General features: G+C 39.4%; 63 protein-coding genes (1 of these 63 only partly in view). 4 read left to right on the top strand and 59 right to left on the bottom strand.

Annotation, left to right across the window (positions count from 1 at the left end; all coding sequences use genetic code 11):
* Positions 1–170 precede the first annotated feature (170 nt).
* The 5 genes from IGL31_RS00575 to IGL31_RS00555 all read right to left on the bottom strand — a co-directional run bounded on the left by IGL31_RS00575 (position 171) and on the right by IGL31_RS00555 (position 6,061).
* Positions 171–1,268, bottom strand: coding sequence for a DUF916 and DUF3324 domain-containing protein (locus tag IGL31_RS00575; protein WP_002311353.1), 1,098 nt, complete (start codon positions 1,266–1,268; stop codon positions 171–173).
* Positions 1,269–1,375: 107 nt separating this feature from the next.
* A complete protein-coding gene (locus IGL31_RS00570) occupies positions 1,376–3,403 on the bottom strand; it encodes a lectin-like domain-containing protein (RefSeq protein WP_002304041.1) in 2,028 nt (675 codons plus the stop codon).
* A gap of 144 nt (positions 3,404–3,547) precedes the next feature.
* Positions 3,548–4,276: a WxL domain-containing protein gene (locus IGL31_RS00565; protein WP_002347333.1), complete on the bottom strand. Its 729-nt coding sequence runs from the start codon at positions 4,274–4,276 to the stop codon at positions 3,548–3,550.
* A 519-nt stretch (positions 4,277–4,795) separates the two neighbouring features.
* The gene (locus IGL31_RS00560; RefSeq protein ID WP_002297454.1) at positions 4,796–5,695 is read right to left on the bottom strand and encodes a metallophosphoesterase; all 900 of its coding nucleotides are present in this window, start codon (positions 5,693–5,695) and stop codon (positions 4,796–4,798) included.
* A 9-nt stretch (positions 5,696–5,704) separates the two neighbouring features.
* Entirely contained in the window at positions 5,705–6,061 is a 357-nt protein-coding gene (locus tag IGL31_RS00555; RefSeq protein ID WP_002287910.1) for an iron-sulfur cluster biosynthesis family protein, read from the bottom strand.
* A gap of 354 nt (positions 6,062–6,415) precedes the next feature.
* Between IGL31_RS00555 and IGL31_RS00550 the strand changes: the two genes are divergently transcribed.
* Complete coding sequence (locus tag IGL31_RS00550) at positions 6,416–6,712, top strand: phenylalanyl-tRNA synthetase subunit alpha (RefSeq protein WP_002287909.1); 297 nt, start codon at positions 6,416–6,418, stop codon at positions 6,710–6,712.
* Positions 6,713–7,357: 645 nt separating this feature from the next.
* Here the strand turns inward: IGL31_RS00550 and IGL31_RS00545 are convergent.
* The 4 genes from IGL31_RS00545 to IGL31_RS00530 are packed head-to-tail and all read right to left on the bottom strand — an operon-like array spanning position 7,358 to position 10,988.
* Positions 7,358–8,311 carry a siderophore ABC transporter substrate-binding protein gene (locus IGL31_RS00545; protein WP_002301160.1) on the bottom strand — a complete coding sequence of 318 codons (954 nt, stop codon included), beginning with the start codon at positions 8,309–8,311 and terminating at the stop codon, positions 7,358–7,360.
* Positions 8,312–8,333: 22 nt separating this feature from the next.
* Entirely contained in the window at positions 8,334–9,089 is a 756-nt protein-coding gene (locus tag IGL31_RS00540) for an ABC transporter ATP-binding protein (RefSeq protein ID WP_002301162.1), read from the bottom strand.
* Positions 9,086–10,045, bottom strand: a complete 960-nt coding sequence (locus tag IGL31_RS00535) for an iron chelate uptake ABC transporter family permease subunit (protein WP_086299940.1) — start codon at positions 10,043–10,045, stop codon at positions 9,086–9,088. Before IGL31_RS00535 ends, IGL31_RS00540 begins: the two co-directional genes overlap by 4 nt.
* Positions 10,038–10,988 carry an ABC transporter permease gene (locus IGL31_RS00530; protein WP_086299941.1) on the bottom strand — a complete coding sequence of 317 codons (951 nt, stop codon included), beginning with the start codon at positions 10,986–10,988 and terminating at the stop codon, positions 10,038–10,040. The genes IGL31_RS00535 and IGL31_RS00530 overlap by 8 nt, the downstream gene beginning before the upstream one ends.
* A gap of 149 nt (positions 10,989–11,137) precedes the next feature.
* On the opposite strand from IGL31_RS00530, the gene IGL31_RS00525 reads away from it, so the two are divergent.
* Complete coding sequence (locus IGL31_RS00525) at positions 11,138–11,590, top strand: YueI family protein (protein ID WP_002287902.1); 453 nt, start codon at positions 11,138–11,140, stop codon at positions 11,588–11,590.
* An 88-nt stretch (positions 11,591–11,678) separates the two neighbouring features.
* On the opposite strand, the gene gshAB is transcribed toward IGL31_RS00525, so the two are convergent.
* From gshAB to IGL31_RS00450, 15 genes are all read right to left on the bottom strand, one after another.
* On the bottom strand, positions 11,679–13,946 hold the full coding sequence (gene gshAB, locus IGL31_RS00520; RefSeq protein WP_002297785.1) for a bifunctional glutamate--cysteine ligase GshA/glutathione synthetase GshB: 2,268 nt from the start codon (positions 13,944–13,946) through the stop codon (positions 11,679–11,681).
* Between the two features lie 186 nt (positions 13,947–14,132).
* Positions 14,133–15,131, bottom strand: coding sequence for a signal recognition particle-docking protein FtsY (gene ftsY / locus IGL31_RS00515; RefSeq protein WP_002287900.1), 999 nt, complete (start codon positions 15,129–15,131; stop codon positions 14,133–14,135).
* A gap of 11 nt (positions 15,132–15,142) precedes the next feature.
* Entirely contained in the window at positions 15,143–15,952 is an 810-nt protein-coding gene (locus tag IGL31_RS00510; RefSeq protein ID WP_002287898.1) for a Cof-type HAD-IIB family hydrolase, read from the bottom strand.
* Positions 15,953–15,960: 8 nt separating this feature from the next.
* Positions 15,961–19,542, bottom strand: coding sequence for a chromosome segregation protein SMC (gene smc / locus IGL31_RS00505; RefSeq protein WP_086299942.1), 3,582 nt, complete (start codon positions 19,540–19,542; stop codon positions 15,961–15,963).
* Positions 19,543–19,561: 19 nt separating this feature from the next.
* Positions 19,562–20,248 carry a ribonuclease III gene (gene rnc, locus IGL31_RS00500; protein ID WP_002287896.1) on the bottom strand — a complete coding sequence of 229 codons (687 nt, stop codon included), beginning with the start codon at positions 20,246–20,248 and terminating at the stop codon, positions 19,562–19,564.
* A 347-nt stretch (positions 20,249–20,595) separates the two neighbouring features.
* Positions 20,596–22,377, bottom strand: a complete 1,782-nt coding sequence (locus tag IGL31_RS00495) for an oligopeptide ABC transporter substrate-binding protein (protein WP_002319437.1) — start codon at positions 22,375–22,377, stop codon at positions 20,596–20,598.
* Positions 22,378–22,402: 25 nt separating this feature from the next.
* A complete protein-coding gene (locus tag IGL31_RS00490; protein ID WP_002287893.1) occupies positions 22,403–23,317 on the bottom strand; it encodes an ABC transporter permease in 915 nt (304 codons plus the stop codon).
* A 26-nt stretch (positions 23,318–23,343) separates the two neighbouring features.
* Positions 23,344–24,306: an oligopeptide ABC transporter permease gene (opp4B, locus tag IGL31_RS00485; RefSeq protein WP_002287892.1), complete on the bottom strand. Its 963-nt coding sequence runs from the start codon at positions 24,304–24,306 to the stop codon at positions 23,344–23,346.
* Complete coding sequence (locus tag IGL31_RS00480; RefSeq protein WP_002287891.1) at positions 24,306–25,250, bottom strand: ABC transporter ATP-binding protein; 945 nt, start codon at positions 25,248–25,250, stop codon at positions 24,306–24,308. The genes opp4B and IGL31_RS00480 overlap by 1 nt, the downstream gene beginning before the upstream one ends.
* Entirely contained in the window at positions 25,251–26,255 is a 1,005-nt protein-coding gene (locus tag IGL31_RS00475; RefSeq protein WP_002287889.1) for an ABC transporter ATP-binding protein, read from the bottom strand.
* 267 nt (positions 26,256–26,522) lie between these two features.
* Positions 26,523–26,765, bottom strand: coding sequence for an acyl carrier protein (acpP, locus tag IGL31_RS00470; protein ID WP_002294295.1), 243 nt, complete (start codon positions 26,763–26,765; stop codon positions 26,523–26,525).
* Positions 26,766–26,886: 121 nt separating this feature from the next.
* Positions 26,887–27,888, bottom strand: coding sequence for a phosphate acyltransferase PlsX (gene plsX, locus IGL31_RS00465; RefSeq protein WP_002289721.1), 1,002 nt, complete (start codon positions 27,886–27,888; stop codon positions 26,887–26,889).
* 48 nt (positions 27,889–27,936) lie between these two features.
* The gene (gene recG, locus IGL31_RS00460; protein ID WP_002289722.1) at positions 27,937–29,973 is read right to left on the bottom strand and encodes an ATP-dependent DNA helicase RecG; all 2,037 of its coding nucleotides are present in this window, start codon (positions 29,971–29,973) and stop codon (positions 27,937–27,939) included.
* A gap of 116 nt (positions 29,974–30,089) precedes the next feature.
* Positions 30,090–31,772, bottom strand: coding sequence for a DAK2 domain-containing protein (locus IGL31_RS00455; protein WP_086299943.1), 1,683 nt, complete (start codon positions 31,770–31,772; stop codon positions 30,090–30,092).
* Positions 31,773–31,823: 51 nt separating this feature from the next.
* Positions 31,824–32,186 (bottom strand): Asp23/Gls24 family envelope stress response protein, encoded by a 363-nt coding sequence (locus IGL31_RS00450; RefSeq protein ID WP_002294298.1) that lies wholly within the window; start codon positions 32,184–32,186, stop codon positions 31,824–31,826.
* A gap of 269 nt (positions 32,187–32,455) precedes the next feature.
* On the opposite strand from IGL31_RS00450, the gene rpmB reads away from it, so the two are divergent.
* Together rpmB and IGL31_RS00440 are read left to right on the top strand one after the other, a co-directional pair.
* On the top strand, positions 32,456–32,644 hold the full coding sequence (gene rpmB, locus IGL31_RS00445; protein WP_002290463.1) for a 50S ribosomal protein L28: 189 nt from the start codon (positions 32,456–32,458) through the stop codon (positions 32,642–32,644).
* A gap of 237 nt (positions 32,645–32,881) precedes the next feature.
* Entirely contained in the window at positions 32,882–35,551 is a 2,670-nt protein-coding gene (locus tag IGL31_RS00440; protein ID WP_002304024.1) for a YfhO family protein, read from the top strand.
* A gap of 576 nt (positions 35,552–36,127) precedes the next feature.
* Here the strand turns inward: IGL31_RS00440 and truA are convergent.
* The 35 genes from truA to fusA all read right to left on the bottom strand — a co-directional run.
* The gene (gene truA, locus IGL31_RS00435; protein ID WP_002298563.1) at positions 36,128–36,874 is read right to left on the bottom strand and encodes a tRNA pseudouridine(38-40) synthase TruA; all 747 of its coding nucleotides are present in this window, start codon (positions 36,872–36,874) and stop codon (positions 36,128–36,130) included.
* Between the two features lie 202 nt (positions 36,875–37,076).
* Positions 37,077–37,874, bottom strand: a complete 798-nt coding sequence (locus IGL31_RS00430; protein WP_002288724.1) for an energy-coupling factor transporter transmembrane component T family protein — start codon at positions 37,872–37,874, stop codon at positions 37,077–37,079.
* Positions 37,864–38,733: an energy-coupling factor ABC transporter ATP-binding protein gene (locus tag IGL31_RS00425; protein WP_086299944.1), complete on the bottom strand. Its 870-nt coding sequence runs from the start codon at positions 38,731–38,733 to the stop codon at positions 37,864–37,866. Before IGL31_RS00425 ends, IGL31_RS00430 begins: the two co-directional genes overlap by 11 nt.
* Positions 38,709–39,548 carry an energy-coupling factor ABC transporter ATP-binding protein gene (locus IGL31_RS00420; protein ID WP_002288720.1) on the bottom strand — a complete coding sequence of 280 codons (840 nt, stop codon included), beginning with the start codon at positions 39,546–39,548 and terminating at the stop codon, positions 38,709–38,711. The genes IGL31_RS00425 and IGL31_RS00420 overlap by 25 nt, the downstream gene beginning before the upstream one ends.
* Before the next feature lie 271 nt (positions 39,549–39,819).
* On the bottom strand, positions 39,820–40,200 hold the full coding sequence (rplQ, locus tag IGL31_RS00415; RefSeq protein ID WP_002288716.1) for a 50S ribosomal protein L17: 381 nt from the start codon (positions 40,198–40,200) through the stop codon (positions 39,820–39,822).
* 27 nt (positions 40,201–40,227) lie between these two features.
* The gene (locus IGL31_RS00410; protein WP_002288715.1) at positions 40,228–41,166 is read right to left on the bottom strand and encodes a DNA-directed RNA polymerase subunit alpha; all 939 of its coding nucleotides are present in this window, start codon (positions 41,164–41,166) and stop codon (positions 40,228–40,230) included.
* A gap of 79 nt (positions 41,167–41,245) precedes the next feature.
* Positions 41,246–41,635, bottom strand: a complete 390-nt coding sequence (gene rpsK / locus IGL31_RS00405; RefSeq protein ID WP_002288714.1) for a 30S ribosomal protein S11 — start codon at positions 41,633–41,635, stop codon at positions 41,246–41,248.
* A gap of 27 nt (positions 41,636–41,662) precedes the next feature.
* Positions 41,663–42,028 carry a 30S ribosomal protein S13 gene (rpsM, locus tag IGL31_RS00400; RefSeq protein WP_002288713.1) on the bottom strand — a complete coding sequence of 122 codons (366 nt, stop codon included), beginning with the start codon at positions 42,026–42,028 and terminating at the stop codon, positions 41,663–41,665.
* Positions 42,029–42,045: 17 nt separating this feature from the next.
* Positions 42,046–42,162 (bottom strand): 50S ribosomal protein L36, encoded by a 117-nt coding sequence (gene rpmJ, locus IGL31_RS00395; RefSeq protein WP_002288710.1) that lies wholly within the window; start codon positions 42,160–42,162, stop codon positions 42,046–42,048.
* A gap of 32 nt (positions 42,163–42,194) precedes the next feature.
* The gene (gene infA, locus IGL31_RS00390) at positions 42,195–42,413 is read right to left on the bottom strand and encodes a translation initiation factor IF-1 (RefSeq protein ID WP_002288695.1); all 219 of its coding nucleotides are present in this window, start codon (positions 42,411–42,413) and stop codon (positions 42,195–42,197) included.
* 190 nt (positions 42,414–42,603) lie between these two features.
* The gene (locus IGL31_RS00385; protein WP_002288690.1) at positions 42,604–43,251 is read right to left on the bottom strand and encodes an adenylate kinase; all 648 of its coding nucleotides are present in this window, start codon (positions 43,249–43,251) and stop codon (positions 42,604–42,606) included.
* Positions 43,252–43,312: 61 nt separating this feature from the next.
* Positions 43,313–44,608 carry a preprotein translocase subunit SecY gene (secY, locus tag IGL31_RS00380; RefSeq protein ID WP_002288688.1) on the bottom strand — a complete coding sequence of 432 codons (1,296 nt, stop codon included), beginning with the start codon at positions 44,606–44,608 and terminating at the stop codon, positions 43,313–43,315.
* Positions 44,608–45,048 (bottom strand): 50S ribosomal protein L15, encoded by a 441-nt coding sequence (gene rplO, locus IGL31_RS00375; RefSeq protein WP_002288687.1) that lies wholly within the window; start codon positions 45,046–45,048, stop codon positions 44,608–44,610. The genes secY and rplO overlap by 1 nt, the downstream gene beginning before the upstream one ends.
* 43 nt (positions 45,049–45,091) lie before the next feature.
* A complete protein-coding gene (rpmD, locus tag IGL31_RS00370; protein WP_002288686.1) occupies positions 45,092–45,271 on the bottom strand; it encodes a 50S ribosomal protein L30 in 180 nt (59 codons plus the stop codon).
* 14 nt (positions 45,272–45,285) lie between these two features.
* A complete protein-coding gene (gene rpsE, locus IGL31_RS00365; RefSeq protein ID WP_002288681.1) occupies positions 45,286–45,786 on the bottom strand; it encodes a 30S ribosomal protein S5 in 501 nt (166 codons plus the stop codon).
* A gap of 20 nt (positions 45,787–45,806) precedes the next feature.
* Complete coding sequence (rplR, locus tag IGL31_RS00360; protein WP_002288679.1) at positions 45,807–46,163, bottom strand: 50S ribosomal protein L18; 357 nt, start codon at positions 46,161–46,163, stop codon at positions 45,807–45,809.
* 160 nt (positions 46,164–46,323) lie between these two features.
* Entirely contained in the window at positions 46,324–46,860 is a 537-nt protein-coding gene (rplF, locus tag IGL31_RS00355; protein WP_002288677.1) for a 50S ribosomal protein L6, read from the bottom strand.
* Between the two features lie 31 nt (positions 46,861–46,891).
* Complete coding sequence (gene rpsH / locus IGL31_RS00350) at positions 46,892–47,290, bottom strand: 30S ribosomal protein S8 (RefSeq protein WP_002288675.1); 399 nt, start codon at positions 47,288–47,290, stop codon at positions 46,892–46,894.
* 35 nt (positions 47,291–47,325) lie between these two features.
* Positions 47,326–47,511 carry a type Z 30S ribosomal protein S14 gene (locus tag IGL31_RS00345; RefSeq protein WP_086299945.1) on the bottom strand — a complete coding sequence of 62 codons (186 nt, stop codon included), beginning with the start codon at positions 47,509–47,511 and terminating at the stop codon, positions 47,326–47,328.
* Between the two features lie 18 nt (positions 47,512–47,529).
* The gene (rplE, locus tag IGL31_RS00340) at positions 47,530–48,069 is read right to left on the bottom strand and encodes a 50S ribosomal protein L5 (RefSeq protein WP_002288671.1); all 540 of its coding nucleotides are present in this window, start codon (positions 48,067–48,069) and stop codon (positions 47,530–47,532) included.
* Positions 48,070–48,096: 27 nt separating this feature from the next.
* On the bottom strand, positions 48,097–48,405 hold the full coding sequence (rplX, locus tag IGL31_RS00335; protein WP_002288670.1) for a 50S ribosomal protein L24: 309 nt from the start codon (positions 48,403–48,405) through the stop codon (positions 48,097–48,099).
* Between the two features lie 36 nt (positions 48,406–48,441).
* Positions 48,442–48,810: a 50S ribosomal protein L14 gene (gene rplN / locus IGL31_RS00330; protein WP_002288669.1), complete on the bottom strand. Its 369-nt coding sequence runs from the start codon at positions 48,808–48,810 to the stop codon at positions 48,442–48,444.
* Between the two features lie 57 nt (positions 48,811–48,867).
* Positions 48,868–49,134 carry a 30S ribosomal protein S17 gene (gene rpsQ / locus IGL31_RS00325; protein WP_002288668.1) on the bottom strand — a complete coding sequence of 89 codons (267 nt, stop codon included), beginning with the start codon at positions 49,132–49,134 and terminating at the stop codon, positions 48,868–48,870.
* Between the two features lie 24 nt (positions 49,135–49,158).
* The gene (gene rpmC, locus IGL31_RS00320; RefSeq protein ID WP_002288664.1) at positions 49,159–49,347 is read right to left on the bottom strand and encodes a 50S ribosomal protein L29; all 189 of its coding nucleotides are present in this window, start codon (positions 49,345–49,347) and stop codon (positions 49,159–49,161) included.
* Positions 49,337–49,771: a 50S ribosomal protein L16 gene (gene rplP / locus IGL31_RS00315; protein ID WP_002288661.1), complete on the bottom strand. Its 435-nt coding sequence runs from the start codon at positions 49,769–49,771 to the stop codon at positions 49,337–49,339. The genes rpmC and rplP overlap by 11 nt, the downstream gene beginning before the upstream one ends.
* 2 nt (positions 49,772–49,773) lie before the next feature.
* Positions 49,774–50,430 carry a 30S ribosomal protein S3 gene (gene rpsC / locus IGL31_RS00310; protein WP_002288659.1) on the bottom strand — a complete coding sequence of 219 codons (657 nt, stop codon included), beginning with the start codon at positions 50,428–50,430 and terminating at the stop codon, positions 49,774–49,776.
* 13 nt (positions 50,431–50,443) lie between these two features.
* Positions 50,444–50,791, bottom strand: a complete 348-nt coding sequence (gene rplV / locus IGL31_RS00305; protein WP_002288657.1) for a 50S ribosomal protein L22 — start codon at positions 50,789–50,791, stop codon at positions 50,444–50,446.
* Positions 50,792–50,813: 22 nt separating this feature from the next.
* Positions 50,814–51,092, bottom strand: coding sequence for a 30S ribosomal protein S19 (gene rpsS / locus IGL31_RS00300; protein WP_002288655.1), 279 nt, complete (start codon positions 51,090–51,092; stop codon positions 50,814–50,816).
* Between the two features lie 42 nt (positions 51,093–51,134).
* Positions 51,135–51,968 carry a 50S ribosomal protein L2 gene (gene rplB, locus IGL31_RS00295; RefSeq protein ID WP_002290451.1) on the bottom strand — a complete coding sequence of 278 codons (834 nt, stop codon included), beginning with the start codon at positions 51,966–51,968 and terminating at the stop codon, positions 51,135–51,137.
* A gap of 38 nt (positions 51,969–52,006) precedes the next feature.
* Positions 52,007–52,297, bottom strand: coding sequence for a 50S ribosomal protein L23 (rplW, locus tag IGL31_RS00290; RefSeq protein ID WP_002290449.1), 291 nt, complete (start codon positions 52,295–52,297; stop codon positions 52,007–52,009).
* A complete protein-coding gene (gene rplD, locus IGL31_RS00285; protein WP_002290446.1) occupies positions 52,297–52,920 on the bottom strand; it encodes a 50S ribosomal protein L4 in 624 nt (207 codons plus the stop codon). Before rplD ends, rplW begins: the two co-directional genes overlap by 1 nt.
* A gap of 27 nt (positions 52,921–52,947) precedes the next feature.
* Complete coding sequence (gene rplC, locus IGL31_RS00280) at positions 52,948–53,577, bottom strand: 50S ribosomal protein L3 (protein ID WP_002290445.1); 630 nt, start codon at positions 53,575–53,577, stop codon at positions 52,948–52,950.
* A gap of 30 nt (positions 53,578–53,607) precedes the next feature.
* Positions 53,608–53,916, bottom strand: coding sequence for a 30S ribosomal protein S10 (gene rpsJ / locus IGL31_RS00275; protein WP_002290443.1), 309 nt, complete (start codon positions 53,914–53,916; stop codon positions 53,608–53,610).
* A gap of 405 nt (positions 53,917–54,321) precedes the next feature.
* Positions 54,322–55,509: an elongation factor Tu gene (gene tuf / locus IGL31_RS00270; protein ID WP_002290442.1), complete on the bottom strand. Its 1,188-nt coding sequence runs from the start codon at positions 55,507–55,509 to the stop codon at positions 54,322–54,324.
* A gap of 171 nt (positions 55,510–55,680) precedes the next feature.
* Positions 55,681–57,671, bottom strand: the 3' portion of a protein-coding gene (fusA, locus tag IGL31_RS00265; RefSeq protein WP_002294317.1) for an elongation factor G. Its footprint extends 97 nt past the window's final position; the window shows 1,991 of its 2,088 coding nt (coding positions 98–2,088); its start codon lies beyond the right edge, outside the window; its stop codon occupies positions 55,681–55,683.

Below are 57,671 nucleotides of genomic sequence, written 5' to 3'. Positions count from 1 at the left end.
TAACATTTTGGAGAGCGTTTTATTTGGCCTTTCTCGCGATCAAACCTGTTATAAGAATTATATCATTTACTAGTATGCATTTTTATTAATAAAATGGTATATTTTATATTGTTATAAAAAGAGCCCAACCATCCTACAATAATAAAAATTTACTATTTGTTATCTTAACCTTACTTTTCTTTCTCTTCTTTTTTTCTCAAAACAAACAAAAGTATGCATAATAAAATAAACAATAAGAAAAGTGAAGCTACTAAGATATAAATCCAATTATTGTCTTTTTTAATCGTAACATCCGTCGTGTTCAATTCCTTGGCTACTTTTCCGTCTATTGTAAAATCTTTTTCAAATACCCATTGATTGGTATAGTTGATCGTAGTATTTCCTTTTTTTCTCGAAAATTTTCCATTTTCATTTTCATTTCCTAAAACAGTCATTGTAAGGTGATATTCACCTGGGGTTAGCGGTTGACCATTTAAAGCAGTTGGAAAAGAAAAATTTGTATTCGGCGCAATCTGCAATCCTTCTTTTTCCTCTTGATATAAAACTTCAGAATGTCCTTTTTTTGTAATTTTTGTTTCAATAACTACTTGATTGATATAGGTTTTTTGATCATTTTGAACGTTTGCTAAGATGACATTTCTTGCATTGATTTGATCTGGTTTAACTTCATGAAGAGTAAGGTTCGGAGCAACTTCGTTCAGTGTCTGTTGCATCAACAAAGCAATAATATAGGTGTATTCATTCTCAATCGATAAGCTTTGATCCTTAGTTTCTGTTTGGTCCTTTTCCGTCTGGATTTCTTGGAATGTGATCCCACCAGCCAATACACCATCAAATCGCTCATTCGGCATCCTGACATGAAAAGCAACGGTTTGGACACTTTTAGGTTTTAGCGTCACTATCTGTGGATAGCTCACATAATCTACCAGATCAAAGATCAGGCTCATGTCTTTTTCAATCTCGTTTTTTCCGTATTCAACCATCACATTTGAATTGGTGGTTGCGCTATTCACAGAAATATCGATTTTCACTTCTTTTTCTGTATCATTTCTCAATTCCGCTTTTACTTCTACTTCCTGATCCGGATCAAGTTGAAGATCGAAGTAAGTTTTTCTCTTGTCGATTTGATTCTCTGAAGTTATCGGCGTCACTGAAAAATTAAATGCACTAGCTGACACTGATATATTGTTAAAAAGTGCCCCTAAAATAACTAGGAGTGTTATAAATAATTGTTGTTTTGGTCTCAAGAAAATCGCTCCTTTAATCATATGTAAGAGAAGACTATAACAAAATCTTGTCTCTGTGGGACACAAGAGCCTATGGTACCTGTGCCCTTCTTGAAACTCAATAATTTTGTTATATTCTTCTCTTCCTGTTAATTTCCTGGGACATCTGCAAGTATCCAAGATAGTTTCCCCTCAAAGGTTCCGATTCTTTGGTTTTCTACAGGAATATCTATTCTGATTCCACGATGAGCTGTAGAATCTAAAAGAGAGGACAAATCGCTTTCACCCTTTTGATCACTTTCGAAAATCGTAACAGCGGATGTCCCTATAACCGTTGTATTTTCAGAGGTAACAAAGGAAAGAGCTTCTGGAAGCTCAAAATCTCCATTTGTAAGAACTTTCTCTTGTTTCAATTGTAATTTCCAACTTCCAAAAGCCCGTTCATCTATAATTTTCAACCCACCTGAAAACTGTCCGAATTCACTTAATGGTCTACTGGATATTTTATGTTTTCCAAAATTGACATATTGAGGAGCAGTTGAGAGATAAAGTTTGCCTTTTCTGTAATAAAAATAGATATCCTCTGTATTTTCGGAGAAGATGCCTTCTGTATTCGCTGAATCCGAGTCAAAAACATACCCTTCAATATCAATAGGAGTTTCTTTATACTTCTCTCCTATTTTCCCAGTGATTGTTTTCATTTCAGCAATATCAATCTGACTGTCTTTATCTTTATAATAAACATGGATATCTATCTCCTTCAGCTTTGCGATCTTTAGGTTTATTTCATTCGATTGCTCAATCAAATTCCCGTTTTCAAGGTATTCAAAATGCATAGTGAGTACTTTTTCAGGAATTACTTCCTGCAAAGTTGTCTCCAATTCGATTATTAACGTATCTCCAGCAATAAAATAATCTGTCAGATTTAGCGTGACTCGATTTCCGGTTATCAAGATATCTTTGGCATCAATTTGATTTCCATTGATCAAGATATGCTCGGGAATAGTTAATTCTTGTGGGAGGTCGATACTAGTCTGCATTTTCTTATATTCAAGAAAATCCCCCTCGACCTTCAATGTATTTCTGATAGTTATCTTATCGTTTCCTCCAGCTTCAGCGATGGCCCCATAATCACTATCGTTGACTTTTACATCAGCTGTTGATGTGACATTCGATGGAAGTCGCGTGACAGCGACAGCATTTTCTTGAAAAAAAGTACCTGTTGAAGAAGTAAACCCCCAATTTACTTCTGTAGAACCAAACTGCCTAATGAGATCAGGTATAATCCGAGAAGAGCGACCGACACCTTCCAAATCATAAGTAAGACTTCTTTGCTCCGCGTCCCATTTAATTATTAACAAGCGCCATGTGCCATTAGAAAGAAATGTAGGAGCTACCGTCACGCCAGTATGCTCTCCAGAATAATTATTATTATTTGGTTTAGGCGTGACAAAAGCGACATGTCCATGCCCTCTATTATCAGCAGTTATCTCTCGATCCATTCGATCAGAAGAACCACTATTTTTATACGTATCAAACTCAATCGAGAGCGCATTCGCAATGTAAGGTTGGCCAGAACGAGTAGAATATGAGCCAATTCCCATACCTGGCGATCCAATAACTTGACTGGGATTACTAGCCATTCTAGGATCGCCAGTCAATGTAAAGGTCATGCCATCTCCCGCTCTATCTCGTTGATTTCCTAAGTATAAATAAGATTTAAATGTAAAATCCGAGAGTAAACTAATCTTCTTATTTGACCAAATAGCTCCTCTTTGAGACCTTTCTGCTGGGTTCAACTGCAGTAACTTCCCATTTTCCAATATGGACGTGCTAGTACCGATAGGTGTTTGAAAAATTTTATCGATAGAAATAATATTGGGATCGTCAGGCAGCTCAACCGCAGAAATTGGTGCATCTTCCAGTCCTTGTTTGTCCGAACCCTCAGCTTCTACGTTGTCAGTGGTCTCTCCACTACTCGAAATACTTAAATCCTCACTGCTTTCTTGTGTCTGGTTGGATTCTATTAAACTGTCGAATGTCGAAGTGAGTTTGCTTTCTTCGTCTCTTCTATTTCCATGCTCCAACTGATTCAATTCCAAAGAGTACCCTATGATCGGAAAGATATTAGTCACTAAGAGACTGCTTAAAATGAGCACGATCCTCCTCTTTTTCAATATATCTTTTCCTCCTGATCGTTAAATTCCTAGATGAACTATTCGTATCCAAACAAATTTAGCCTAGCCTTTGACAATTTTTGCTCGATTACCTCGCAAGACAATATGACTACGTATTTATTTTTAACAGTTCTTTTCAGTAAACTAGTTGTTAGGTGTATCTTCTAATGTCCAAACTAATTTAGTGGAATATTGTTGCGCTAACTTGACAGATTTACCGGGTACCGAAAGCTGTACCGCATCTTGATTTTCATTTTCATTTGCACCAAATCGATAGACCCAAGTCCCCACACCTGTTCCTGATTTAGCATTAATTGCTAACGTATTGTTTCCTCCCGGTGTCAACGTTAATTCAGAATTCACCGTTTGCGGCGTATATGTTGGATCAACCAAAGAAACAGCCTGCCCTTTCGTAAATTTCAGCTGTGCTCCAACTAGTTCATCCCCACTGGCAGTTTTAAACTGTTCTGGTTGAGAGACACTTAATTTCCACCCAGATAAGGTACCTCTCCTATCTGTCACTTGGACATATGTCGGTTTTCTAGACCCATCGTTCATCACATCAGCAGCTGCATAATACGTTTTATCCGCAGTAGAAATTTTTTGAGTCCCAAATTTGAATTTTGATCCATAATCAATCGATAATGCCCCTCCTGTTCCAGGGCTTGGAGGATCTGATGGATCGACAGGTTTATTGGGATCAGGATTCTCTGGATCAACAGGAGGAGTTACACCCTCATCTCCTGCTTCAAATGTAATCGTTCCTTCTGTGTTATATTCCTTTGGGTATACTTCAGTTGCAGAAACAAAAGTCGTACTTGCTACCATGCTGAATAACATCATTGCTGCTGTTAATACGATTTCTTTTTTCATCATTGACATTCCTCTTTCTTTATTTACTAAACATATCAGTCGATTGGATTAATCCATAGCAAAATTCTGTTTTACGATACTTATGAAATAAAAGAACATAGACCTATATTTGGTCCTATGTATCGATTAGTTATAAATGATTATCAGCCCGATTTGATTTCTAGTTTTTATTGCAACTTGATGCAAACACAATCTAGAAATACAGCTGTCATAGCCTTTAAAATAATTCGTAAGTCCCCCTCCTATCTATCAAAATGTGACTTGACTGCCTAGACTTCAATCAATATTAATTATAATTAAATAAAAAATGTATATTATATTTTTTTTTGTGATTATCGTTCAAAAAAAGAATAAACGCTTGCATCTAGTACTCTGCGAGTTACAAATCATCCGATCAAATAAACATTCGCTGATTATTTTCCACAAAAAAAGCAGCATATCCACGATAAATGGATCTACTGCTCTTACTTATCCTTATGTTTTACAAGGTATTTTCTTTTACACATTACTAATGCTGTCTCAATACGGAACGATTGTCATCGCTTGTTCAAATTCCTCTTGCAAATGTTGTGTTTGATAGGCCTGAAAAGCTGGGTGATGGGCACGCAAGAGTACACGTAATTTCATAGGATCATAGCTGTCTAGCAACTGTTCTTTCAAGACAAAATCTCGGGTCAGCTGCCATTCATAATAATAACCAAAAGGTCTGCAGCTGTAAATCGTGTGACCGATGGATTTATCTTCAAAGCGACGATGCGTATGGCCAAAAACTACTTGTTTGATATTTGAATAACGGTCAAGTAATTCTCCGAATGATTCTGATCCTAAAAATGCATTTAATTTGTTCCAACGCTCATAAGGAGCAGATTGATACATGATAAATGCCCGTTTAGGAACGAAATGAGTGGATAAAATCACCTCAAGTTTTTTTGCTTCCAGCTGGTCTAGCAAATTTTTTGCAGCTGCAAGCATTTCTGCATTGACCTCGAGATCTGTTTTCCCACGCTGGATGAACCGATCATACCAATACAAACGCTTCATTCGTACGATTGCCTCGTAATCTTTCAATTCGGAAAACTGATAGTCGTACCAGCCATTCATCCCTAAAAGAACGGTCTGCTCATTTAAAGCAATATACCGTTCATTTAAAAAATGTGGGTCTGGAAAATGGTCCATCATCTGTTCATTGGGCACATCTGCCAACTCGTGATTGCCGAAATGAAATGTCGTAGATAATCCTTTATTGGCGAAAAATTCGACAACCGCTAGGCAGCGATCTACTTTATTAGCCGTATCTCCGGCTAGATGAAGCCGAGTGATTTTGTGCTTTTGCAAAACTTGCCAAAGCTGCATTAGCTCTGGTTCGCCGAATTTATTGATGTCCACATGTAGGTCGCTGATGATTGCCAAATTTCCCATTTTATCCCTCTAGTCTTTTCGAACAACTTGCAAGTTGCCTTTTCTCAAGCCGCTTGGTCCTTTTAATTGTAAACTATTATAAGTTGGTTCTAAAGCAAGTGTGGATGGATCATCCATGTAAAGTATTGCACTGTCTTTGATTTTGATTGGTCCAACTGGTGTATCAGCCACTACAGAATAAAGACTTAGATCTGTTTGTGTATCTTTTTTGACAATGATCAATCGAAATGCCGTGTCCAATTGGCAACTGACTTGGCTTTCTGCAAATGGACCGTCACCGTTTTCGATATCTAATAAAAGTTGATCGTCTGCTTCTAATTTATTCTTCAATACTTCTTGTGCTTCTTTTGTCACTTCTAATTTCATCTGTATCACCTCATGTCATAGAATAATCACTTTATTCATCAGATGCAACTAATTTGTCTGGTTCTGACTGTTCTCAATTTATTGGAAAGTAAGTCATTCGTTTATTATGATTTCTCTTATCACAAAAGAGACAACTTTCCCTTTTCTTCGTTCAGTTTCTTTAACGGAAAAAGACCCAAAAAGCAACCTGTTATTTGTTTAACCTTATTTCTTTCTTAAATAACAAAAAATACTATAAAAAATAAAAAACCTTTAACAACTATTGGAAAAAGAATTACTTTTTGTTCACGGATTATTAACAACTCTTCGGTAGAGTAAACTTATCAAATAAAAGACTTCTTTGGAGGAATCACTATGAAGGAATATATAAAAAACATCTATTTTATCGAAGAAACACAAAATATCGAGGGTTCTTATATTGAAGTAAAAACACTCTTTGTCAATGAAGATAAAACCAAAGCATTGGATATTTATAAAAAATTAGCTTCAAAAAAAACGAATAGTTTTGGATTGATATTAAGCGAGTATAAAATCAAAGCAGAAGAGAGTTATTTCTATCAATTATTAAAACGGTGGAGTAAGCTTCCCGCCGATTTTTATCGAAAAATGCAGATCATCAACTATCAACCGCTTGCTGAGACACATGCCTAAATAGAGGTTGTGAAATCAGTGCTTTGAGCTAATACCGAAGGTCAGCTGATTGAACATTGTTTAGAAGAGATTGTGACAACTGCGATTTGCTTTGAGTAATAAGAACGCTGGACAGTAAATAGCTTCTCATATTTTCTAGTCTAGTGGACTTATTGCCGAGAAGCAGCAGATGGAACATCGTTTAAAGAAGAGATTGTGACAACTACGATTTGCTTTAAGTAATAAGAACGCTGGACAGAAAATAGCTTCTCATATTTTCTAGTCTAGTGGACTTATTGCCGAGAAGCAGCAGATGGAACATCGTTTAAAGAAGAGATCGGTACAAAATAAAAATATCTAAATTTAAGTTTTATCTAAGTTTCGCTTTGTACCTTTGATTCAAATCAAAGGAGGCGATCTTGATGCTGAAAAAATGGATCACACTATTTTTTGCCACTCCCCATTCTAGAATCAACCCGTATGATGTAGAGAATGAATTCACGTTGAAAAAAGATTTCCCAAATAAATAAAAACCATCCGTAAAATCATCAATACGATTTTACGGATGGTTTTTGATAACTTCTTTGAGGATAGGCTCGTGCTATTTAAGAATGTAAGAAACATTATTGTTACATAGTATGAGAGTTTAATCCTCTGTTATTTATGCTATTTAAATGCTTGATTCACATCTTCGATCATCAGTTTCATTGATTCTAAACCGCCCCCGCTTAAATACCAGACATCTGGTTCAAGGGAGATGATCTGCTGATTTTTACCAGCATTCGTTTGTGCTACCAGTTCATTGGCAGAAATATCATCTTTGCTGTCGTCTCCACCAATAGCTTTTGTTCGGTCTACCACAAATAAGATATCCGGATTTTTTTCTAGCACATATTCATAAGAAACACTTTGACCGTGAGTGGATGCTTCGATTTGATCATCTGCTTGTTCAAAGCCAAATAAATCATGGATGAAACCGAATCTAGAACCAGATCCGTAGGCTGATAATTGCCCTTCATTCACAAGTGTGACTAGTGCTTTTTTGTCAGTAGCTTCTGCTTTCTTTTTCGTCTGATCGATTGCACTAGATAATTCCTCTAATTGAGTTTTAGCTTCTTCTTGCTTACCAAAGATCTCCCCTAAAGCAGTGACATTTTGCTGGAAAGATTCCCATGGATTTTTCGCATCTAAAGAAAGGAAAATGGTCGGAGCAATTTGACTTAGATCTTTTTGAAAATCTCTTTGCCGGCCAGAAATGATGATTAGATCTGGCTGAAGCTGATTAATTTTTTCTAAGTCTGGTTCTTTTATTCCACCTGCTGATTCTACTTTTTTATAGGATGAAAGATACTCAGGAAGGCTGCTTGTAGCTGCTCCAACTACCTTATCTCCAACACCAAGAGCATCCATCGTATCTAAAGAACCATTGTCGAATACGACGACTTTTTCAGGATTCTTTGGCACCTCGATTTGATCGCCATTACTGTCTTTTATCGTTAATGCCGTTTCAGCTTGCGTACTGCTTTTCTTTGTATCTGCCTGACTGGTGTTGTCACTATTTCCACATGCTGCTAAACCAAATGATGCTAGAATCAAGATACCTACTACTAATTTTTTCATCTCTTCTCTCCTAATGTTAGTTTTAGAAATAAAGACAGAATCTGCGACCTTCAATCTCACAAATTCGTATGTCCATTTCGTACAATTCGTCCAGTACATCTTTTTTTATCATTTCTTGGGTCGTTCCTTGCGTGAATAACTGCCCATCTTTCATTGCAATAATTTCGTCTGCATAACTTGCAGCAAAGTTGATATCATGAAGAACAATAACAATTGTTTTCCCGATTTCTTGTACTAATTTTTTTAAGATCTGCATGATTTGAACCGCAAAATTCATATCTAGATTGTTCAAAGGTTCATCCAGTAAAATATAATCCGTGTCTTGCGCTAGTACCATTGCAATATACGCACGTTGGAGTTGACCGCCTGAAAGAGTGTCAATCGATTGATCCGCTATTTCTTCTAACCCAAGGTGTTCCAGTGATTCCTGAACGATTTCCTCGTCTTTTGTCGTCAATTTTCCTTTCGTATAAGGAAATCGTCCAAATTCTACTAATTCTTTCACGGTGATTTGGACATTTATTTCATTCGATTGTCGTAGGATCGATAATTTTTTGGCTAATTCATTGGATTTCCAAGCCTTTACTTCGTTATGGTCTAAATAGATTTCACCTGTATCTTTTGGTATCAAACGACTGATCATCGACAACACCGTTGACTTTCCAGCACCATTTGGACCGATAAAAGCAGTCAACTTCTTTTCAGGAATCGTTAACTGTACATCTTTGACCACTGATTTTCCATGGTACAGTTTATTGACCTTTTGTAAATCAATCATAGGATCCTCTTCCTTTCGCGAATCAATTTTGTGACAAAATAAATTCCTCCGACAAATTCAACGACGACACTCACTGTTGTATTCCAGCCGAAAATCTGCTCTACTGCGAGCTGTCCTCCTGTCAGAAACAGCATAGCTACCAGAAAGCTTCCGATAAATAGCTGACCATGACGATAAGTAGAAAAGACACGATAACTGATATTTGCGACAATAAACCCTAAAAAAGTAACTGGACCCACAAGAGCCGTTGATGTCCCTGTCAAAAGACTGACACAACATAAAATCAAAAATTCAAAACGATCTGTGTCTATCCCGAGGTTTACTGCTTGTTCATTTCCGAGATGGAAAACGTCTAGCACATGTCGATATCGAAATAACAGGTACCAGCAGCCGATAATGATCAAAGAAGCAGGCAAAAGATACTGACTCTGGATATTGCCAAAGCTTGCAAATAATCTGCCTTGAAGCAAATCATATTCATTCGGATCCATGATGACTTGTAAAAAGGTACTGACACTACCAAAAAGCGTACCTAAAATCATCCCTGACATCAGTAATAAAAAAAGATTCGCTCTCATTTTTTTCAAAAGAAAGAAAAATAACAATAGACTCAGCCCGACCATCAGCCCAACGTTCAATAAGAAAAAAACTGTACCTGTCTGCTGAAGCATCGTCACTCCTCCGATAAAGAAGAAAAGGACCGTTTGGACAAGGACATATAACGACTCAAGTCCCAATACTGAAGGAGTCAAAAACTGGTTATGCGTAATTGTCTGAAAGCTGATTGTGGCACTGCTGACAGCTAGCGAGACGAGGATAAATGCAAAAATTTTCTTACTCCTCAATGCCCATGCAAAATGCCAGTTTCCATATGTATGGATCGTCAAGTACATTCCTGTAACAAATAAAACAAGAACAAGCATACCAATAAAAATAGATGGCTTTTTTTTAAGCATATCGTCGCCCCCTTATCAGAAGATAAAGGAAGATAGCCCCACCGATGATTCCAACGATCACACTGACTGGTATTTCATAAGGAAAAATCAACATGCGAGCGACAAGATCGCAAAATACTAAGAACAAACTACCTGCTAAAGCAGTTACGCCAATTGTTTTGTGCACTTGATCTCCATATATTCTAGAGACAAGATTCGGAATGATCACTCCGATAAAAGGAATGCTTCCTACCATGATCAACATGACTGCACTAGCCAATGATACTAAGCCAATGCCTAAAAACTGCATCTTCTGGTAATCTATTCCCAAATTTACTGCAAACGATTCGCCCAGACCAATGATCGTAAATCGGTAAGCAAATAGCCAAACCAAGAGCAACAATGGAACAACAGCATACAATAACTCATAATTTCCTCGTATCACAGTCGCAAAATTCCCTTGAAGCCATGAAGTCATATTTTGTACCAACTGGAATTGATAAGCAAAAAAAGTAGCAACTGAACCAATGATATTCCCTAACATGACTCCAATCAACGGAAGCATCAATTGATTTTTCTGGGGGAACAATCGCGTAAGGGATAAAAAAAGCAATGTTCCTGCAAAAGCAAAGCAAAATGCTGTCAAGGATCGGACAATCAAGGATGCACCAGGTAGGAAAATCATAGCCACTAAAATACCTAAACGCGCACTATCCATCGTGCCCGCAGTCGTTGGTGAAACAAATTTATTTTGGGTCAAATGTTGCATGATCAACCCACAAATACTACTGGTCGCTCCCACAAGGATCAAACAAATCGTTCGTGGCAAACGAGTCGCTAGCAAGATTTGTAAGCTTTGCCCATCTAACTGGAGCAGTTCTGACAATTGTACATTCGATACTCCGATGAACAATGAAATACTACTTAAAATAACTAATAATGCTACTAGTCGTCCGTAGCGCATCCAATCCACCTTTCTAATTGAGAATGATTTTCATTCTTATTTTAAGTGAATCGTTGAACAAAAGCAACCGCTTTTTCATATGTTTTAGGTATTATTGGGAATATGCTATAATCGTAAGAAAGACAAAGAGAAGAAGGAGGGTATTTTTTATGGCACAAGATGATGTAAAAAGCCATTTGGATAAGGGACTTTATGGTACACCTTTAGTGAATCCTGAAGAACAGCATAAATATTTAGGGACATTCAGGGAACGCTGCTATCTTAGTATGACTGTTGCTGAAATGATCCAACCAAAAAACAAAGAAAACTTTTTAAAAGAACTCAAAAAACATCCAGATGCTTCCATACTCTTGAATGGGGCTCTACCCCTTTCTGTCCAAAACCAATATATCCAGCTAGCAACGAAAAACAATAGCCGATTTACTGTAGTCAACGATTACGTCACTGCAAATCCTGAGGAATTCGGATTGCTCTTAACAGCAAAAGAAGCAGTAAATGAACCTGTGATTGATATCGAAAAAAAATACCCAGAAGAAAACTCTTCGCCAGCTGAAAAAGAAAAACCAAAAAAGAAAAAAAGCTTCTGGGATCGTTTATTTTAAAACGAAAAAACACATAAATTTTTACATGCAAAAAAAGCTTTTGATCAGATTGACATCAAATAGGACAATCTGTCAAAAGCTTTTTCTTTTAAAATACTTCAGGATATAACAATTTCAATACATTCATCGTCAATCTTCTGCCTTTTCCTGCAAAAGGATAAACATGCATATGCATCGCTGGATTGAAATTTGCTTCGATGATCCCATATGCTTTTTTATCAGTTGTAGGATCGATTTCTTTATCTGGTATAATCAAATCGATACCACTGATCTTAGCTCCTAGTGCTTCTACCGCAGAAACGGCGATTTTTTTGTAAGCTTCAGAAAATTCATCAGTCATATCGATCGAATCACCGCCCGTACTGATATTTGAGTTCTCCCTTAGATAAACAATTTGATTGGCTTGGGGAACTGATTCGATCGTTAACCCTTGTTCTTTCAACATCAATTGTTCTAATTCACCTAATTGGATCAATTCTAAAGGTGCACGATGATTCGTTCCACGCAAAGGGTCACTATTTTTTTCTTCAACAAGTTCTTTCACTGTTCGGATACCGTCACCAATAACATTAGCAGGGACTCGCAACATGATGGCTTGGACTTCTCCGTCGATCACAAAGAAACGATATTCCGTTCCCGGCATAAATTCTTCTACTAAAACCGAACTGTCTTCACGAAAAGCAATGGCTAAACCTGCTTGATAATCTTCTAGACTAGCTCCTTCTTTGAAAATGGTGATACCTAACCCGTAATTGGTTGATTTAGGTTTGATCACAAATGCCTGATCGGCAAATCTCGGATAAGCTTTTACCGCTTCTTCCATGGATGAAAATTCTGCGCCTCCTGGTACCCGGAACCCAGCTTCTTTTAAGACTTTTTTCGTTACTGTTTTGTTTTCCATGATAAGTGGGACGATATAGCTGTCCTTACTTGTCATGTTTGCATTTTTCACATATTCTACATGGTCTTGGAATTGCAGACGCAAAAATTGATCCGACTCATCTAATACTTTGACTTGGACACCTTTTTGGATGGCATCGAACATAAATATCTGAGTAGAAAGTTCCATTTCGCGAAAACCGGCCAACTGATAGGGACGTTCATGGCTTTCTTTATAATATTGATGTCCCAATGCCACAGCAACTTCTTGCTGACTCGATAGCTGTGCTTCTTGATAGAGTTTCGCTGCTAACGTTTGTTCAGGATGATCCATTTGAGTCAATGCTTCCTCTACTAAATAAAGAGAATCCAACCAATCCAATTCAACCAGCATTTGCTTCATCCCTTCAAGAATTTCTCTACCTTCTTGATGAAATTCTGTTTGATCTGATGGTTGTTCTAGTGCTACTTTGTTATTTCGAGTCGTACCTTCTGCTACCCATTGGTCACAGTCTTCTTTTTCTTCTGTCCATAACATGTACATCAGGAATAATTGTAAGAACCGAACTTGCTCTGGATTGATACCCAATCTTGCATAAGGATTCAAATCGATATTCCGCAATTCAATATAACGAACACCTGTTGTTGCTAAATCTGCGACTTTCTTTCCGCCTCGGAAACGAAGCGGTGTATAAAATTCTTTCTCCTCCGAAAGTTTCCCTTCTTCGATCATTCGCTCGATATCTGCTAAATACTGTTTCATAGAAGCATAGGAAACTTTCACATTTGGATGATTCGTATAGCCCAGCGCACTGTTGCGAATACTGCGAACAGGTTCTTGCGGATGTGATTCATCTAAAAAGTAGTTCTTCTCACTCATTGGTGAAGCACCGAATAAATAAGTGATCATCCAGCGATAGCGCATAAAGTTTCTCGCTGTTTTCAAATAAAGTTCTGTTTTGAATTCGGAAAAATCTTGAAATTCTTCCTGATGGCTGAACAATGTTCTTAGCAACTCATCGCCAAATTCAAAATTGAAATGAATACCGCTTACCATCTGTTTTCGCTTCCCGTATTCTTTTGCTAAATAACGTCGATACAAGACATCTTCGAAATTTTTTAATTTTGCAATAATGATCTCTTCGTCTTTTTCCGGTAAGGCAGGTGGCATACTTAATGGCCAGATCATCTCTTCTTTCGGTATAGAACGAGCAGTCACATCATAAACAGCAGCGAGATACTGAAATAATTCGGGAATAGAATCGGTAACAGGGGTGATCATCTCTGTTTGTGTTTCGCTAAAATCTGTTTGGATATAGGGGTGATAGGATCGATCGCCAAAGATTGCTGGATGATCGGTTTTTGCTAGATTTCCTGCAAGATCAACCCGCTGTCCTTCCCGTTCTATACCAAATCGAGCTTGGTCGATAAAAGGGCGCGCATTGACATGCAATAATAATTGCTTAAAATTCATCATTAAGTGACCTCCAATTCATATGAATCTAATTATAATCAAAAAGTCTAAGAAAAAGAACGAAATTGTTTGAGAACCGCTTACAAATAAGTATAAAAATGAAGGCATCAAAAACACAGCTATGTTAAAAACAATCATTCAAACAAGGAGCTGCAACTTTTGTCACAGCTCCTGCTTTTTAGACATGGGTTATTCTTCTTTTAGTAATCCTTTGAACAATCCAACGACAAAATCATTTGGATCAAACGGCTCCAAGTCATCGATTCCTTCACCAAGACCGACCAATTTCACTGGTAAATGCAATTCATTACGGATAGCAAGTACGATACCGCCCTTTGCTGTACCATCTAATTTTGTCAAAACAAGACCGGTCACATCTGTTGTTTCTTTGAATTGTTTTGCTTGAACCATCGCGTTTTGACCAGTGGTTGCATCTAATACAAGAAGTGTTTCTTGGGGTGCTTCTGGTAATTCCCGCTGGATTACTCGTTTTATTTTTTCTAATTCGTTCATCAAGTTCACTTTATTTTGCAGTCGGCCTGCAGTATCAACTAGTAAAACATCTGCCTGCTCTGTCTTTGCTCTTTCCAAAGCATCGAATACGACAGCTGCTGGATCGCCTCCTGCATTGCCACGAACAACTTCAACACCAGCGCGTTCGCCCCAGACAACTAACTGGTCGATTGCTCCAGCGCGGAAGGTATCTGCTGCTGCCATCAATACTTTTTTACCTTCGTTTTTGAACTGATGGGCAAGTTTACCAATACTTGTTGTTTTCCCTACACCATTAACACCGACAAACAAAATAACTGTTAGTCCGTCTTCTTGGATATTTAGTTCATTTACTTCATTGATTCCTTCCGCTTCATAGAGATCCACAAGTTTCTCGATGATCGCATTTTGGACTTCTGCCGATTTTTTCGCATTTCTGAGTTTCACTTCTTGACGTAATGCTTCGGTGATTCGTATCGCTGTTTCAAAACCTACATCTGCACCGATAAGTGTTTCTTCTAATTCTTCAAAAAAGTCTTCATCGACTGTTCGAAAATTGGCAAACAACTCATTCATCCGTTCACCAAATGTTTTACGCGTCTTTTCTAAACCCTTGTCGTACTTCTCCTGTACTTCAACTTCTTCTGTTTTCTCTTCGCCAGTAAAAGCACGCTTGATTTTATCAAAAAATCCCATTTGACTCCCCCCTACTCTAATACAAATTTTTGGATCACTTTGGCTACGCCATTTTCTTCATTGCTGGCTGTCACGAAATCTGCTGCTTCTTTGACGAAAGGCACAGCATTCTCCATCGCTACGCCTAGTCCAGCATATTGGATCATCGGTAAATCATTTTCCTCATCACCGATCGCCATGATTTCTTCTTGTTTCAAACCAAGATCTTTTGCCAATAAAGAAATACCATAAGCTTTTGTAACACCTTTTGGCATAAATTCCAAAAGCATACTTCTTGTTTTGATGATCTCATACATTTCATGGAATTCTGCTGGTATTTCTTTGATTTTAGGATCTAATTCTTCTTGGTCATAAGCGATTACTGCCTTATTAAGCACAAATTCATCTGTAATATCGCTTATATCCGCTGGTTGGAATTGCAGCAGCTTATTCAACACATTGTACAAGGATTGCTTCCTTGGGGCACTAGGCAGCTGTAAAACCACATTGTCAGACAAAACATCTAGTGGCAGATCCAATTGCTGAGCCAGTTTGTATAAGCGTTGGATATCTGATACTTCCATCACTTTCTTTTCCATGATTTCACCAGTATCATTTTTTTGTACCAAACCGCCGTTGAAAGTGATGCTGTAGTCACCTTCATCTACCAGTCCTAATTCTTGCAGATAATGCGCCATCGCAGCTAAGGGGCGTCCTGTACATAGAACGATCTTGACCCCTTGCTGTTTTGCTTGTGCTAATGCTTGTTTATTCTCATCTGAAATCAGCTTTTGTTCATTTAATAATGTACCGTCCAAATCGATTGCTACTAATTTGATCATTTTCGTTCCTACACTTTCGTTTCGTTGATTTTCGCCTCTTCATTGATATCTTCCATCCGTACAGAAACGATTTTTGATACACCGGATTCCTGCATCGTCACTCCGTACAGTACATCTGCTGCGACCATCGTTCCTTTGCGGTGTGTGACTACGATAAATTGTGTGTCATCTTGGAAATCGCTCAAGTAACGACCAAAACGTTTCACGTTGGCTTCATCTAACGCTGCTTCTACCTCATCTAAGATACAAAACGGAACAGGACAGACACGGATAATGGAAAAGAGCAACGCGATGGCTGTAAGTGCTCGTTCTCCTCCAGAAAGCAAACTTAGACTTTGCAGTTTTTTGCCAGGAGGTTGTACTTCAATCTCAATACCTGTTTTCAGCAAATCAGTTGGTTCTGTCAGTACTAATTCAGCTTTACCGCCGCCAAACATATTTGGAAAGACAATTTTGAATTCTTGACGGATAGCTTCAAATACTTCTTTGAATCTTGTCCGCACTTCATCATCCATCTCATCCATCGTTTCAAACAATTGGTTTTTCGCTGCTAACAGATCATCTCGCTGTGTTGCTAAGAATGTATGTCTTTCACTGACTTGTTCGTATTGTTCGATTGAATTTAAGTTTACTGGTCCCAGTTTTTCAATCTGTTCTTTTAAGGATGAAACCTTTGTTCTACTGTCTTCGATATCGGTTGTTTCTTGATAGTCTTGGGAAGCTTTCTCAAATGTCAGCTGATATTCTGACTGCAGATAGGTCAAATGATTATCTAAAATCATTTCAGCTCGGTCTTTTTGGACTTCTAATTTGGATTGTTCCGACAGTCGTGCTTTTTGCTCACGATTACGCTCTGCCAAGACTGCTTCAAGCTTATCGATCTCCTTTTGCCTTCTATCTCGCTGCTCTTTGGCTTTTGCCAACTCGGCTTTTAATGTTTCTCGCTGAGCAGATAATTCGTTAATTTGTTTTTCCAAACTTTCTTCTGTGACTTCATGATCAGAAAAGTCTGCTGTCAATGTCGCCAACTGCTTTTCTATCGCTTCTTGACGTTCGGTTGCCTCTGCTTTTTGGACTCGGGCACCGCGGAGCTGGATCTGCAGATGATTAAACTGCTCTTTCAAGACAGCAAGATCTGCTTGTTCTTGTGCTTTTTGACTTTGTACTTGTGCTCTTCTGGCTTCCATCTGGTCGCTTTCTTGACTTAACGATTTGATTTCTTCGTCGATTTTTTGTCGTTGCGATTCAAGATCTGTTTGTTTGTCTTTCAATTCGTTCGTTTGCTTTTCGTAATCTTCGATAAACTGCTGCAGTTCACGTGTCTCAAAAGTTGAGATTTGCTTTTCTTTTTCAAAACGTTCAAGTTCATTTATGATGTTTTGTAGCTGATTTGTCGCTTCTTGTTCTTCAAAACGTAATTGTTCGCCTCGTGTACGCAAAACTTCTTGTTCTTCGGCTAAACGAGCTGTTTCTTGTTGCAGCTCCTGAACTTTTTTTTCTTGTGCTTGGAGTTGTTTATCTGCTTCTTCAAATTCACTAGTCAACTGTTTCAATTCTTGATTTTGTACAAACAAACTGCCTTGGTTTCCTCGTTTATTCGCTCCACCTGTCATGGATCCTCCGGCATTCATCACATCACCTTCTAAGGAAACCACTCGATATTGATAGCGGATCGTTTGCGCGATTGCATTGGCACTAGTTAAGTCTTTGGCTAAAAGGATCGTTCCTAGCAGGTTTTGAACCACAGTTTGGATTTGATCGGGATAACTGACTTGTTCACTGGCAATCCCTATAAACCCTTCTACAGCTGCTGCTTGTGTCAATATATGAGCCGGTAATTGTCTTGGTTTGATTGTCGTCAGTGGAAGGAATGTTGCTCTTCCTCCTCTTTGCTGTTTCAAATACGTGATGGCTTGCCGAGCATCTTTTTCATTTTCAACGATGACATGCTGGGCTGCCCCACCTAAAGCTGTTTCGATAGCTAACGTGAAATCTGCAGGAACATCGATCAGTTCAGCCACTGCTCCGACAATACCCGAAAGCTGCTGTTTATGCTGCAAGACCAATCGAACCCCTTGGTAAAAACCAAAATAGTTTTCTTGGATTTCTTGAAGGCTTTTCTTACGAGCACGTAGCTGCTGGACTTGATTCATTAATTGATACATTTTAGGCTGTTCTTTTGCTAATGCTTCTTGGAACTTTTTCCCGTTTTGTTGGATCATTTCTAACTTCTCTTTTGTTTCAGTTAAAGATGATTTTAGCTGCGCCTGCTTTTGTGTCAATTCTTCTTTTTGTAAGATCAATCGGTCTACTGATGCTTCTACTTCCGATTGCTTGGCTAACGTCTGCTTGCTTTTTGCTGTTTCTTGTATATATTGACGTTCTAGATACTTCAGTTCGTTTCCTACAGCTGCTTGTTCTTGCATCAAATCAACATATTGATCTCTTAATTCTGCCAATAATTCTTTCGTTGATTTTTGGTATTTTTCTAATTCTTGCTGTGTTTTTATGAGATTTGCTTCAGCTTTTTGGATCTCTGTTTCTTTTTCTGCTGCTTCTTTCAACAAGCTTTCTTGAAGCTTTTCAAAATGTTTAACCTTTTTTTGTGCTTCTGCTAATGAAGTGTGATATTCTTGCGAGCTTTTTTGTGTATGCTTTGTCCGCTCCTGCAAAACATCTTTTTGTCCTTCTGTCTGCTTCAGTTTTTCCGAAAGATCTAATAATACTTGCTGATTTTTTTCGATCAGACGATCGGCTTGCGCATTTTCTTTACGCTGCTTCGCCAAAATGGATTCTTGTTCTTGGATCGACTCAGATAGTTTGCCTAATTCTAGATTGAATTTCGCAAGCTGTGCTTGTTTGTTGTCCCAATCTTTTTTTGCTGTCTTGATTTCAGCAACCATCAAAGAGACATCGGTTTGAGTCAGTGTTTCTTTTAGCCGTAAAAACTCCTTTGCTGCCTCACTCTGGGCGGCCAAAGGAGTTAACTGTTCTTCCAATTCGTGGATGATGTCTTGGACGCGGCTGAGGTTGTCTTCTGTTTCAAAAAGCTTCTGTTCTGCTTTCTTTTTCCGCTGCTTGTATTTCAAGACACCAGCTGCTTCTTCAAAGATCCCACGACGGTCTTCCGGTTTACTACTGAAAATCGCTTCTACTTTTCCTTGAGAAATGATTGAGAACGATTCTTTTCCTAATCCAGAATCTAAGAACAATTCTTGGATATCTTTTAATCTGCAGCTTTGTTTATTGATGAAAAACTCGCTTTCCCCAGTCCGTCGATAACGGCGGGTTACACTGATCTCATTGTACTCCAATGGCAGATAATGATCACTATTGTCTAAAATCACTGTGACTTCTGCAATATTCAGCTGCTTACGGGTATCGGAACCGGCAAAGATGATATCCGGCATTTTTCCGCCTCGCAGACTTTTAGCAGATTGTTCTCCTAATACCCAGCGGATAGCTTCTGTAATATTGCTTTTTCCACTGCCATTTGGTCCAACCACTGCTGTGACGCTATTTTCAAAATCAATGACTGTCTTGTCTGCAAATGATTTAAAACCGGCTATTTCAATTCGTTTCAAATACAAAGCTTTCCCTCACTTACTTTTACAGTGCTGCCAATGCATTTTCCGCCGCAGCTTGTTCTGCTAATTTTTTCGATTTTCCTTGTCCAGTGCCAATCAATTGATCATCTACATAAACTTCGATCCAAAATACTCGTTCATGAGCTGGACCTTCTTCATTGATCAATCGGTATTCGATTGATACATCACCTGATTTTTGCAAGACTTCTTGTAGTTTTGTTTTATGATCCATCTCATGTGAAAAAGCACCTGCTTTAACTTTAGGAAAAATCACTTTTTCGATGAATGCATGGGTCGTGTCGAATCCCTGGTCAAGATATAACGCGCCTAAAAAAGCTTCGAATAGGTCGCAAAGCAATGCTGGTCGCGTACGTCCTCCTGAATTCTCTTCTCCCTTGCCCAACAAAACATATTGATCAAAGTGACATTCTTTGGCAAATTTCGACAAGCTGTCTTCGCGAACGATCGCAGCTCGTGTTTTTGTCAATTTTCCTTCTGGCAAATGAGGATATAAACGGAATAAATACTGAGAAACCATCAGTTCTAAAACGGCATCTCCTAAAAATTCAAGTCGCTCATTATCCGATAATTGCAGATTGCGATGCTCATTCACATAGGATGAATGGGTAAAAGCTTGTTCAAGCAAATTTAGATCGTGAAAAACGATGTTATAGTTTTCTTTTAGTTCTTTTGTCAGCTGGTTGTCCATTTTCCACATTCCTTTTATGGATATTTTTTCGATACTTCCTTATTATACTGGTTTTTTGTCAAATTTGAAATGGTTCGGTCAAAAGGTAAGTAAAGCTTTAATAATCCTAGTGATTGTCGAAAAGTTGTGAAAAATTCGTTTAGTTTCGAGTATGAAGAAAAAATTTTGTGAAAATGGCTTTCCATATTTTTGCATAAATTTGACTTAATACCGAGAAACTGGACTTTGAACACCGTTTATTGGAGAAGTCATGAAATCAGCGCCTTGACCTGAATATTAGAGAAATAAACAGAAAAATATCAAAAAACCGAAAAAGGACATCGCCCTTTTCCGGTCATTTTTAGTGATTATGAACGTGAATCTGCTGTAACAGAAACATTTGCCCATGGGTTTGGTACATCATAAGACCAATCCCAGTCTTTGACACGGTCGTTGACTGGCAATACTTCATTACGGAACAACGTTGGAATCGCAAATGCTTCTTCAAATGCATATTGTTGCCATTTTTGATATGCTTCTTTTTGGTACTCTTCATCAAATGCTTTGCTTGAACTGATATCGTTGATCAATTTTGTATTTTCTTCTGATTCATAACGAGTGTAGTTGAACGCAGCATTTGGTCCCCATAGTCCACTTGGATTTGGATCAGTTCCTGTATTCCAAGCAGCTTGGTAAACATCAATTTCAGGATCATCGTTTTCTAATTTATCATAGAAAGAGTTGAATTCGATCAGACGACCTGTTGTGTATTGGACATCCAAACCAATTTCTTTCCATTGTTGGATATAGTAATCTGCCAATGGTTGCGCTGTTTCCCCACCGGACATCGAAGCAAAGTTGATTGTTAGTTTATTTCCATCTTTGTCTTCTCTTAAACCATCGTCATCCACATCTTTGTAGCCAGCATCATCTAATAGTTTTTTCGCTTTGTCTAGATCTTGTGTGAATCCTTTCATCTCATCATCATGGTATGACTGGAATACTGGAGGGATCAATGAAGTCGCATTGCTTCTCAAACCTGCATAGAAACGTTCACCTACTGCATTATTATCTAATGCATAGCCCATTGCTTGACGTAATGATTTATCAGCCATTTTTGAATCTGGATTGTATTCCACACTCTTTGTATCTGCATTCCATTTACCTAACTTGAATCCTAGATAAGTATAAGAAGTTTGTTCACGGCCTAAGTTTGTATAGCCAGCAATTTCTTTATAGGTATCGTAAGTATCTGTTGGCATTTGGAAAATCATATCATATAATTTAGAGTTCAATGCTTCAGTTGCACTTGCCATCGGTACAGATTTCATCGTGATCTTTTTCAATTTAGGCGTACCATTCCAGTAGTGCTCGTTTGGCAAGTATTCTACTGATTCTCCTGCAACGATATTACTCATGTAATAAGGGCCAAAAGTCACTGGATTTTTACGTACTTGATCGCTTGATTCCATATCTTTGATTGCTACACCTTCTAACGTATGCTTTGGTGCTGCATACGACCAGATACCACCACCCGATTGAAGCATGCTTGGGTTTACTTCTTTATATTCGATTTCAACTGTTTTGTCGTCTATTTTTTTGATTCCGGAGATTGTGTCGGCACTTCCATCATGATATTCTTCCATACCTACGATGTTACGGAAAGTGTCGTCATAACGGATACCAGTGTAGTCTTTATTCCCAATGATTTCGTAAGGGAAAATCACATCGTCCGCCGTTACATCTTCACCATCTGACCATTTGACGTTGTCTTTTACTTTGATTGTCGCTTTTTTCGTATCTTCATCTAGATCAAGCGTTGCAGCTCCGTCGTCTGTGATTCTGAAATCGTCATCGTTTGCAAATAGCGGTTCATGAGAAGGAGCCATAAAAGCTGCATCATATGAATCTTGGTAAAACTCCCACTGGAACAATCCTTTAAACTGACTGTCCGTTGCGACCGCAGCTTCTAATTCGCCGTCTTCGATTGCATCATCATTATTTTTTGTTGCAATTGGAAAAGTTAATTCCTCTTTGTTATTGCCGTTGCCTCCAGAGTTGTTTCCAGAGGTATCTGTACCTCCGCCCCCGCATGCTGCAAGAACGACAGCAGACATCAGCGTTGCAAATCCAAAAATCGTTTTCTTCATTCCTATTTCCCCCTTCGCTTCTATACTAGCCTAACCGTTGGCGCGCATCTGCAGAACGCTTGAATGCTTGTCCAACATAATTGATACTCAACATCAAAACTAAAATAAGGATTGATGCGGGTAACCAGATCCATTGCCGATTCACTAAGACTTCTCCGTTACTTGCATAACCGATCAATGTACCTAAACTAGGTACATTTGCCGGCAAGCCGAAACCTAAGAAAGTCAAAGTTGTCTCGATGCCGATGTTTGCCGCAAAGTTCATCGTCAAATTAGTAATGATTAATGAACTTAGATTCGGCATGATTTCGCGGAACATGATTTTAAAATCATTGGTTCCCATTGTTTTTGAGGCACTGACATAATCTCTTCTTGCTTCAGATAATGTCTTGCTTCGGAATAATCGGGCTTTAGCTACCCAATAAAATGCACTCATGATGAAAATAAAGGACCAGACATTGTATCTGGAAATAATCGATACGAAGACGATAATGATCAGCATGATCGGTAGAATCATGATAAAATCAACGATCCGCATCAAGATGTTGTCAATGATCCCTCCGTAGTAGCCAGAGATGATCCCTAATCCAACCCCGATGATCGAAGTAAGGATCGTGATCGCAAATCCGATCGTAACAGAGTTTCTAGCACCTATGATCAATTGTCCTAATACATCACGTCCGCCTTCATCTGCTCCCAGAATGAACTTTTGTCCTTGCGTCGAAACTGTTCCTGGTGCAGCGTATTTGTCGAAGATACTAACATACATCACTTTGTCTTGATCGGTCAGCATCGCACCGATAAAGATCACTAATAATAAAACCACTAGCAAACCTAATGAAAAAATAGCAATTTTATCTTTTTTAAATTCTCGAGCAATCATTCGTATCCCCATAGGAGGAATACTTTCTTGAACTGCTGTATTGTTTTTTTCACTCATCGATCCATTCTCCTTTCTGATTGGTTTTATTGAATCCGAATACGCGGGTCAACGATACTCATGATGATATCTGAAAGTAATGTCCCCACTAGCGTCGCGATTCCTAAAATCAATACTAAGGATGTGATCACGGTATAGTCCCGTTGGCCGATGGAATCAATAAATAGTTTCCCGACTCCCGGATAACCAAAAATCTTTTCGATAACTACAGAACCAGCAATCAACGAAGTGATTTCATACCCCATTTGAGAAGCCATCGGCAACGCTGCATTTCGGAAAATATGTCGACTGAATACTTTATTCGTCGGTACCCCTTTGGAACGGGCTGTTCTGACAAAATCGAGCGATTTCGAATCGATTACTTCACTTCGCAGATATTGGATTGTGACGGCAGTCGCCAAAAATGCTTGGGTAATTGATGGTAACAGAATATATTTCAAACGGTCTATCCATTGAGTGATAAATCCACCTTGCAAACCTAGTGTTTGTGATCCACTTGTTGGGAACCAGCCTAAACGATAACCAAAAACAAATAGCATGATCAAGCCGAAGATAAATAAAGGAACAGCAAAACTAAAGAAGTTGTAGATTACGACAATCTTATCCAAGATTGAATTTTGATACCGGCCAGCAAGCATCCCCAGAGGCACAGCAATCAAATAAGTAAGGACAACTGTCAAGATCGATAGATATAAAGTGTTGATGATCCGTTCGCCGATCAAGTCAGCAACAGAGCGTTTGTATAAGAAACTTTGACCAAAATCGCCTTGCAAAGCATTTCCGATCCAACGGAAGTACTGGACATACCATGGGTCATTCAAGCCAGCTGCTTGTCGCATCTGTTCGATCACTGCCGGATCCTGATTTGGATTGATCAAACCGGTAAATGGATCCCCCGGCATCGCTTGGGCTAATAAGAAGATCAGAACACTTAAAATAATAACTTGCGGGATCATCAATAAAACACGTCGCAGAATCGTTTTCCACATTAGCTTGCACCTCCATCTTTCAACGCCACTTTGTGTGTAGTTGTGATCGTACGCAAATCGTAGACTCGACCAGTCGCATCATAGTATTCTTTTTGGTTTTGGATATACTCTTGTTCTACTCTTCGTCGATTTTCTTTGTGGCTTTCCCTATTTTCTACATCGATTTGCGGAATAGCTGAAAGCAGACGTTTCGTATAGATATGTCGCGGGTCATTATAAATGTCTTCTCTTGTACCGATTTCTACAAATCGACCTTTGTACATAATTGCGATGTTGTCGCACATGTGTTTTACTACACCTAAATCATGTGAAATGAATAAATAGCTGAGGCCGTATTCTTGCTGGATTCGTTTCATGAAATTCAATACTTGCGCTTGAACAGATAGATCCAGAGCAGATACAGGTTCATCGGCTACGATTAGTTTTGGATTGGTAGCAACAGCACGGGCTACTCCTAGACGTTGACGTTGTCCGCCTGAAAATTCATGAGGATATTTATATAGCGCATCTTCCGGCATCCCAACGATATCTAGCAGTCCTTTTACCTTTTTCTTTTCTTCTTGATCGCTTAACCGTTCAAAATTTCGGATGGGTTCAGCAATGATATCCAACACTCGCTTTTTAGGATTCAAACTGGACATTGAATCTTGGAAGATCATCTGCACATCCTTGTTATAACCCATTTTTTTGCGGTTGCTTCGCTTCGTTACATCTTTTCCTTCATACATGATTTGTCCGGCTGTTACCTTTTCTAATCCCACAACGGCTTTTCCCGTAGTAGATTTTCCAGAGCCAGACTCTCCCACTAAACCATATGTCTTTCCTTTTTCGATAATAAAATCCACACCATCTACAGCATATACATGATCCGTTACTCGATTGAAGAATCCACTGCGAATAGGGTAATGAACTTTCAGGTCTTTGATTGTGATTAATTCTGTCATCTACACCTCTCCTTTTTCGTCTCTAAAGTGGAAATGCTTATAGCAGGAGCAACGTACCAAGTGGTTCGGTGCGACTTCATGAAGGATAGGCTCTTCTTCATGATCGCTTGCTGGTATCCATGGAATACGTGGTGCAAACCGACAACCTTTACGAGGCATGTTTTTCAGAGAAGGAACGACACCTTCGATCACATGGAGTTCTGCATCATGATTTCCTTCTTGTGGTATAGAGTTCAGTAAAGAGCGTGTATAAGGATGCTTAGGATGATCAAACAGTTCTTTTACACCTGCTACTTCAACGAACTGTCCGCCATACATCACTGCCACTCGATCAGCCATTTCTGCTACGACTCCTAAGTCATGAGTGATCAAGATGATCCCTGTTTTTGTTTCTTCCTGAAGGTCTTTCAGTAAATCAAGAATCTGTGCTTGGATGGTTACATCTAGGGCTGTCGTCGGTTCATCTGCAATGACGATTGGAGGTTTGCAGGCGATTGCGATTGCGATGATGACACGTTGTCTCATACCGCCTGATAGTTCATGGGGATATTGGCGTCCAACTCTCGCAGGATTAGGAATCCCTACTTGTTCTAGCAATTCTAGTGCACGAGCTTGACGCTGTTCTGCATTCATCTTTGTGTGATAGGAAAGTCCTTCTTTGATCTGGTCTTCGATTCTCATGAGAGGATTTAATGCAGACAACGGATCTTGGAAAATCATTCCGATATCATTTCCGCGGATTTTATTATAGAGCGTTTCGTTCAGGTCGATTAAATTCAGATCGTTATATAAAATCTCACCTGTAATTTTTGTGTTATTAGGATCAAGTAATCCCATAATCGTAGTAGCCAAGGTACTTTTCCCGCACCCAGATTCCCCAACGATTGCTAAAATCTCGTTTTTGTCTAAAGTAAATGAAACGTCATCTACTGCATCGTAATAGTCATCTTTGAGTCGGAATCCTGTATGTAGGTTCTGAACTTCTAATAATTGGTTATCGGACAATCGAATACCCCTCTCTGCTTCCTAAATGGAAGTTTTTCTTAATAAAAAAGGACATTACACAGAATAAAGCGTTTTATAACAAAGGTTATTCTTATCTTTGTGTAATGAATTATTAATAATTATATAGAAAACCGCTTTACTTTGCAACATAATTTCTGTTTATCGCCAGAATTATCAGAAAAATGACTTTTACGTGTCAAAAAGATTAAAAAAAGAAGGATAAAAAGCTACATGCAGCTTTTTATCCTTCTTTGCTTTTATTTGAAATTATTTAAGATGGCTGCTGATATAATCTACTGCGCCACCGACTGTTTCAATTTGTTCAGCGTCTTCATCTGAAATTTCCGTACCGAATTCATCTTCAAGCTCTAAAACGAATTCCATAATACTAATTGAATCAGCTTTTAAATCATCTTTGATGTTCAATTCATCCGTCACTTTATCGGTATCTATCTCAAAATGATTTGAAATAATTTTCGCTACTTTGTTAAATACTTCTTCGCGAGTCAACTTTTTCACCTCCAAGAATCATACACTTGTCAATTACCTACACCATGGCTAATTTTACTGGCATTTTTCAGGAATGTCCACCTTTTTTTCAATGGAACGGATCGCTTCAGATATCCAAATACTATTCTTCGCTTTTTTCAAATTGTTCGACTAATTGTCCAACTACATCTGTCTCAAGCATTGTGTGGATTTGGCGGATCGTATAGCGAACAGCATCGGGGCCTGTTGCTCCATGAGTTTTAATGACTGGTGCTTTCAAGCCAAACAAAACGGCACCGCCATGTTTGGAATAATCCATTTCTGCTTTCAAAGAACGTAAGCCGTCTTTTAAAAGCATAGCGCCCATTTTTCCTTTGATCCCTTCATTTAGAATAGCAGATTTTAATAGATTCATCATATTCATTGCTGTTCCTTCAATAGATTTCAAAACAGCGTTGCCTGTAAATCCATCTGTGACCACTACATCAGCCACACCATTGAGTAGCTCACGAGCTTCTACGTTTCCAATAAAATTCAAGCTTGTTTCATTCTGAAGGAGTTCATAGGCTTTTTTCGTCACTTCACTACCTTTTGTTGCTTCTGTTCCGTTGTTTAAGAGTGCGACACGAGGACGTCCGATACCTCGGACTTTACGTGCATAAAAAGAACCTAAAATACCGTATTGCAACAAATGTTCTGGTTTGTTTTCTGCGTTAGCGCCAAGATCCAGCATATCGAAACCGGCACCTTCTTTCCCTACTACTGGCAAGGTAGACATCAAGCCAGGGCGTTCGATATTTTTGATACGTCCTACGATGAACAACCCTGCTGCTAGTAGCGCGCCTGTATTCCCTGCTGAAAATACAGCATCTGCTTCACCGTTTTTCACTGCTTGTGCAGCAAGGACCATTGATGCAGTCTTTTTTCGTCGAATTGCTTTTACTGGCTCATCATCACTATTGATTTTTTCGTCTGTATGGATAATCGTGATGTTTTTTTCATTTGTTAAGTATTTCTTGATTTCTGCTTCTTTTCCGTAAAGTAAGAATTCTACTTCTGGAAAATCTTGCTGCGCTAAAGCCACGCCTTCTACAATTGCTTGAGGTGCGTGATCTCCGCCCATTGCATCTACGGCAATTTTCATTGTTTCCACTCCTTTTTCCGTCATCAGTATAAAGTATAGCACAGTCTGCTAATCGAAATAACGATTATCCTGATTTTCTATTTGGAGGCTTTGCGCTAAAGGCTGATACTCAGGAAGCATCTGCCAATCCTTTATTTGCCAAAGGGCTGCAGCCTCTTCTCTGGCTACCTCCAAAACATTTCCATCCGTCACCAAGTCAGCAATCGCAAATTGAGGCAGACCAGATTGACGGAAGCCAAATACTTCACCAGGACCACGTAATTCCAGATCTTTTTCGCTTAGTACAAAACCATTGGTGGTCTCTGTCATGATTTTCATCCGTTCTACACCTAGTTCATTTTTAGGATTAGCAACTAAGATACAGTAGGAAGCATCACTTCCGCGTCCAACACGTCCACGAAGTTGATGCAGCTGTGCCAATCCAAATCGATCCGCATCCATGATCAGCATGACGGTCGCGTTCGGCACGTTTACCCCTACTTCAATTACAGTAGTCGAAACTAATATCTGCATCTGGTTGTCTTTGAAGGCTTCCATGATTACTTCTTTTTCCTGATTCTTCATTTTACCATGTAACAAGCCAACTTCATATTTTGGTGCAAATAGTTCACGAAGTTTTTCATAGATTTCCACTGCATTTTTTACATCTAATGCTTCTGATTCTTCAATCAGCGGACAGATGACATACATTTGATGTCCTCTTGCCAGTTCTTTTTTCGTCCAATCCAGTACACTGTCCAATTGAGGTGTTCTTACCCAGCGTGTTTCGATCGGGATACGTCCAGCTGGAAGTTCATCAATGATAGATACATCCATCTCACCATATGCTGTAATAGCTAATGTTCTAGGAATCGGAGTCGCTGTCATAAATAAGACATCTGGTCGCCAGCCTTTTTCACGAAGTACTTTCCGCTGGTTCACGCCAAAACGGTGCTGCTCATCCGTAATAACTAGACCTAAATTCTGAAATTCGACTCCATCTTGGATCAATGCATGTGTGCCGATCACGACGTTAATTTCCCCTTGCTCTAGTTTTTCAAGGAGCTCACGTCGTTCTTTTGCTTTCGTTGACCCCGTAATCAATGCGATGGTTACTTCATTGGGATCAAACAGCTGTTGCAAGCTTTCCATATGTTGTTGTGCCAAGATTTCTGTAGGCACCATCAACGCACCTTGGAAACCTGCTGTAACGGTAGCGTATAACGCAATCGCGGCAACCACTGTTTTTCCGCTACCTACATCTCCCTGCAAAAGTCGCTGCATATGCTGCGGACTGCGAAGATCCCGACAGATTTCATTCGTTACACGTTTTTGTGCATTTGTCAGTTCAAAAGGTAGCTTTTGAGTAAATTGTTTCAATTTTTGGACATCATAAAGGATCTCCAAACCATTCGTTTCTGCTTTTTCTGCTTTTTTCAATCCTTGAAGACGCATTTGAAATAAAAAGAACTCTTCAAAAACGACACGTCGTTTGGCTTGATGGTTTTCTTCGTGGTCTTTTGGAAAATGCATACTTCTTACAGCAGAAGCTCGGTCAAGCAGTCGATATTTCTCCACAAGGTTGTTTGGCAGATTTTCTTCAATCAATGTGCCGTATTCTTGAAACCCTTTTTTGATTAGATCAACTAATGTCGTTTGACGAATTGATTTGTTGACGTGATATATCGGCGAAAAGTCATCCATTGTTTGAGAACCTAAAATCTTCATCCCGTTCAAGGCTTTACGCTTTGCATCCCATTTACCGTATACGGCGATTTCCTCCGATAAAATGACTTTTTCTTTTAGATAAGGTTGATTAAAAAAAGAAACGTTGAACACATCATGTTCTTGCATCATACGAAATTGCAATCGGCTTTTTTTATAACCAAATCGATTCATCACAGGAGGCGAGACTACGATTCCTTTCAAAGTAACCTTTTCTTGATCCTGGATCTCGTTTAGATTTCTTTCCTGAATATCTTCGTAGCGAAAAGGATAATAAGTCAGTAAGTCTTCAATCGTTTGGATGCCCAAGCTGGCAAGACTAGCTGCTCTTTTTTCTCCGACTCCTGCCAGCATAGTGATTGGATCATCTAAAGAACGCATAAATTTTTCCTCCCTCCTTTAACAAAAAAAGGACTTGGTCAGCGATCATACCTGATCACTAACCGAAGGCCTTTTATGAATGAATACTGTGTTAGAAAGATATTCTGACACAGAAATTATTCAGCAGAAAATAGATAAGGATAGACAGGCTGATCTCCTTGGTGGATCTCGATTTCCAAATCAGGATGTTTTTCTGTTAGTTTCTCAGCAAATTCATTTGCTTGTTCAACTGTTCCTTCATCACCTGCCAAGATCGTTACGATCTCTGTGTCCTCATTGATCATTTGTTCTAGTGTACTTAACGCTGTTGCTGTGATATCTGGGTTAGAGATCAGGATTTTTCCATCGATCATGCCCAAAAAGTCTCCTTCTTTGATCTCTACACCGTCAATTGAGGTATCTCTGATCGCGTGAGTGACTTGACCGCTCACAACGCTAGACAACATTTCTGTCATCGTTTCTTTGTTTTCTTCTAAAGAAGCTTGATCATTGAATGAAAGCATAGCTGTCAATCCTTGGGAAATCGTTCTTGAAGGAACAACTGCTACTGGGATATCTGCTACTTCTGCTGCTTGATCAGCTGCCATGAAGATGTTCTTATTGTTTGGCAAGACAATCACTTTATCTGCGTTTACTTCTTGAATCGCTTTAACAATGTCTTCCGTACTTGGATTCATTGTTTGCCCACCACTGATAACATAATTAGCGCCTAAACTTTCAAACAGCTCTTGGACGCCTTTACCAGCAGCGATCGCTACGATACCATACGGGATACGTGGTGTTTCTTTTTTCGCAAACTCGTTCACTTCTTCATCGTGTTCCAAAATCGTCTCATGCTGCAAGCGCATGTTGTCGACTTTGATTTTGACTAATGAACCGAATTTTTGTCCATAATTCAAGACTTCTCCTGGGTTTTCTGTATGCACGTGGACTTTGATGATCTCGTCATCATTGACCACAAGTAAAGAATCTCCTATACCATCTAAATAGTTACGGAATTCTTCGTAATCGAATGTACTATCGACTGTAGGTCCTTCTCCGATTTTTACCATGATTTCTGTACAGTAACCAAAATGGATATCTTCTGTCGCCATTTGACCTTGGACACTGCGATGATGTTCTGCATTGACCATATCATCCATTTCTGCTGGAGAAGGTTCATATGTTTCATCCGCTTGGAATTCTCCATTCAATGCACTTAAAAAGCCCTCATAAACAAACAGCAGTCCTTGCCCTCCACTGTCTACGACACCGACTTCTTTTAGGACTGGAAGCAAGTCTGGAGTTTTAGCTAAAGCACGCTTTGCCCCTTTTACAACAGCTGTCATTACTTCAACGACATCATCAGTACTTTTTGCTTTCTTTTCTCCAGCTTTCGCTGCTTCTCTAGCTACTGTCAAAATCGTTCCTTCTACTGGTTTCATTACTGCTTTATACGCAGTTTCAACTCCATGAGTGAAGGCTGCAGCAAGATCAGAAGCATCTAATGAGACAACATCTGGAATTTGCTTAGAAAATCCACGAAACAATTGAGACAAAATAACGCCGGAATTTCCGCGCGCACCCATCAGCAATCCTTTTGAAAGCATTGCTGCTAATTCTCCTACTTTTTCTGAGGTTGAATCTACTACTGCCTTAGCTCCACTAGTCATAGATAGATTCATATTTGTTCCCGTATCGCCATCTGGCACAGGGAATACATTTAATGAATTGACGTATTCTGCATTTACTTGCAGACGATTCGCACCTGCCTGGACCATTTCCTGGAACTGGCTTGCACTTATTTCTGTTACACTCACCTAGATAATCCTCCTTCAGATCGACTGCTGAGTTACCAGCCAGTCTCCTGCCTAGTCTGGCAGTACACGAACACCTTGTACAAAGACATTAACTGAATTGGCAGTTACGCCTAATAATGCCTCTAGATTGTATTTCACTTTTTCTTGGACGTTGCGGGAAACTTCAGAGATTTTCGTACCATAGCTGATAATCGTATAAACATCTACAGCAATACCATTATCTTCTTGGCGGACAACTACTCCTCTTGAGTAATTTTCTTTACGCAAAATCTCAGTAATATTATCTTTAATTTGATTTTTGCTGGCCATTCCTACAACACCGAACACATCTGTCGCGGCGCCACCAACAACTGTTGCAATTACATCATTGGTAATTTCAATGGTTCCAGCTGACGTTTGAATTTTTACAGCCATGAATGAGCCTCCTTAACGGGTAAAAAACTCCCATTTTTCTTCTATCATATTTTATCATAGCGCAACTTGAAATAAAAGGCAGTTACCCAAAGTACTCAAAAACCTTGCAAAATTTCAGGTATAACCTTGTTTAATTTACAATTATTCTTCTCAATTGTCAATTGTATCTATGAAAATGTACTTGCAAATTTCCATTCTATATGATATGTTAGTCTGGTATGAGCTGAATTATTCTATTGCTCCAAATCAAGGCAAAGGAGGAAATTACCATGGCAAAAGTTTGTTACTTTACAGGTCGCAAGACAAAAAGTGGAAACAACCGTTCACACGCTATGAACTCAACAAAACGTACTGTTAAACCTAACTTACAAAAAGTTCGCGTTATGGTCGACGGAAAACCTAAAAAAGTTTGGGTGTCAACTCGTGCTTTGAAATCAGGAAAAGTTGAACGCGTTTAATTGAATGATACTTGGACCGTTCAGATAGTGAACGGTTTTTTATTTAATAAAAATTTTTAAGGGTGGGACTTTTGATTCCTATCCTTTTTTTGCGTTTATTTTTGTTATACGAACAAATTATGAAGTTATTTATTCTAAATTTTATTTTTTTGTGAAAACTAGACTCTTTTTAAGCAGAGAAAAACAAGGATATGATAAACTGAATACAACTTCATAGAAATTTGGTGGAAAATAAATATGAAAAAAAATTTAAAGTCATTCTTTAGAGAAAACGGACGCTACGCAGCAGCTAGTTTCCTGATTCCGTTTTTGATTTTAGCACTTGTTTATCTAAGTATCGGAATCTATCCTGGAAGCAGCAGAAGTATTTTGGCAAGTGATGCCTTTTCACAGTTTTCTAATTTTCATGCCAGCTTCCGAAATGTTCTTCTTGGAAAGCAAAGTATTTTTTATACATGGAATGCTTCTCTAGGATTGAATTATTTATCTTTAATTTCTTACTATCTAGGCGGGATCTTCACGCCACTGGTGTTCTTTTTTCCAAACCAGATGATGCCAGATGCACTGTATGTTCTGACTTTGCTTAAGGTCGGCTGTGCCGGATTGGCTTTTTGGTTTCTTGCACGTACGTTCAAGATTCCTCGCTGGGGGCATGTTGCACTTAGCGTCAGTTACGCATTGATCTCATTTATCACTGCACATTCGGAGATCATCATGTGGCTGGATGCATTTGTTTATCTTCCATTAGTGATTTTGGGGATTCATCGTGTTATGGATCTTAAACGGCCGAAACTTTTATTTATCAGTTATTTACTCTTGTTTTTATCCAGTTTTTATATGGGTTTTATGATTGGCGTATTTTCTTTCTTATATTTTATCGCCCGTCTATTGACAAACTGGTCAGAATATAAAAAAACGATTGTTCCTTATGGTATCACTTCTTTACTGGCAGGCGGCGCTTCAATGATCATTGTATTGCCAGCAGTGCTGGATCTTCGGTCAAATGGCGAGGCACTGAGTCAGATCACTACGTTGAAAACAGAAGCGACTTCTTATCTGGATCTAATCATGAAAAATATGATTGGTGTTTATGACACGACAAAATACGGATCGATTCCGTTCGTTTACGCAGGTCTGCTACCATTAGTCCTCTGTCTGTTTTATTTTGCCAGTCGGAAAGTACCGTTGAAAAATAAATTTTTGTACGGCAGTCTTTTCGCCATACTTATCGCAAGTTTTTATCTTGTTCCATTGAATTTGTTCTGGCATGGTATGCATGCACCGAATATGTTTTTATTCCGTTATGCCTATCTGTTCTCTTTCTTAGTGCTCCTGCTTGCAGGAAAAGGATGGGAAAAGATAGAACAAGACGATCGTGGGCTGTTGTTAGGAATCATTTTGGTCGTAGCTGCTCTCTTTGCGGTGGCATGGGGCATCAAACCTGAAGGAAGCTACACCTATGTGACGATGACTTCCTTTGTATTGACAGTGGTTTTCTTAGGGATTTATGCTTTTGCTGTGGGATTTTATCAGCATAAGAAACTTTCATTCAATCATCTGAGTATATTGTTATTATTGATCATGTCTGCTGAAGCACTGGTCAATACGAACAGTATGATCCATGGCATTCTTGATGATTGGAATTATGCTTCCCGCAGTTTATATACTGATCCTTATCCTGACTTGAAAGCTCTTGTAAATGAAACAAAAAAAGATTCCGACTCGTTTTACCGCTTGGAAAATCTGGATCCAGTATCTGCAAACGATTCGATCAACTATGGTTACAGTGGTATCAGTTTGTTTTCTTCTATAAGAAATCGTAATTCTTCCTCTTACCTGGATAAATTAGGTTTCCGTTCAAGAGGGACAAATTTGAATATCCGTTATAACAATAATACTTTGCTGATGGATGGGTTTACAGGAATCAAATATAACATTTCTAAAAACGAAAGCACGTTCAGTAAATATGGCTTCCGCCAAGCTGGTCAAAGCGGCGACTATACACTGTATCAGAATGTCAATGCATTGCCACTAGCATTTACTGCACCGTTGTCCGTTAATGATGTTGAGCAGCCAGTGACAGATAATTTGACCAGTCAGACAAACTTGATCAATACATTGTCTGGTCTAAATGAACAGTATTTTACATTCTATACACCTACTTTGAAGAATCAGTTGAATACGACGATCACAAAGACAACGACTGGCGTCACTTACTCAGAAACAGCAGATAACCAGCCAAAAGAGCTCACTTGGGAAGTCCATGTGCCTGCAAATACACAAGCTTACTTAAGTTTGTTCCCAACCAATTTTGCGCAATTAGAAAGTTCTAGTGCGACGATCACTGTCAATGGTACATCGCGAAAAACGCAAATCAACATTTCTGGTCAATACTATGATCTTGGCTATTATCCTCAAGAGACAACAGTGACATTTACTGCAAGTTTTTATGGGACGAAAGAAATAAGTTTCATGGAGCCTAAAGTCGTTGGTCTAGATGTTGTAGCCTATCAAGCCGCAATGAATCAGATCAAAGAAAAAGGTGTCGAAATGGAAGCCACTGGCAGAAAAGCTTCTGGGACTGTAAATACCGCTGAAGATTCCATGTTGGTGACAACTATTCCTTATGACAAAGGATGGAAAGCTAAAATTGATGGGAAACCAGTCAAGGTCAGCAATTTCAAAGACGCATTCTTGATGATAAAAGTTCCAGCAGGTAAACATACTGTCACTTTCAGTTACTTGCCTGAAGGATTTACGATAGGTGCAATCCTTTTTGTCCTATGTATTGCATTGTTTATTCTTTATGTCTGGTACCTTGACCGCAATCGCCCCTTTTATGGCACGATTGATCCAGCAATAGAAGAACAACCACGAAACACACACAGAAGAAGACGTAGAAAATAAAGAAACGATGGAACCTGTTCAGACTGTCCGCACCAAGGGCAATCAAAACAACGTTCCATCGTTTTTTGGTTACAGAAAAAATAGGTAACAAAAAGATGATTCACTTATCAACGCCTCGTCCACAAGTCACGATATTCATCAAAGATGAGAAGCTGTTTTTTGAAATTGCTCTTTGTGACTCAGAGTTAAATGACAGGCTCACGACCTCTTTCTTAAACGGTGTTCAATCAGCTGACCTTCGGTATTAGCTCAACAAACGGCAAAATATGAGGAACTATTTTTCCGTTTGTTTCTCTAATACTCAGGTCAAAACGCTGATTTCACAACCTCTTCCTTAAACGGTGTTCAAAAGCTTGCATCTGCGGCAATAAGCCCAGCCAAACGAAAAATATGAGGAGCTATTTTGGTTTGGCTGGGCTTATTGCTTGATGCAGGGCAGCTTTTTCACAACCTCTGATTCACGGTGTTCCAGAAGTAGCTTCTTCGAAAATAAGCCGAAATTTTGCAAAATTTTGAGAAGTAATTTTCGTAAATACCTTCTTATTTCTTGAAGCTGACCACTTCTATCATAACCTCTTATTCATATTTCACTTCATACAAATAAAGTCCTTCAGGGTGTGCTGTAGGTCCTGCTGCATTACGATCTTTTTTCGCAATAATATCTGGGATACTATCTTCAGGCAATCGGCCATTGCCAATTTTCAAAAGCGTTCCTACTAAGATCCGTATCATCTTATACAAGAAGCCATTTCCCCTAAATGTAAACAACAATTCGTCTTTTGTTTCATTTACCTCCATCTTAGCCTCGTAGATCGTACGTACTTTATCCTCTATCGAGCTTCCTGATGCACAAAAAGAGGTGAAATCGTGAGTCCCTAATAAATCAGGAAGCGCCCGCTGAATTTTTTCCAAATCAAGTGGGTAAGGAAAATAACTTGCATAATGGCGTCGAAAAGGACTGCGTGGTTTCCCTATATCCACTCGAAATTGATACGTCTTTTCTTTGACCAAATATCTTGCGTGGAAGTCTTCTGAAACAATTTCTACTTGTCTTACAGCAATATCCTCTGGTGACTGGGTATCTAGCGCGAAACGCATTCGTTCTAACGGACGCTCCTCTGGATAATCAAAATGGATTACTTGCCCGATCGCATGTACTCCGGCATCTGTCCTTCCCGAACCAAAGACCGTGATTTCTTTTCCATTTGCCATTTTTTGTAATGTTTTTTCTACTTCTTCTTGAACAGTACGCCCATTTGGCTGTTTTTGGAATCCATTAAAATTTGTTCCGTCGTACGCAATGATTGCTTTGTAACGTACCATGTTTTTCTCTCCTTTGTTCCTAAAAGGTTATCTGGAATAATGATTTTTTTATAAAATTTTTTCGTTCTTTCTTTTCAGATAAAAGAAAGAGGCCTGTGACCTTAGTCTGCCACAGACCCTAATATTTCTTGTCATACACTGCTCGCATCCTTTCTTGCAAACAGATCAGCAAGAAAAGAATAGATAGCGGCCCACTGAACGTTTATCCTCTTAAAAAGATCAGTAGCACAGTTAATAATACAAAAGCAATGATAACCATCGTGTCTCTATTATGCCAATGCAATACACGATATTTCGTTCTTCCTTCCCCACCTTTGTAGCCTCTTGCTTCCATAGCAGTCGCAAGATCTTCCGCACGGTTGAAGCTGCTGACAAATAAAGGAATCAGCAAAGGAATGACTGCTTTCATTTTCTGAACTAGGTTTCCTTCACCAAAATCAACACCGCGAGCGCGCTGAGCGTTCATGATCTTTTCTGTTTCGTCCATCAATGTAGGCACAAAACGAAGAGCAATCGACAGCATCAATGAAATTTCGTGGACTGGGAACCGTACGGCTTTCAATGGACGAAGCAAGTACTCAATCGCATCCGATAATTCCAAAGGCGGTGTAGTAAGCGTGAGTAGAGTCGACATAAAAATGATCAACACGAATCGACAGAAAATAAAGAGGCCGTTCATCACACCAAATTCAGTGATATGGAAAACACCCCAACTCCAATAAGTTTCTCCGCCACTTGTAAACAAGACCTGCAAAGCTACAGTGAAGAGGATTAGCCAGATCAATGGGCGAATGCCTCGGATAAAAAATTTCAAATCTACTTTTGACAAGAAGACAGAAAGTAATGTGAAAAATGCCAACAAAAGGTACGTTTCCCAATTATTTGCTAAAAAAATGATTCCGATAAAATAAAAACTGGCTAATAATTTAGCTCGGGGATCCAATCGATGGATCAAGGAATCTCCAGGCATATAACGACCAAATATCAATTTATTCATCATGGGCATTTCCTCCAGCATAATGGACGATAGCGTCTGCTAATTCTTCAGCTGTCAAAGGCAAGGTAGCAAAGTTCATCCCTTTAGCCATTAATTCTTCTGCAAACTCGGTGGCAGTAGGTACGCCTAGTTGTTTTTCTTTTAGCCATTCAATGTTTTGAAAGACCTCTTGCGGCTCCCCGCTATTAACGATTCGTCCCTTTTCCAACACATAGACATAATCTGCAAAATTGGCTACATCATCCATTAAATGCGTAACTAATACAATAGTGATCTGCTGATCCTTATGAAGACGCCAAAACATCTCCATCATTTCTTTTCTACCCTGGGGATCAAGTCCTGCCGTTGGTTCATCCAATACAAGTACTTCCGGCCTCATGGCAAGCACACCAGCGATTGCTACTCTACGCATTTGCCCTCCTGAAAGTTCAAATGGCGAACGTTCCAAATAGCTTTCATCCAGCCCAACTTGTTCTAATGTTTCTTTTGCTAGGACTAGTGCTTCTTCTTCGCTGACACCAAAGTTTTTAGGACCGAAAGCAATGTCTTTTGCTACCGTTTCTTCGAATAGCTGTGCTTCTGGAAACTGAAAGACGATGCCAACTTTTTTTCGGATGGGCTTTAAATTCTTATTATCCGTATCCGGCTGAATATCTCGTTCTCCAATATGGACTGTACCGCTTGTTGGCTTAACAAGCGCATTCAAATGCTGAAGTAAGGTTGATTTCCCGCTTCCGGTATGCCCTACTAATGCAGTATAACTGTTTTCTTTGATCGTCATATTGATGTCAAATAAGGCTCTTTGTTCAAATGGTGTATTCGGCTGATAAGTGAAGTCTACTTGTTCAAAACGGATGTCCATAACCAATCCACCATCCTTTCTTCTGTCATATATTCACTTGGCACATCAACCCCACGTTCTTTCAGTGCGCTCTTCAGTTTTTCAGGAAATGGTAGATCCAGACCTAAGTCGATCAGTTCAGGACCAGCAGAAAAAATTTCTTTTGGTGTACCTTCGCGGACAAGTTCTCCTTGTCTCATCACTAGTATCCGATTGGCATTAGCTGCTTCATCAATATCATGAGTGATAGATATAACGGTCAATTGACTTTCTTCTTTGATCTTCTTGATCGTAGAGATCACTTCTTCACGACCTTCTGGATCTAGCATACTGGTTGCTTCATCTAAAATAATGATATCAGGTCGTAAGGCAACCACGCCGGCAATGGCAACACGTTGTTTTTGCCCTCCTGATAAACGAGCAGGCTCGCGTGAAGCAAACTCAGCCATTCTAACTTTCTCAAGTGCATCTTTCACACGCACTAGCATTTCTTCTCTGGGAATCCCTTGATTTTCAAGACCAAAAGCAACGTCATCTTCTACTGTCGAACCAACAAACTGATTGTCTGGATTTTGAAAAACCATTCCAACCATCTGTCGGATCGTCCAAATATTTTCTTCATCCAATATTTGATTTCCCACTTTCACGATCCCTGATTCTGGCAGAAGCAATCCATTGATCGTTTTGGCAAGTGTCGATTTTCCTGAACCATTGTGTCCAATAATAGCGATCCACTCACCTTTATCAATTGTAAAGGAGACATCTTTCAATGCGGGGCGAAGATCATCTGGCTGGTATTTATAATTTATCTTTTCTAATTCAATAATTGGCTCCATGATTACTCCTTCTTCATCCTAAAGTTCCTACTAACACTATCAAAAAAAGACAAAATTTTCAATTATTTCTCGCTTAAAATGTTTTTTTATGCCTTCAAACATATCTGTCATGACAGGTAATTGAAGGTATAAAAAAACACTTTATGATGAGTGCTTACTCCCCAAGCGATATTCGCTTGAGGAGCAGCGCTGAGCTAGACTCGGAAAAATATCTTCCAACATCATAACACTCTAAAAGAATCATCTATAAAGTGATGTTATTAGTGTGATTTTAGACAAGTTCTAAGACAACCATTGGTGCACCATCACCGCGTCTTGGTTCTGTCTTCAAAATGCGTGTGTATCCGCCTTGACGTTCTGCGTAACGAGGTGCAATATCGTTGAACAGTTTTTGTAAAGCTGATTCAATGACGATGTCCTCATTTTCTTCACGCACGCTGGCAACTTCATTACGTACGAAAGCCGCAGCTTGACGACGTGCATGCAAATCTCCGCGTTTACCTAAAGTGATCATTTTTTCTGCAGTTGAGCGAACTTCTTTCGCACGAGCTTCAGTAGTCACAATACGTTCGTTGATTAATAAATCAGTTGTTAAATCACGCAACATCGCTTTACGTTGGCTAGATGTGCGTCCTAGTTTACGATAACTCACGTTGGTTTCCCTCCTTCGTAAAAGGTTTTAATCTTCTTTACGTAAACCTAAACCTAAGTCGTGCAATTTTGCTTTAACTTCTTCTAATGATTTACGTCCTAAGTTACGGACTTTGATCATTTCAGGCTCAGATTTATTTGTAAGTTCTTGTACAGTATTGATTCCTGCACGTTTCAAACAATTGTAAGAGCGAACAGACAAGTCTAACTCTTCGATCGTCATTTCCAACATTTTTTCTTTTTGTGTTTCTTCTTTTTCGACCATGATTTCAGCATTTTTTGCTTCATCAGTTAAGTTCACAAAAATATCCAAATGTTCAGTCATGATTTTCGCAGACAAACTCATTGCTTCCAACGGTTCAATTGAACCATCTGTCCAAATCTCCATCGTCAATTTATCAAAATCTTCACGGTGTCCAACACGTGTGTTCTCAACTTGATAGTTCACACGACGAACAGGTGTGTAGATTGAATCGACTGGAAGAACGCCAATTGGCATATCTTCTTTTTTATTTTCATCTGCTTGAACATAACCACGTCCAGGTTTCACTGTTAAGCGAGCATGGAACGTAGCTCCTTCAGAGACACTACAGATGTACATATCTTTGTTAAGAATTTCTACATCACTATCAACGATAATATCGCCAGCAGTTACTGTAGCAGGTCCGGTAATATCGATTTCAAGGGTTTTTTCTTCTTGGCCATACATTTTCAGCGCTAAGCCTTTAATGTTCAAGATGATTTGAGTGACGTCTTCTCTAACACCTTTGATGGTAGAGAATTCATGCAGTACACCATCGATTTGAATATTAGTGATGGCAGCACCTGGCAAAGAAGATAATAAAATACGACGTAGGGAATTCCCTAAAGTAGTCCCATACCCTCTTTCAAGAGGTTCAACGATGAACTTGCCATAATCTTTTTCTTCATCAATTTTTGCGATTCTTGGTTTTTCGAACTCAATCATTCTTATCTTTACCCCTTTCAAAACGAAAAGTGTCTTGTTCAATGACGTTACTGATAAAACTCAAAATGAGCGGCACTCATTAAACACGACGGCGTTTTGGAGGGCGGGCACCATTATGAGGAACTGGAGTCACGTCACGAATTGCAGTCACTTCTAAACCTGTAGCTTGTAATGAACGAATTGCTGCTTCACGTCCAGAACCAGGTCCTTTAACTGTTACTTCAACAGTCTTTAATCCGTGTTCCATTGCTGCTTTTGTAGCAGTTTCTGCTGCCATTTGAGCGGCAAAAGGAGTTGATTTTTTGCTTCCTTTGAAACCTAATGAACCAGCTGATGACCACGCTAATGCATTTCCGTGAGTATCAGTGATCATGATGATAGTGTTATTGAATGTAGAATGGATATGTGCAATACCTGCTTCTATATTCTTCTTCACACGGCGTTTACGATTCACTTTTTTTGCTGCCATGAAGTTTTAACCTCCTTCACTTAAGAATTATTTTTTCTTGCCAGCGATAGCGCGAGCTGGGCCTTTACGAGTACGTGCATTGTTTTTCGTGTTTTGTCCACGAACAGGCAATCCACGGCGATGACGGATTCCACGGTAAGAACCGATTTCCATCAAACGTTTGATGTTCAAGTTCACTTCACGACGAAGATCCCCTTCAACTTTTAATTTATCTACTTCTGCACGGATAGCATCTGTTTGTTCATTCGTTAATTCACGAACGCGAACATCTTCAGATACACCAGCATCAGCTAAGATCTTTTTAGCAGTAGTGTTACCAATACCATAGATATAAGTAAGTGAAACTACTACACGTTTATCACGAGGAATATCTACTCCTGCAATACGAGCCATATTTATAGCACCTCCAATTATCCTTGACGTTGTTTATGTTTTGGATTTGCTGGGCAAATCACCATAACGCGTCCTTTACGACGAATTACTTTACAATGTTCGCACATTGGTTTTACTGATGGTCTTACTTTCATGATAATACCTCCTGTAGTTTTACGGAGTACAATTATTTAAAGCGATAAGTAATACGGCCACGGTTAAGATCGTATGGAGACAATTCAACCGTTACTTTGTCACCAGGTAAGATACGGATGTAATGCATACGAATTTTACCTGAAACAGTAGCAAGAACTTGGTGTCCGTTTTCTAGTTCAACTTTAAACATTGCATTCGGCAAAGTTTCGACGACTGTACCTTCGACTTCAATCATATCTTCTTTTGCCACGCACAGTACCTCCTTGTACTTGTTTCGCATTTTCACACGATAAAATGGCGGAAACTGCAGTTCCCACCTCAAAATTCTCAAAATGGATCATCTAGAGGATTCTCTAGAAGTCGGACTGACATATTCTATCATAATTTATTGAACTTGACAAGAGTAACTGCATAATGCAAGTCGGCTACGGGCAATCGTGCTATTTTTCAATGATTTTTTGTACATCTGCAAATACAGCATCGATTTCACGAGCACCATCAATAGTGTTTAGCAAACCTTGTTCTTTATAATAAGCCAAGATTGGTTCACTATTTTTGATGTTGATAGCCAGACGATTTTTAACCGTCTCAGGTTTATCATCTTCTCTTTGATAGAATTCATGCCCACCGCAACGATCACATGTGTCTTCAACTTTTGTAGGGTTGAAAATTTTATGGTAAGTTGCTCCACAATTGCTGCAGATAAATCGGCCGGCTAGACGTTCGACCAAGATTTCTTCACCAACATGGATATCGATGACAGCATCAATTTTTTTATTCAAATCTTTTAGCATTGCGTCCAGAGCTTTTGCTTGATCTAGCGTACGTGGAAAGCCATCTAATAAGAAGCCTTTCTCTGTATCTGGTTCAGCTAGTCGCTCTTTCACGATTCCATTTGTTACTTCATCAGGAACTAATGCACCTTTATCCATATAAGACTTTGCTTCCAGGCCAAGAGCTGTTTCGTTTTGCATCGCTGCGCGGAACATATCTCCTGTTGAGATGTGCGGAATACCATAAGCATCAATGATTTTTTCAGCTTGTGTTCCTTTACCTGCGCCTGGCAGCCCCATTAAAATGAGGTTCATTGTTTTCCCTCCTAATAAATGTGTGAGAACGTGTGTTGAGGGGAAACCTCAACACGCTTTCTTACTCAATGAATCCAACATATTTACGTTTCAGCATTAAGCCTTCTAACTGTTTCGCAGTTTCTAAAGCTACACCGATAACGATCAGTAAGCTTGTACCGCCTAATCCGATTGATTGTGGAAGATCCCAAACCATTTGAGCAATGATTGGAAGCAATGCCACTAAACCAAGGAAGACTGCACCAACTGTACTTAAACGCATCAGTAATCTTGAGACATACTCTTCAGTCCCCTTACCAGGGCGTACGCTTGGTATATAACTTCCTTGCTTTTGCAAGTTTTCCGCTAATTTCTCAGGATTTACTTGAACAAAGGCGTAGAAGAAAGTGAAGGCAACGATCAGAATCGTATAAATCGTAGCACCAGGTGCTGTATTATAGTTAAAGATCTCCATCATCACTTTGTACCAGTTTTCAGAACCGAATCTACCGCTCAATGCTTGTAAAACAGCATTTGGCGTAGCAATAAACGAACTAGCAAAGATAACTGGAATAACTCCAGCTGCATTTACTTTCAACGGCAGATAGCTGCTTGTAGGCGCGCCAGCTACGCGTTTCGTATATTGGATCGGGATCTTGCGTTCAGCTTGTTGGAAAAATGTTACGAATGTCACGATCAACAAGACCGCTACTAGTAAAATGGCCACAAAAATAGCAGATTTCCATATGTCTGAAGGATCAATATTTATAAAGTAATCTTCATAAATTTCTCTGATACTTTCAGGCAATCTAGAAATGATACCTGCAAAAATGATCATTGATACGCCATTTCCGATACCTTTTTCTGTGATCTGTTCTCCTAGCCAAGTAACAAACATCGTACCGGCTGTTAGAATCAAACCGATCGTTACGTAAGTTGCTACGTTAGGATTATTCACGAAACCTAATTGAGCGTATTGATTGAATCCAGCAGTGATACCGACAGATTGGATAAATGCCAATACTAATGTCAGATATCGAGTCGCTTGATTCAGTTTTTTACGACCAACTTCCCCTTGTTTCGACCATTCAACAAATCGAGGCACGATGTCCATTTGAAGAAGCTGAATGACGATAGAAGCAGTAATGTATGGTGAAACCCCCATTGAGAAAATGGAAAAGTTTTGCATCGCACTACCACTTACCAAGTTCAACATGTTGAAAAATGGCAAAGAAGAAAGGTTTTGCAATGAAGCAGCATTTACGCCTGGTACAGTAATATGTGCACCTAGGCGAAATACAAACAACACAAATACAGTAAATAGGATTTTCGATCTAATGTCTTTTACTTTAAAAGCATCTTTTAATAGTCTAAACATTAGATCACCTCGATTGATCCACCAGCCGCTTCAATTGCTTCTTGAGCTGCTTTAGAGAATTTTGCTGCTTTCACAGTTAATTTCTTGTTTAGTTCCCCATTAGCTAATACTTTGATTCCAGCTTTTTCGTTTTTCACGATTCCAGCTTCAACTAAAGCAACAGGAGTTACTTCAGCTCCGTCTTCAAAGCGGTTCAATACATCAAGATTAATGACTGCATAGTCTTTACGGTTCACGTTTGTGAATCCTCGTTTTGGTAAACGACGGAACAATGGTGTTTGTCCCCCTTCAAATCCTAAACGCACACCGCCGCCTGAACGAGCTTTTTGTCCTTTTTGTCCGCGTCCGGCAGTTTTTCCGTTACCAGATGAAGTACCACGACCAACACGGTTACGTACTTGGCGTGAACCTTCAGCAGGTTTTAATTCATGAAGTTTCATAGGTTTGGCACCTCCTTAATGTTCTAGTTATGATTTTTCTAAATTAAATTTCTTCAACGTCCACTAGGTGAGAAACAGTATTGATCATGCCTTTAATTGCTTCATTAGAAGGCTTAACCACTGAACTGTTAATCTTTGTAAGACCTAACGCTTTAACTGTATCGCGTTGGTTTTGAGGACGTCCGATAATACTGCGTTTTAAAGTAACTTTTAATTCAGCCATTATTGTTGTCCTCCTTATCCGATTAATTCTTCAACTGATTTGCCGCGAAGTTCTGCAACTTCTTCTGCACGTTTCAATTGTTTCAAACCTTCAACTGTTGCGCGAACAACGTTGATTGGTGTATTTGAGCCTAAAGATTTAGAAGTGATATCTGCTACCCCAGCTAATTCTAATACGGCACGAACTGGTCCACCAGCAGCAACCCCAGAACCTTCTACAGCAGGTTTCATTAGGATTCTACCACCACTAAAAGCACCGATTACTTCGTGTGGGATTGTTGAACCAACCATAGGTACTTCAACTAAGTTTTTCTTCGCATCTTCAATTGCTTTACGGATTGCTTCAGGAACTTCTTGAGCTTTACCTGTACCAAATCCTACGTGTCCGTTTTTGTCACCGACAACAACTAAAGCAGCAAAACGTAGACGACGTCCACCTTTAACAACTTTTGTTACACGGTTAATTGCAACAACGCGGTCTTCTAATTCCAAATGTTTTGGATCGATATAAACCATGAATGGTATTCCTCCTTCTTCTAAAATTCTAGTCCATTTTCGCGAGCAGCTTCAGCTAAAGCTTGCACACGGCCATGGTAAAGGTATCCACCACGGTCAAAGACTACTACTTTAATGCCTTTTTCAGCTGCACGTTCAGCAACTAGTTTACCGACAGCTTGTGCTGCTTCTGTTTTTGTTCCACCTGAAATTTCTTTATCCAAGGTAGAGGCACTTGCTAGCGTTACACCCGCTACGTCATCAATAATTTGAGCGTAGATGTTTTTGTTAGAACGAAAAACGTTCAAGCGTGGGCGCTCAGCAGTACCAGAGATATTGTTACGTACACGACGATGTCTCTTTTGACGTGTTTTGTTCTTATCTGGTTTTGTAATCACAATTGTCACCTCTTTATTTTTATTGTACTACTATTTCAAGCAGTAAATACGTTTCGAAAAATAGAAGCTGCGGCACAAGTAAAAATGTATTTTTTTGAAGGTAAACTTCAGCCAAATGCCTTTTTCCTGCTGCTGGCTTCTATGCAATTTTTCTAAACGATTATTTACCAGTTTTACCTTCTTTACGGCGTACATATTCGCCAACATAACGAATACCTTTACCTTTATAAGGTTCTGGAGGACGAGTTCCACGAATGTTTGCAGCTAATTCGCCAACTTCTTCTTTGTTCGCACCTTTAACAATTACTTGTGTGTTAGCTGGTACTTCAACAGTTACTCCAGCTGGTGGTGTGATTTCTACTGGATGTGAGTAACCAACGTTCAATACAAGTTTTGATCCTTGTAATTGTGCACGGTACCCAACCCCGATTAGTTCTAACGCTTTTTGGAAACCTTCGCTGACACCTACAACCATGTTGTTGAAGTTCGCACGAGTTGTTCCATGAATTGTTTTCATTTCTTTACTGTCGTTTGGACGAGTGAAAGTTACTTCGTTTCCTTCGATATTCATTTTGATATCTGCTGAAAAAGTACGAGTCAATTCACCTTTTGGTCCTTTAACTGTAACGTTGTTTCCGTCTTGAGTAACTGTTACTCCTTCAGGGATAACAACGACTTTATTTCCGATACGGCTCACTTAAAGACACCTCCTTGTAGATTCTACTTGATTACCATACGTAAGCGATAACTTCGCCGCCGATATTTTTTTCACGAGCTTCTTTATCAGTGACAACACCTTCAGAAGTCGAAATGATTGCGATACCTAAACCGTTCAATACTTTTGGTACTTCGTCAGCTTTGACATAAGCACGCAAACCTGGTTTAGAGATACGTTTTAAGTTTGTGATAACACGTTCGCCGTTTTTACCAAATTTTAGGAAAACACGGATCACGCCTTGTTTGTCATCTTCGATGTATTCAACATCACGAACGAAACCTTCACGTTTCAAGATTTCAGCGATGTCACGTTTAATTTTTGATGCAGGTACTTCTAAAGACTCATGTTTAACCATGTTTGCGTTACGGATACGAGTTAGAAAATCTGCAATTGGATCTGTCATGACCATTGATCTTTTACCTCCTTCTTATGCGAATTTACTTTTTACCAGCTAGCTTTCTTCACGCCGGGAATTTGACCTTTATAGGCAAGTTCGCGGAAGCAAATACGGCAAAGATGGAACTTACGATAAACTGAATGTGGACGTCCGCAACGTTCGCAACGAGTATAAGATTGTGTTGAAAATTTTGCAGGACGTTTGTTTTTAGCAATCATTGATTTTTTAGCCACGTAGTTCGCCTCCTTTAATTATTTTTGGAATGGCATGCCTAATTGTGTCAACAACTCACGAGATTCTTCATCAGAGTTTGCTGTTGTTACAATAACGATGTCCATACCACGTACTTTATCTACTAAATCATAATCTACTTCTGGGAAGATCAATTGTTCTTTAATACCTAAAGTATAGTTTCCACGACCGTCAAAGGCTTTTTTACTTACACCATGGAAGTCACGTACACGTGGTAGTGAAACAGAAACCAATTTGTCTAAGAATTCGTACATTCTTTCTCCGCGCAATGTAACTTTTGCACCAATTGGCATTCCTTCACGTAAACGGAATCCAGCGATTGATTTTTTAGCTTTTGTAATCATTGGTTTTTGACCAGTGATCAAAGTTAATTCTTCAACTGCTTTATCTAAGTTTTTAGCGTTTGATACCGCATCACCAACACCCATGTTGATGACGATTTTTTCAACTTTAGGTGTTTGCATAACAGAGCTATAGTTAAATTTTTCCATCAATGATGGAGTTACTTCTTTAAGATATTTTTCTTTTAGGCGGTTCATTCAGTAAGACCCTCCTTCCTTAAACTTTTATTTATCTAAAACTTCACCGGTTTTTTTAGAAACACGGACTTTTTTGCCGTCTACTTCTTTGTAGCCAACTCGGCCAGCTACACCAGTAGAGTCAACCACCATCACGTTAGAAACATGAATTGGCGCTTCCATCTCAACAATTCCACCTTGAGGAGCAGCTTGAGAAGGTTTTTGGTGTTTTTTAACGACATTTACACCTTCGACAATAACTTTATCTTTTTTCGGGAACGCTGCTAGTACAACGCCTTCTTTGTTTTTGTCTTTTCCAGTGATAACTTTAACTTTATCGCCTTTTTTAACAAACATAACTGTTTCGCACCTCCTTTGATAAGTGTCTCAAGATTATAAAACTTCTGGTGCTAGTGAAACGATCTTCATGAAGTTGTTTTCACGTAGTTCACGTGCAACTGGCCCAAAGATACGTGTTCCACGAGGGCTTTTATCATCACGAATAATCACTGCAGCATTTTCATCAAATTTAATATATGAACCGTCTGTACGACGAGCTCCTGATTTTGTTCGAACGATAACGGCTTTAACGACGTCACCTTTTTTGACAACCCCACCTGGCGTTGCTTGTTTAACCGTAGCAACGATCACATCACCGATGTTAGCAGTTTTACGACCAGATCCACCAAGGACTTTGATCGTCAAAATTTCACGTGCGCCTGAGTTATCAGCGACTTTTAAACGACTTTCTGCTTGGATCACGTTGTGTATCCTCCTTTCAGATTTTGCATTCAATCTATATAGGAAAATCTCGTGTTATTAGATAATAACTGCTTCTTCGACTACTTCCAACAAACGGAAACGTTTTGTAGCTGATAATGGACGAGTTTCCATAATTCTCACGATGTCGCCAACTTTTGCTGTGTTGTTTTCATCATGCACTTTGTATTTCTTAGAATAGTTCATGCGTTTGCCATAGATAGGGTGGTTTTTCTTTGTTTCGACAGCAACGGTAATTGTTTTATCCATTTTGTCTGAAACCACGCGACCTTGATAAACTTTGCGTTGATTTCTTCCTTCAGTCATACGCTTAATGGCCTCCTTCCATAATTACTTAGCTTGTTCACGCAACACAGTTTTGATGCGTGCAATCGATTTACGTACTTCTTTAATACGTGCAGTGTTTTCTAATTGACCTGTTGCTAATTGGAATCTAAGATTAAACAATTCTTCTTTTAATTGTTTTTCTTGATCAAGCATTTCGGCAGTGGTTAATTCTCTGATTTCTTTAACCTTCATTCGATTCACCACCCATTTCCTCACGTTTTACGATCTTAGTTTTCATTGGTAATTTGTGAGAAGCTAGACGTAACGCTTCACGAGCTACTTCTTCAGGAACGCCTGCGATTTCAAACATGATTTTACCACGTTTTACTGGTGCAACCCATCCTTCAGGTGCCCCTTTACCAGAACCCATACGTACCCCAATTGCTTTGGCAGTATAAGATTTGTGAGGGAAAATTTTAATCCATACTTTCCCACCACGTTTCATGTAACGAGTCATTGCGATACGAGCAGCTTCGATTTGGCGGTTTGTGATCCAATGTGAATCAACAGCTTGCAAACCGTATTCACCGAATGCTACTTCTTTTCCGCCTTTAGCTTCCCCGCGCATTTTTCCGCGGAATTCACGACGGTGTTTTACACGTTTAGGTACTAACATGATTATTTCCCTCCTTTCTCAGTGTTTTTTTTAGTTGGAAGAATTTCTCCACGATAGATCCACACTTTAACTCCTAGTTTTCCGTATGTTGTATCTGCTTCTTCCCATGCGTAATCAATGTCCGCACGTAAAGTATGAAGAGGAACAGTTCCTTCTGAGTATCCTTCTGAACGAGCGATATCTGCTCCGTTTAGACGACCAGATACTTGAGTTTTGATCCCTTGAGCGCCAGCACGCATTGAGCGTTGGATGGCTTGTTTTTGAGCGCGACGGAAAGCAACACGGTTTTCTAATTGACGTGCGATTCCTTCACCTACTAATTTTGCATCTAGATCTGGTTTTTTGATTTCCACGATATTGATATGGATTCTTTTACCAGTTAATTTGTTTAATTCTTTTCTTAGGCTTTCGACTTCAGAACCGCCTTTACCAATAACCATACCTGGTTTAGCTGTGTGAATTGAAATGTTTACGCGACCTGTTGCGCGTTCGATTTCAACTGTTGATACAGCAGCATCAGCAAGTTTAGTTGAAATAAATTTACGGATTCTTAAATCTTCGTGTAAGAACTCAGCATACTCTTTTTCAGCATACCATTTAGCATCCCAGTCGCGGATGATGCCTACACGCATTCCAATTGGATGTACTTTTTGACCCACTGATTATCCCTCCTTATTTTTCTGATACGACTACCGTGATATGACTTGTACGTTTGTTGATTGGAGAAGCTGATCCTTTTGCACGAGGACGGAAACGTTTCATTGTAGGTCCTTCGTTAACAAAAGCTTCGCTTACTACCAAGTTTTCAACATCTAAGTCAAAGTTATTTTCTGCATTCGCAACTGCTGACATCAATACTTTTTCAATGATTCCAGCAGATTTGTTTGGTGTGAATTTCAAGATTGAAATTGCATCTGCGACACTTTTACCTCTGATAAGGTCAATTACTAAACGGGCTTTTCGAGGTGAAGTGCGAACTGTTTTTGCAGTTGCTTTAGCTGATGTGATTTGTTCTGCCATTTGGATTTATCCTCCCCTCAAATTAGCGTTTCGTTTTCTTATCGTCAGCAGCATGTCCACGATAAGTTCTTGTAGGTGCAAATTCACCTAATTTGTGTCCTACCATGTCTTCTTGGATGTAAACTGGTACATGTTTACGTCCATCATAAACTGCGATGGTATATCCAACAAAACTTGGGAAAACTGTTGAACGGCGTGACCAAGTTTTGATAACTTTTTTCTTTTCAACCCCTGCTTGAGCTTCAACTTTTTTCATTAAATGCTCATCGACAAAAGGTCCTTTCTTTAAACTACGACCCATGGTGAACCTCCTCTCAAAATGTGCGACACATGGTCAAAGTAATTATTTATTTTTGCGACGACGAACAATAAGTTTGTCTGATTTAGCTTTTTTGTTACGAGTTTTGTAACCAAGAGCTGGTTGACCCCAAGGAGAAACTGGTGCTTTACGTCCGATAGGAGCTTTACCTTCACCACCACCGTGTGGGTGATCATTAGGGTTCATTACGCTACCACGTACAGTTGGGCGTTTACGCATCCAACGAGAGCGTCCAGCTTTACCGATGTTGATTAATTCGTGTTGTTCGTTACCTACAGAACCGATTGTAGCACGGCATGCAGCTAAGATCATACGAACTTCACCAGAGTTCAAGCGGATCAATACGTATTTGCCTTCTTTACCAAGTACTTGAGCACTTGTACCAGCAGAACGGATCAATTGTCCACCTTTACCAGGTTTCATTTCAATGTTGTGGATAACAGTACCAACTGGAATGTTTTCTAATGGAAGAGCATTTCCGACTTTGATATCTGCTTCTGGACCTGAAACAAGTTTCATACCCACTTCTAGTCCTTTAGGTGCTAAGATGTAAGCTTTCACTCCATCTTCATAGTGTACTAACGCGATGTTAGCTGAACGGTTTGGATCATATTCGATCGTTTGAACAGTTGCAACAACGTTATCTTTGTTACGTTTGAAGTCGATCACGCGATATTGGCGTTTGTGTCCGCCACCTTGATGACGTACAGTGATGCGGCCGTTGTTGTTACGTCCAGCATGGTTTTTCAATGGTTGTAACAATGATTTTTCAGGTGTTGATGTTGTGATTTCAGCAAAATCAGAACCTGTCATGTTACGACGACCATTTGAGGTAGGTTTGTACTTTTTAATCGCCACGTTTTTCCCTCCTAATTTAATGAGTTATCTATTAGTGCTTATTCAGCAGCTTCGAATAATTGGATTTCTTTTGAATCTTCAGTCAATGTAACGATCGCTTTGCGACGTTTTTTTGTATATCCTGCATATTTGCCCATACGTTTGAATTTCGCACGTACGTTCACGATGTTCACGTTTTTGACTTTAACGTCAAAAGCAGCTTCTACCGCTTGTTTTACTAAAGTTTTGTTTGCGCGAGTGTCCACTTCAAAAGTGTATTTCTTGTCATCCATGGCAAGCATTGATTTTTCAGTGATCACTGGGCGTTTGATTACGTCTAGTAAGTTCATTATGCAAGCACCTCCTCAATTTGAGTAAGAGCAGTTTGTGTTGCTAACACTTTTGTATTTGATACAACGTCTAGCACACTCACATTATCAGAAGTTACTACAGAAACGTTTGGTAAGTTACGTGCTGATAAAGCAGCAAAGTCGTTACCTTTTTCTAGAACAACCAATACTTTAGAGTCGATAGATAAGTTAGCAAGAACTTGTTTGAATTCTTTTGTTTTTGGTGCGTCGAAGTTCAAGCCTTCGATTGCTACCAAGTTGTTTTCAGCAACTTTTTCTGACAATACAGATTTCATTGCTAAACGACGAACTTTTTTAGGAAGTTTGTAGCTGTAAGAACGTGGTGTTGGTCCAAAGACTACGCCACCTCCACGCCATTGTGGTGAGCGGATAGATCCTTGACGTGCACGACCTGTTCCTTTTTGACGCCATGGTTTACGTCCGCCGCCGCGAACAGCGCTACGGTTTTTAACCGCGTGTGTTCCTTGTCTTAATGACGCACGTTGCATTACGATTGCATCGTAAACAACACTTTCATTAGGTTCAATTCCGAAGATTTCTTCGTTAAGTGTGATTTCACCGTTTTGGCTTCCATCTTGTTTGAATAATGCTACATTCGGCATTCCTTAGTTCCTCCTTTCTTCCTACAATTATTTAGCTTTCACAGCTGATTTGATAGTGATTAAAGATTTTTTAGCTCCAGGAACATTACCTTTGATCAAGATAACATTTCTTTCTGCATCGACACGTACAACTTCCAAGTTTTGGATAGTTACGCGGTTGCCACCCATACGGCCAGCAAGACGTTTGTTTTTAAATACACGGTTAGGTGCAACTGGACCCATTGACCCAGGACGACGATGGTAACGAGAACCGTGAGCCATTGGTCCGCGGCTTTGTCCGTGGCGTTTGATAACCCCTTGGAATCCTTTACCTTTCGTAGTACCTGTTACATCAATAATGTCTCCTGCTTGGAAAACATCTACTGTAATTTCTTTTCCTACTTCATATTCTCCTAGCTCAACATTTTTGAATTCACGAATGAAGCGCTTAGGAGCCGTGTTTGCTTTTGCAACATGACCTTTCGCAGGTTTGTTTGATAAAACTTCACGCATATCTTGGTAACCAACTTGAATAGCTTCGTAGCCATCCGTTTCCATTGTTTTCACTTGTAGTACTACGTTTGGAGTAGCTTCTACAACAGTTACTGGAATTAATTCACCAGATTCAGTGAAGATTTGTGTCATTCCCACTTTTTTCCCTAAGATTCCTTTGGTCATGAGTACACCTCCATTATTTTTGTTTTAGTTTTATAATTTGATTTCGATGTTTACACCAGATGGTAAGTCTAGCTTCATCAAAGCATCAACAGTTTTTGGTGTTGGGTTCACAATGTCGATAAGACGTTTGTGTGTACGCATTTCGAATTGTTCGCGTGAATCTTTGTATTTATGAGTCGCACGGATGATTGTGTAAAGACTGCGTTCAGTTGGTAATGGAATTGGACCAGACACGCTAGCTCCAGTTCTTTTTGCAGTTTCCACGATTTTATCCGCTGATTGATCTAAAATACGGTGTTCATACGCTTTTAAACGGATACGAATTTTTTGTTTTGCCATCTTGTTCCCTCCTTCGCCTATTTTGAAAAGTAGACATAGCTCCACGAAAATTTCCGTCACGCTCGTTCGTGGCAAAGCGTCCGGGCGTGTCGCAACCTCTCGTTTCTTAGCCGACGAAATCATTCTGATTACGTCTGTGCAATTCACTAAAGTAAACGCACCTTTGTCATTATAATATATATAAACTCACAAAGCAAGGCTTTTTCTTGTAAAAAACATTTTGTTTTCATAAAGTTTCATTTAGAAAATACTGACTCTTTTATTTCGTGTTTCTTCTATTATAATGCTCCTGTCTTTTTCCCTGATCCTGCAATAAATAAAAAAGCTCGGAACAAAGATCCTGAGACCTTCGTTCCGAGCGATTACGTCCGAATAAATGTTGCTTTACTTTAAAACTTAAGTGAATTAAGCTTTGATTTCTGTAACGACACCGGCACCAACTGTACGTCCGCCTTCACGGATTGAGAATTTAGTACCGTTTTCGATAGCGATTGGGTGGATTAATTCAACTTCCATTGTTACGTTGTCGCCAGGCATAACCATTTCAGTACCTTCTGGTAATTCAACAACACCTGTTACGTCAGTTGTACGGAAGTAGAATTGTGGACGGTAGTTAGTGAAGAATGGAGTATGACGTCCACCTTCTTCTTTTGTCAACACGTATACTTCTGCAGAGAATTTTGTATGAGGTGTGATTGTACCTGGTTTAGCTAAAACTTGTCCACGTTGGATGTCTTCACGTGCAACACCACGTAGTAAAGCACCAATGTTGTCTCCAGCTTCAGCGTAGTCTAACAATTTACGGAACATTTCAACACCAGTAACTGTTGTTTTTGAAGTTTCTTCAGCAATACCAACAACTTCAACTTCGTCACCAACGCGAACTTGTCCACGTTCAACACGACCTGTAGCAACAGTACCACGTCCAGTAATTGAGAACACGTCTTCAACTGGCATCATGAACGGTTTGTCGTTGTCACGTTCTGGAGTTGGGATGTATTCGTCAACTGCAGCCATTAATTCAAGAATTTTTTCTTCGTATGAAGCGTCGCCTTCTAGAGCTTTCAAAGCTGATCCAGCAACTACAGGAACATCGTCACCAGGGAATTCGTATTCTGTTAATAGGTCACGAACTTCCATTTCAACTAATTCTAGTAATTCTTCGTCATCAACCATGTCTACTTTGTTCAAGAATACAACGATGTAAGGAACACCAACTTGACGAGACAATAGGATGTGTTCACGAGTTTGAGGCATTGGGCCGTCAGCAGCAGAAACTACCAAGATAGCTCCGTCCATTTGAGCAGCACCAGTGATCATGTTTTTAACGTAGTCCGCGTGTCCTGGGCAGTCAACGTGAGCGTAGTGGCGTGTATCTGTTTCATACTCAACGTGAGCTGTTGAGATTGTGATTCCGCGTTCGCGTTCTTCTGGAGCACCATCGATTTGATCGTAAGCCATAGCTTGGCCGCCGTTTTTCTTAGATAGTACAGTTGTGATTGCAGCTGTTAATGTAGTTTTACCATGGTCAACGTGTCCGATAGTACCAATGTTAACGTGTGGTTTAGAACGGTCAAATTTTTCTTTTGCCATTTTAAAATGTCCTCCTAAAAATACAATATATTTTTTATTTGTCTGATAGGTATATGATGTACACAAGGTACACCACATGCCCATATCATCGATAATTATTTTACACGAAACTATATTAAAAATATAGTCTCTTTGGATAATCTCTTTGCAGGACTATCCGGTTTTAAGAAATTATTCAGCTTTTCCGCCGTTTTTCTTAATGATTTCTTCTTGTACTGATTTTGGTACATCTTCGTAGTGGTCAAATGTCATTGTAAATGTACCACGACCTTGAGTAGCAGAACGAAGAGTTGTAGCATAACCAAACATTTCAGCAAGTGGAACCATCGCACGAACAACTTGTTGGCCGCCAGCGCGAGCTTCCATACCTTCAACACGTCCACGACGAGCAGTTACGTGACCCATAACATCACCTAAGTAATCTTCAGGGATAACAACTTCTACAGCCATGATTGGTTCAAGGATTACTGGATTAGCTTTCTTAGCTGCTGCACGTAATGCCATAGAAGCAGCAACACGGAAGGCAGTTTCATTTGAATCGACATCATGGTATGAACCATCGTAAAGTTTAGCTTTGATATCTACTAATGGATAGCCAGCTAAGACACCATTTTCCATAGCATCTTTCAAACCAGTTTCAACAGCTGGAATGTATTCACGAGGAACAACCCCACCGACGATCGCATTTTCAAATTCGAAACCAGCACCTTCTTCATTTGGTGTAAATTCAATCCATACGTGACCGTATTGACCTTTACCACCAGACTGACGTACAAACTTACCTTCGGCTTGAGTGCCAGCACGGAAAGTTTCACGGTAAGATACTTGAGGCGCACCTACGTTAGCTTCAACTTTGAATTCACGACGCATACGGTCAACGATGATATCTAAGTGAAGTTCACCCATACCAGCGATGATTGTTTCGCCTGTTTCCACGTTTGTTTCAGCACGGAAAGTAGGATCTTCTTCAGATAGTTTTTGTAAAGCCACACCCATTTTATCTTGGTCAGCTTTTGATTTAGGTTCAATAGCGACTTGGATAACTGGTTCTGGGAATTCCATGGATTCAAGAATAACTAGACTCTTTTCATCACATAGTGTGTCCCCAGTAGTTGTGTCTTTCAAACCAACAGCAGCAGCGATATCTCCAGCGTAAACTTCAGAGATTTCTGAACGAGAGTTGGCATGCATCTGTAGGATACGACCAACACGTTCACGTTTGCCTTTTGTTGCGTTTTGTACGTATGAACCTGATTGTAAAACACCAGAGTACACACGGAAGAAAGTTAAACGACCTACGAATGGGTCAGTCATAACTTTAAATGCTAAAGCTGAGAAAGGAGCGCTGTCGTCTGCAGGACGTTCTACTTCTTCATCAGTTTTAGGGTCAATCCCTTTGATAGCTGGGATATCTAACGGTGATGGCAAGTAATCAAGAACAGCGTCCAATAGTAATTGAACCCCTTTGTTCTTAAATGCTGAACCACATAGTACTGGGTAGAATTCTACGTTAACTGTTGCGCGGCGGATACCTTCTTTTAACTCAGCTTCAGTGATTTCTTCACCTTCTAAGTATTTCAAAGTAAGTTCTTCATCAGTTTCAGCTACAGCTTCAACCAATTTTTCGCGCCATTCTTCAGCTAATTCGCGGTATTCTTCAGGAATTTCTGTTTCTTCGATCTCTGTTCCAAGATCGTTTGTATACATTTCAGCCTTCATTGTTACAAGGTCGATAATTCCTGTGAAGTCGTCTTCCGCACCAATTGGTAATTGGATTGGGTGAGCGTTTGCTTGCAAACGGTCATGTAAAGTTGATACTGAATATAAGAAGTCAGCACCGATCTTGTCCATTTTGTTTGCAAATACGATACGAGGTACACCATAAGTTGTTGCTTGACGCCAAACTGTTTCAGTTTGAGGTTCAACACCTGATTGTGCATCAAGAACAGTTACAGCACCATCAAGTACACGCAATGAACGTTCAACTTCAACTGTGAAGTCTACGTGTCCTGGTGTGTCGATGATGTTGATTCGGTGACCCTTCCATTGTGCTGTAGTAGCAGCAGAAGTGATCGTAATACCACGTTCTTGTTCTTGTTCCATCCAGTCCATTTGTGAAGCTCCTTCATGAGTTTCACCAATTTTATGGATTTTACCAGTGT

This window comes from Enterococcus sp. MSG3290, assembly GCF_050555565.1.
GTDB classification, from domain to species: domain Bacteria; phylum Bacillota; class Bacilli; order Lactobacillales; family Enterococcaceae; genus Enterococcus_B; species Enterococcus_B faecium.
Note: the sequence above shows the minus strand (reverse complement) of the source record. Positions and strands in the feature narration are given on the sequence as shown.

Bases quoted from the DNA above. Each gene is read 5' to 3' on its own strand.
- IGL31_RS00560 (WP_002297454.1), bottom strand. From the start codon at position 5,695: ATGGGAAATTTGGCAATCATCAGCGACCTACATGTGGACATCAATAAA.
- rpmC (WP_002288664.1), bottom strand. From the start codon at position 49,347: ATGAAGGTTAAAGAAATCAGAGAATTAACCACTGCCGAAATGCTTGAT.
- IGL31_RS00430 (WP_002288724.1), bottom strand. From the start codon at position 37,874: ATGATGAATAAATTGATATTTGGTCGTTATATGCCTGGAGATTCCTTG.
- rpsK (WP_002288714.1), bottom strand. From the start codon at position 41,635: ATGGCAGCAAAAAAAGTGAATCGTAAACGCCGTGTGAAGAAGAATATA.
- IGL31_RS00530 (WP_086299941.1), bottom strand. From the start codon at position 10,988: ATGCGCTACGGACGACTAGTAGCATTATTAGTTATTTTAAGTAGTATT.
- IGL31_RS00550 (WP_002287909.1), top strand. From the start codon at position 6,416: ATGAAGGAATATATAAAAAACATCTATTTTATCGAAGAAACACAAAAT.
- gshAB (WP_002297785.1), bottom strand. From the start codon at position 13,946: ATGATGAATTTTAAGCAATTATTATTGCATGTCAATGCGCGCCCTTTT.
- IGL31_RS00525 (WP_002287902.1), top strand. From the start codon at position 11,138: ATGGCACAAGATGATGTAAAAAGCCATTTGGATAAGGGACTTTATGGT.
- secY (WP_002288688.1), bottom strand. From the start codon at position 44,608: ATGTTTAGACTATTAAAAGATGCTTTTAAAGTAAAAGACATTAGATCG.
- IGL31_RS00540 (WP_002301162.1), bottom strand. From the start codon at position 9,089: ATGATTGATTTACAAAAGGTCAATAAACTGTACCATGGAAAATCAGTG.
- rnc (WP_002287896.1), bottom strand. From the start codon at position 20,248: ATGGACAACCAGCTGACAAAAGAACTAAAAGAAAACTATAACATCGTT.
- IGL31_RS00545 (WP_002301160.1), bottom strand. From the start codon at position 8,311: ATGAAAAAATTAGTAGTAGGTATCTTGATTCTAGCATCATTTGGTTTA.
- rpmJ (WP_002288710.1), bottom strand. From the start codon at position 42,162: ATGAAAGTAAGACCATCAGTAAAACCAATGTGCGAACATTGTAAAGTA.
- rplX (WP_002288670.1), bottom strand. From the start codon at position 48,405: ATGTTTGTTAAAAAAGGCGATAAAGTTAAAGTTATCACTGGAAAAGAC.
- rplD (WP_002290446.1), bottom strand. From the start codon at position 52,920: ATGCCGAATGTAGCATTATTCAAACAAGATGGAAGCCAAAACGGTGAA.
- rplW (WP_002290449.1), bottom strand. From the start codon at position 52,297: ATGAACTTACTAGACGTAATCAAACGCCCAGTGATCACTGAAAAATCA.
- tuf (WP_002290442.1), bottom strand. From the start codon at position 55,509: ATGGCAAAAGAAAAATTTGACCGTTCTAAACCACACGTTAACATTGGT.
- rpsQ (WP_002288668.1), bottom strand. From the start codon at position 49,134: ATGACTGAAGGAAGAAATCAACGCAAAGTTTATCAAGGTCGCGTGGTT.
- plsX (WP_002289721.1), bottom strand. From the start codon at position 27,888: ATGAAAATTGCCGTAGATGCAATGGGCGGAGATCACGCACCTCAAGCA.
- IGL31_RS00575 (WP_002311353.1), bottom strand. From the start codon at position 1,268: ATGATTAAAGGAGCGATTTTCTTGAGACCAAAACAACAATTATTTATA.
- IGL31_RS00385 (WP_002288690.1), bottom strand. From the start codon at position 43,251: ATGAACCTCATTTTAATGGGGCTGCCAGGCGCAGGTAAAGGAACACAA.
- IGL31_RS00480 (WP_002287891.1), bottom strand. From the start codon at position 25,250: ATGACAGAATTAATCACAATCAAAGACCTGAAAGTTCATTACCCTATT.
- truA (WP_002298563.1), bottom strand. From the start codon at position 36,874: ATGGTACGTTACAAAGCAATCATTGCGTACGACGGAACAAATTTTAAT.
- IGL31_RS00535 (WP_086299940.1), bottom strand. From the start codon at position 10,045: ATGCTTAAAAAAAAGCCATCTATTTTTATTGGTATGCTTGTTCTTGTT.
- IGL31_RS00410 (WP_002288715.1), bottom strand. From the start codon at position 41,166: ATGATTGAGTTCGAAAAACCAAGAATCGCAAAAATTGATGAAGAAAAA.
- IGL31_RS00510 (WP_002287898.1), bottom strand. From the start codon at position 15,952: ATGATCAAATTAGTAGCAATCGATTTGGACGGTACATTATTAAATGAA.
- IGL31_RS00450 (WP_002294298.1), bottom strand. From the start codon at position 32,186: ATGGCTGTAAAAATTCAAACGTCAGCTGGAACCATTGAAATTACCAAT.
- rpsJ (WP_002290443.1), bottom strand. From the start codon at position 53,916: ATGGCAAAACAAAAAATTCGTATCCGTTTAAAAGCGTATGAACACCGT.
- rplO (WP_002288687.1), bottom strand. From the start codon at position 45,048: ATGAAACTTCATGAATTAAAACCTGCTGAAGGTTCACGCCAAGTACGT.
- IGL31_RS00440 (WP_002304024.1), top strand. From the start codon at position 32,882: ATGAAAAAAAATTTAAAGTCATTCTTTAGAGAAAACGGACGCTACGCA.
- IGL31_RS00420 (WP_002288720.1), bottom strand. From the start codon at position 39,548: ATGGAGCCAATTATTGAATTAGAAAAGATAAATTATAAATACCAGCCA.
- recG (WP_002289722.1), bottom strand. From the start codon at position 29,973: ATGCGTTCTTTAGATGATCCAATCACTATGCTGGCAGGAGTCGGAGAA.
- rpmD (WP_002288686.1), bottom strand. From the start codon at position 45,271: ATGGCTGAATTAAAAGTTACTTTAAAACGCAGTATTATCGGACGTCCT.
- rplE (WP_002288671.1), bottom strand. From the start codon at position 48,069: ATGAACCGCCTAAAAGAAAAATATCTTAAAGAAGTAACTCCATCATTG.
- IGL31_RS00490 (WP_002287893.1), bottom strand. From the start codon at position 23,317: ATGAGTGAAAAAAACAATACAGCAGTTCAAGAAAGTATTCCTCCTATG.
- rplC (WP_002290445.1), bottom strand. From the start codon at position 53,577: ATGACCAAAGGAATCTTAGGGAAAAAAGTGGGAATGACACAAATCTTC.
- IGL31_RS00495 (WP_002319437.1), bottom strand. From the start codon at position 22,377: ATGAAGAAAACGATTTTTGGATTTGCAACGCTGATGTCTGCTGTCGTT.
- IGL31_RS00565 (WP_002347333.1), bottom strand. From the start codon at position 4,276: ATGAAAAAAGAAATCGTATTAACAGCAGCAATGATGTTATTCAGCATG.
- rplP (WP_002288661.1), bottom strand. From the start codon at position 49,771: ATGTTAGTACCTAAACGTGTAAAACACCGTCGTGAATTCCGCGGAAAA.
- rpsS (WP_002288655.1), bottom strand. From the start codon at position 51,092: ATGGGTCGTAGTTTAAAGAAAGGACCTTTTGTCGATGAGCATTTAATG.
- IGL31_RS00425 (WP_086299944.1), bottom strand. From the start codon at position 38,733: ATGGACATCCGTTTTGAACAAGTAGACTTCACTTATCAGCCGAATACA.
- ftsY (WP_002287900.1), bottom strand. From the start codon at position 15,131: ATGGGATTTTTTGATAAAATCAAGCGTGCTTTTACTGGCGAAGAGAAA.
- rpsM (WP_002288713.1), bottom strand. From the start codon at position 42,028: ATGGCTCGTATTGCAGGAGTAGATATTCCTCGTGATAAACGTGTAGTA.
- opp4B (WP_002287892.1), bottom strand. From the start codon at position 24,306: ATGTGGAAAACGATTCTGCGACGTGTTTTATTGATGATCCCGCAAGTT.
- rpsH (WP_002288675.1), bottom strand. From the start codon at position 47,290: ATGGTCATGACAGATCCAATTGCAGATTTTCTAACTCGTATCCGTAAC.
- rpmB (WP_002290463.1), top strand. From the start codon at position 32,456: ATGGCAAAAGTTTGTTACTTTACAGGTCGCAAGACAAAAAGTGGAAAC.
- IGL31_RS00555 (WP_002287910.1), bottom strand. From the start codon at position 6,061: ATGAAATTAGAAGTGACAAAAGAAGCACAAGAAGTATTGAAGAATAAA.
- rplV (WP_002288657.1), bottom strand. From the start codon at position 50,791: ATGGCAGAACAAATCACATCAGCTAAAGCAACTGCAAAAACAGTTCGC.
- rpsE (WP_002288681.1), bottom strand. From the start codon at position 45,786: ATGGTTTATATCGATCCAAAACATTTGGAATTAGAAGACCGCGTTGTT.